This is a genomic window from Brevibacterium sp. AGC70 (genome assembly GCF_057334195.1).
The window spans coordinates 166,712-211,076 of sequence record NZ_JBHFIH010000014.1 but is presented as its reverse complement, the minus strand read 5'-3'; the positions used below and the strand labels follow the sequence as shown (position 1 = coordinate 211,076).

The following is a 44,365-nucleotide window of genomic DNA, read 5'->3' as shown; positions in this document are numbered from 1 at the left end:
GCCCAGCGCTGGGCGAACTCACTCGTCCAACGCTGGGCCGCGTACATACCGCTTTCATCGGGCAATGATCAGACCTCTTCGCGTACGGCTTCGATCTTCTCGTCGGCGTCCTCGGGCTCCGGCGGCTCCGATCGAGCTCGGATGATCGCTCTGATGCCTTCGATCGCTACGAACACGCTGCTGACGATGATGATGCAGTCGATCGCGAAGAGCAGCCAGTCCGCGCTTCCCGGGGTCGCGAAGCTGAAGAGCTGGTCGATCGCGGCCCAGAACGACATGACGAATACGATGGCCAACGGTATGAGCGCCGGCCACGGGTTGCGCCGCTTTCGGATGAGCATGACCGCGAGGATCATCAACGTCAACGATGCCATCAGCTGATTGGTCGTACCGAAGAGCGGCCAGATGCGCAGGCCGCCTTCTCCTCCCAGTCCCTGTGAGAATGTGAGGCCCATGCCCAGCACGACGACGACTCCTGTCGCCGTGTATTTGCCGATCCTGAGGTTGACGCGTTCGCCCATCTCTTGAACGACGAATCTCATCAGACGGAACCCGGTGTCGAGCGAGGTTGCGGCAAACAGCACTGCCATCGTGGCGAGAACGGTGGTGCTCAATGACGCAGGCAGGCCCAGACCGGATTCCATGAGCATGCCGCCGCCCTGGACGAACGACTGCACACCGGCTTCACCGAACTTGCTGTAAAGCTCTTGCCACTCGGCAACTGTGCGAAGTCCGGCGGAGATCGCGATGATCGTTCCCAATGCTAGTAGGCCCTCACCAACTGCACCGAAGTAACCGACGAATCGGGAATCGGTCTCCTTGTCCAGCTGCTTGGAGCTGGTTCCGGAGGAGACCATGCCGTGGAAACCTGAGATAGCGCCACAGGCGATTGTGACGAATAGCAGAGGCACGATGCTGGGGGTGCCCTCCGGAACATTCATGTTGATGGCAGGGGTCACGATGTCGTGGGCACCGTCGGCGACGAACATGCCGACGACCACAGCTCCGTATAGGAGGATGAGGCCGATGAACAGCTGCACACCGTTGATGTAGTCGCGCGGCTGCAGAAGCACCCACACCGGAAGCAGTGACGCGAACGCTCCGTAGATGAACAGCGTCAGGATCCAGAAGACGGTCGGCGTCATGCCGAGGAAGGTCTCCGGCAGGACGACGGGTACAGCATCGCCGAGGACGATGAGACCGTAGAGAGCGATGACGCCGACGACTGTCACCGCCACCAACGGCATGCGCAGACGGTATACGGCCACGCCGACGAGCAGAGCGACGCCGATCGCGCCCCAAGTCGGAATGACCGCGGTCGGAGTGGAGATGAGCAGTCCGGTGATGACAACGGCAAATGCTGCGATCACCATGAGCAGTAGGATGAAGATCACGATCAGGAACAGGCCAGCGCCGCGTTTGCCGATGTAGCGGCCGGACAACGCGCCGATTGACTGGCCCTTGTTTCGAACCGACGCCCATAGCGCACCGAAGTCGTGCATACCGGCGAAGAAGACAGTGCCGAGTGTGACCCAGAGGAACGCGGGTACCCAGCCCCAGATCAGCGCGACAGCCGGACCGACGATGGGTGCGGCGCCTGCAACCGAAGTGAAGTGGTGGCCCCAGAGGATGAATTTGTTCGTCGGGACGTAGTCGACCCCGTCTGTGAGTTCGTGAGAGGGTGTGCGGAATTCGTCATTCAGGCGATAGACGCGTTTCGCGAGGTACTTGGAATACACAAGGTATCCGAGTGCCAGGATCGCGAGACCGATCACCATCAGGAGGACGGGACTCATCAAGTGTGCCTTTCGTCATTGCGTCATTGCGCAGACGGATTGAAGTTCAGTCGGTGCTGTCTGCCAGTATACCAACGTCAGCGTTTCGTTTGAACTTCCTCAGTATTCAATGTGAATGGTTGAGAGCTCCTGCAGCGTAGGCGGCCTGACCGACGTGAACAGCAGCGTCGTCGATGATCGAAGCTAGCCGTACTCCGCGAGTGACCGGGGGAGTCCAGTTCTCGTCGATCACTTCGCTGAGGTCGGTCTCTGAGAGTTCGCCGACGTAGCGACCCAGCGCGCTGAGCGTGGCTTCCACATAGTCGACGAGCAGCTGCTGATCATCGACCTTGATCCCAGCCGCCTGCTCCGGCGTGTGCCCGAGACCGACTGCATCACCAGATTCTCCCAACCCGAAGCCTTCACGGAACTGCTCCCACATCTGCTCGTCACCGGTGAGGTCAGAGAGCTGGACATCGACCTCGCGTCCGCTGTGCCAGAGGAGCCATGCAATCGAATTGGGATGGTCGCCAGGGTGGGAGTTGAGCTGTTCGGCGGTGAGGGCAGGCAGGCGCTTGGCTGCGTCGACAGGGCGCTGAGCCAAATCGGTGAGAATCTCAATGCTGTTCATATGGCCCATTGTGCTCCTCGTTGCCAACCATGTCATGCGGCACTGAGGGTTTGTCTGCTGCTCGCGGCCGGTTCAGGCGCGTACCTCAGTCGAGCCTCGGTCGTCTGCGATTGCGTTTGATCTCGGAGCGCAGGCTCTCCGCTCGAACGCGTCGACGGCGGGAGTTCCTCGACGGCTTCGTCGTCCGACGTTCCACGGGTGGGGCGAGTGCTTCGCGCAGCAATTCGGCCAGCCGTTCTCGTGCGGCATTGCGGTTGCGCAGCTGAGAGCGCTGCTGTTCGGAACTGACCGTGAGCACAGTGCCCGAAAGCCGCGTCGCAAGTCGCTGAAGCACACGATCGCGCTGCGACTCGCTGAGCACGGTGGTCGACCCCAAGTCCACGCTCAGCTGCACCCGGGAATCTGAGGTGTTGACATGCTGTCCACCGGGACCTGACGACCGTGAGAACTGTTCCATCAGTTCACTCGATGGCACCACAAGGCCCTGAGGAATCCCCGGACCGGCGGGTACACGCAGGTCATCCATCGAGTTCGGTTTCCTCCCGCAGCCGCGGCACGACCTGTTTTTCGGGCCGTATGCCTGACTTATCGGCGTAGAAGGCACGGACTCGATCCATGTCGGCAGAGATGTCACCACTGATGTCGATCGTGGGCCCGAGCCCGGTGGTCATCGTGGTCCGATCGACGTAGCCGAGTGTGACCGGCATGCCGGTCTTCTGGGCGATTCGGTAGAAACCTGACTTCCAGTGGGTGTGGCCACCGCGGGTTCCATCAGGGGTGACGACCAGGCCGAAGACCTCACCGGCGTGGACACGTTCGATCACCTCGGCGACAATGCGGCTGGGATCGGAACGGTCGACGGGAATGCCGCCGAGCCCGCGCATGATCGGATTGCGCCACCCCTTGAACAGGCTGTGCTTGCCCAGCCAATGCACCTCGATTCGCTGAGTCCAGGCGATCGAGAGCATGAGGACGAAGTCCCAATTGGATGTGTGAGGGGCACCGATGAGTACAGTCGGCCGGTTCGGAGCGGGCTGGGTGACCAGCTTCCAGCGGCTGAATTTCCAGAAGGCGCGGGCGGCAAGGCGTCGAAGCATGCTGTCTACGTTAGAGGACTTTGTTCGCCGGAGGTGAAGGCAGACTGACTGTGCCTGAAAGATTCAGGCATCACCGGATCTGCCTCGCATACCGCGTGTGCGCCGCTGATAGGAGTTCGAACAGCTGCCGGTGTGAGAGCTCAAGGCCGGTGCGGAGCATGATTCGTCGAGCGAAGGGACCTGTGTGGCCACGTCGCTCGACAGAGCCTCGAGTCAGGTAGTAGACGACGTATTTGGGTCCCGGTCTCGGGGTGGCCGTGTCGAGGGAGATCCGTTCGATCTCATTCCACGACACAAACGTCGCCGGCAGAACCACCCCGCGGTGGGACTCTATGAGACCGGCACCTGAGACCACGAGCGCATCTGCCCGGCGGAGGCGAACGGCCACGACGATCGGAGCCACGACGAGGCAGCCGATGAGGCCGATGGCGATCGCCCACATTCGCGGATTGAATGCGAAGAGCATCCAACTGACTTTCTGATCAAGACTGCTCGTGACGATGAGGAACGCGAGAACGACGAGCACTGCACCGGTCACGAGCGCTACGGACAGAATGATGACTAGTTTCCGGGGAGATGTTCCCACGACGACACTTCGCCCACTATCCATCGCACGCAGTGCAGCGGCGGTATTCGGGGGCCTGGACATGGCAATGAGAATACCCGTTGTGGAATAAATCGCAGCCATTTGGAGCTGTGCCCAGTGTCAGCGCCACCAGCACACCGACGAAGGAGAAGTACATGTCTGATGCAGACCGCGTAGTCATTCTCGGAGGCCACGGAAAGATCGCCCTCATGGCCGCACCGAAGCTGAAGGAAGCCGGATACTCGGTGGATTCCGTCATCCGCAATCCGGATCAGACCGCCGAGGTGGAGGCTGCGGGCGCGAACGCCGTTGTCCTCGACATCGAATCGGCCGATACCGGCAAGCTCGCGGAGCTCTTCACCGGAGCAAAGGCCGTGGTCTTCTCGGCAGGCGCCGGCGGTGGCAATCCTGACCGGACCCGCGCTGTGGATCTTGAGGCAGCGAAACGCTCCATCGACGCCAGCGCGCAAGCGGGAGTCGATCGCTACGTCATCGTGTCCTATGCCAGTGCGGGCGTCGACCTCGACCGTGTCGATCCGGAGAGCTCGTTCTACCCTTACGTTGAAGCGAAGCACGGAGCAGATGAGCACCTGCGTGCAAGCTCCCTGAACTACACGATCCTCGGGCCCGGCGGTCTGACCTCGGAGCCGTCGAAGGGCAGCGTGCTGCTGGCCGATGGCGCCGGTGACGTCGACGGCACGACCCCGGACGATGACACGCGAGTGACCTCACGTGAACTCGTCGCCGATGTGATGACCCATGTCATCGCCAACGATGCCGCGAAGCGAGAGACCGTGAACTTCTACGACGGTGACACCCCGATCGCCGAGGCTGTGAAGTAGGACTTCGCGACACACATATTTCGCGACACACACATGGGGAGATCGAACTCAGCCTTCGATCTCCCCATTGTCACGCTCACGACGTCTTCATCCTCGATCTTTCCTGTTCCAGAGCTGGTGGGTCAGTCCACTCGACGAGCCGATCGTCTCGATCGTGAAGCGGTCCTCGATGCCGCTGATGCCTTCCCACAGCGAAACACCCGTGCCCAACGTGATCGGAACGATCGCCACAGCCATGAAGTCGATGAGGTCAGCGGCGAGGAACTGGCGAATGGTCGACGGGCCACCCCCGATGCGTACGTCGCGACCGTTCGCGGCATCGATCGCCTGGTCCAGGACAGCCTCAGGGGTGTCATCGACGAAATGGAAGCTCGTCCCGTTGGAAAACTCCATCGCCTCCCTCGGGTGGTGAGTGAGGACGAAGCACGGAGTCTTGAACGGCGGTTCCTCGCCCCACCAGCCGCGCCACCCATCATCGGGCCACGGCCCCTCCTGCGGCCCGAACTTCTTACGACCCATGATCTCGGCGCCGATGCCCTGTCCCCACATTGCGAACAGCGCGCGATCAAGAGTGACGGGCCCATCGACGCCGCCGATCCCTTCGATTCCTTGACCGTCGAACCAGCCGAAGAGTGCTCGGGCACCGCCGATCGGCTCGTCGAACGTCACATAGTCACCGGCGGAGTAGCCGTCCAGTGAGACGAATTGACTGTGTACACGTACTCGAACCATGATCACTCCGATGTGATAGTCAGCGATGAGTGAGTCAAGCGTAGGATGTAGTGATTGCCGATTGCAACTACTTGGGAGGAAGAATTGCGAAGCGAACCGCGCTCGGGCTGCGCGATCAACGCAGCCGTCGAAGTCCTCGGTGATTCCTGGAGCCTCATCGTGCTCCGCGACATCGTATTCGGCAATCGCCGCCATTTCCGCGAGCTCCTCACTCTCAACGACGAGTCAATCGCGTCGAATATGCTCTCCAGTCGCCTGAAGAAGCTGGTCGACGAAGGCCTGCTGACCCGGGCAGACGCGGTTCGCGGCCAAAAGGCCGCCTATTCCCTCACTGAGGCGGGGATCCAGGTGGTGCCGGTCATGGTCGCGCTCGGCGCCTGGGGAATGAACCACCGCCCGACCTCTCGCGAACTGACAGTGAGGGCCCGCATTCTCGCTGAGTCGCCCGAGCTGGTCGACGATCTCATGGACGAACTGCGGGAGGCCCACCTCGGCGTTGCCCTTCCTGAATCTCCTCGGCCACGGGCTTCGGAGCGTCTGCAGGCCGAGTATGAGGCTGCACTCGGAAAGATGTGATCGATCTTCTGACCTTCGCATTCCTCGCCTGGGGCTGATTCTCACTGACGCCATCTGGAATGTGAGTGCGAAGAAGGCCTTGTCCGAGCCGAGGTCGTGTGCTTCTATAGGGTGAGTAGTTGCAGAATGCAATTGCTTTGCATATTGAATCGACTCATCGATCTCAAAGGAGCGATCATGTTCACCGGACTGATGGCCAGCATCACCGTCACTGATCAGGGCCAGGCGCACGACTGGTACTCGAAGGTCTTCGAGCGCGGCCCCGACGCCACTCCAATGCCGGGACTGCTCGAATGGCACTTCGGAAGCGAGTTCGGAGTTCAGGTCTGGACCGAGCCGCAGCGTGCCGGATACTCGACCGCGGTCATCGGGGAGTCGGACCTCGATGCACTTGCTGAGCAGCTGGCTGCTGCTGGTATCGACCACGGTGGACCACAGCCGGGCGGTGGTCAGCGGATTCTGCCGATCGCTGACCCCGACGGCAATCGAATCGTCTTCTCCGGTGAGTGAGGCTGCAATGTACCCCACGACCGACACCATTCGACTGAGCACGGAGATCGCATGTCCCCGCGGGGACGTCTGGGAAGCCTTCGCCGACACCGAAGCCAGGCAGCAGTGGAGTGCCCCAGCCGGCGAAAGGGTCGTCTGCGACCGCGATGACTTCCGAACCGGAGGCCGTGCGGAATATCGGTGTGGGAGCCCCGAAGCGCTCGAGTACGGTGCGGCCATCGACTACATTCACGTCGAAGTGGAGGACTTTGCCGTTCACACCGACACAGTGTGGCGTGGGGACGATCTTCTCGTCACAGGGATGGTCACCTGGTCCTTCACTGACGTCCCCGCGGGGACGTTGGTGACGATCGTGAACCAGGTGGTGTCGTTCGTCGGCACCGACATGATCGATGGCAGTCGGAACGGTCACCGAATCGCCCTCGAGCAGCTAGGCGCCTTCTTCGCCGGCCCAGGGGAGGTCCGCTCCAGCACGACCGACGGTGATGGCCGCCCGGCGTGAGGCATTCTCGCCGAGGTCGGTGAGCATGACCTCATCCATGTCCTCGAATCGGGTGCCTGTGCTCTGCAGATCGTGCACCAGAGATGACATGAAGGTATCTCCGGCACCGATCGTGTCCCTGACCTTCACTGCTCCTGCCGGAACCCTCACCCTGGCCGAGGCGGTCGAGAGGATCGAGCCCTCCGACCCGCAGGTGAGTGCGACCTGTTTGGCCCCGAGACGAAGGATCCGACCCACCTGAGCATCGGCACTCTGTCCGGGATAGAGCCAGTCCGCATCGACATCACTGAGCTTGACGACATCGACACGTGCAGCGAGAGACTCGAACCGAGCCAGCGCCTGCTCATGGTCGCCGATGATGGAGGCCCGGATATTGGGGTCGAAGCTCAGCAGTGCTGAGGAGTCTCGTCCGCGCTGGAGAAGAGAATCGACCGCAGCGGCACCGGGGGTGAGAAACGCCGCGATCGAACCGACATGAATTGCCGCCCAGTCGCCGCTGCCGACCAGCGATGCATCGGGGGCCCAGCGCAGTGAGAACTCGTATTCGGCAGAGCCGTCCGCCGACAGCAGAGCTCGTGCCGTCGAGGTCGAACCAGTCGGGCGGGCGTGCACACGGACGTGCGACTCCCGCAGATGAGCCAGAAGGAACCCACCGTGGAAGTCATCTCCGACATCGGTGAGCAGCTCGACATCGGCGCCGAGGCGTCCCAGGCCGAGGGCGACATTCGCCGGCGCCCCGCCGGGAGCATAGCGATCTGATGATCCGGCCGAGCTGACGATGTCGATGAGAGCCTCACCGATGACAAGAATGCTCATGGGCTCGATTCTATGCGCACACGAGCGTTCAGGTTCCTCATCAGTACGAATAGTACGTATATAGTCCAGAGGTCGACTTTGACATCAGTTTATGTCAGTGCCGTCTGGAATCGTTGCCGCATGGACAAAGACACGATGGAATCAGAAGTCAGAACGATCGTCGACGCAGCCTCAGCTCGCATCCTCACACCGCGGGAAGGCGAATGCTTGGTCTGCTACGTCTTTCGCCAGCTCGGAGAATTCGGCTGCGACGGAACACGTCGCTTCGCCCTGACCTTTCGGGACCGAACAGCTCCTCGGGCCACTGCGCTGATGGAACGTTTGGGAAGCATGGGTGCCTGCTGCTGTGACTGCGAGGTTTTCAACAACGCATATACGTTCGCAGAACGCCCGTGGATCACCGGAGCCGCATTCGGGGCAGAGATCGGCACAGGGTTCGAATCCCAAGAGCCGGTCGACCTACGCGAGGAGTTCGGCATCAACGAGCCACCCGCGAAGATCTTCTACCTGTGCTGCCAGTTCGTGCGTCGAGGCTCGACGCGGCCCTGCCCGAACTGGGTGCGAATGAGTCGGTGGTGAGGAACTGGGCGATGGGATTCCGGCAGAATAGGACACATGCCTCCACACCTGCCGCTGTTCCTCGACTGTGACCCCGGGATCGACGACGCCATCGCCCTCGGATATCTGCTGTGCCAAGACGACGTCGACATCATCGGCATCGCGGCCTCAGGCGGCAACGTGTCCACCGCACAGGTCAGCGCCAACGCTCAAGGCTGGCTTGAACTTGCCGGACGGACTGGCATACCCATCCACCCGGGAAGCGAGTTCCCCACAGCTTGGCCGACCGAAGGCACCGACGGAGACTCTGCGATGTCGCCTATCGCCGAGCCCGAGTACGCTGACCTCACCCACGGACCCACCGGCGTCGGATATGCGCGGCTTCCACAACCGGCGACACCGGCCAGCTCCATCAGTGCCGCTCAAGCCTGGGTCGATGCTGCACGGTCTCACCCCGGAGAGCTCATCGGCGTTGTCATCGGACCGTCGACGAACCTTGCCCTGGCCATAGCCATCGAACCCGAACTGCCCAACCTGGTGAGACGACTCTTCATCATGGGCGGCGCCTTCAACTATCGCGGCAACACCCACCCGACCACCGAATGGAACGTCACCTTCGACCCCGAGTCGACGGCGACGGTCGTCGCCGCCTTCGACCACGCTCACCTCGAGGGTACTCATCGGGCCCTGCCGGTGATCGCCCCGATCGAAGCCACCGAGGCTCTTGAGATGACTCCCACACGGTTGAGAACGATCCTCGACGCGGCTCCGAAACCTCACGACGGGACAGGAGAACCGTCGGCCGCAGGTGAGAGATGGGGCAGCTGGCTGGCCCAGATGGCCGAAGCCCTGCGCTTCTACTTCGAGTTCCACGAATGGGACGGTCTGGGCTACATCGCCCACATCCATGATCCCTTCGTCCTCGCCTGCGCCCTCGAGTGGGCACGCAGCGACGAGATCTCAACCATCTCGGCGGGCAGCGACGAGCCCATTGCGAACGGAACTCGAGGCACCCTGCCGTGGGCCACCACGATCTGTGCGCCCGTCGACGTCGAACTCACCGGTAAACTCACACGTGGCGAAACCGTCGCCGATTGGCTGGGGCGGTGGGGGAAGGGCGTCAATGCCGAGATCATCCGCACGATCGATGCGCAGACCTTCCTCGACCACCTCGGCGAGACACTGAGCAAAGGACCCCATCATGACCACGAAACCAACACAGTCTGGGCAGGGGCCGGCACACACCGTCGGTCCCGCACAAAACCAGAGCACTGAGAGTCACGGCACCAAAAGTCACCAGAGCCACACACTTCCTCTCACACTGACCTTGCTCGGCACCATCGTCATCCTCGGCACATATATCGCGGTCCTCCTGACACAACCGGCCAACCTCGGCACGAACTTGGGACATACGACCCTGTGGGTCATGCTCGGATACCTGCTCGGGGGAGTCCTCCTCGCAGCCGGCACACTGCCGCTGATCCCGCGCAGCATTCTCGCGCTCATCCCCGTCGCCATCGCCGCCAATATCGTCATCGGCCATGTCGTCGGCAATGTCACCCCCATCCCGCTCTACCTCGACTCGATCGGGACCGTGATGATCGGTGTCCTCGCCGGTCCTGCAGCCGGAGCGTTCACCGGCATCATCTCCAACCTCATCTGGGGAGTCACCCTGAGCCCCAGCGTCATCGCCTTCAGCTCTGGGGCGGCCTTCATCGGTGCGGCTGCAGGGTGGGCGGCACGGCTCGGTGCCTTTCGCACTCCCTGGTTCGCCGTCATCACCGGCGCTCTTGCAGGAATCCCTGCCGGAGCACTCGGCGCTCCTGTGGCTGCCTACGTCTTCGGCGGCGGTCTGGGCTCTGGCACCGGCGGCGTCGTCGCCATCCTGCAGGCAGCCGGCCTCGAGATGCTCAATGCGACATTGGCACAGAGCCTGTTCTCCGACATCATCGACAAGGCGCTCATCTTCGCCCTGGCCTATGTGGTCGTGCGGACCCTGCCGCGGCGAATTCTCGACAGGTATCCGTTCACCGACCACAGTCTTTCGCGCAGATCCCGCACACCGGTGCGGGTCGGCTGAATGACCTCGACTGTTCTCGACCGGGAACAGCAGGCCACACACCGTTGGCATCCAGCCACCGAGATCATCGTCCTCGTATGCTCTCTGCTGCTCGTCTTCGGCATCCCGTCCCCGGTCGTGCCCATCGCCATCATCGCCGCCACGCTCATTGCCGCGGTGATCTCACCCGCAGTGAGTCTGCGCACCTGGGCGATCGGTGTCGGCGTGCTGTGCCTGCCGACGCTGATCGTCCTCAGCGTCGTGCAGGGACTCTTCTACCCCGGCGCCGAGGTGACTGTGCTGTGGGAATACGGTCTCGCCCAGCTCACCGTCGAAGGACTGGCGATCGCCGCACAGATCTGGCTGCGGGTCAGTGCGCTCGTGTCCCTGTGCGCATTCTTCGGACTCGGAGTCGACTCGGCTCGCCTGTATGACGGGCTGCGGGCCCTGCGGCTGCCCTCCTCGGTGGCCTATATCTGCGCCTCGGCGATCGGCCTCATCCCACTCATCCGCACCCGCACTCAGCAGATGATCGAGGCCCGCGCCAGTCGCGGTTGGGACGTGAGCAGTTGGGTGGTCCGCACTCGGCTGCTGCCGAGCATCGTCACCGGTCTGTTCACCTCCGTCCTCATCGAGGTCGAACAGCGTCACGACGTGCTCGAACAACGCGGTCTCGGACAATCAACGCAGGTGACGTCGCTGCAGGATCACCACGATGGCCGGAGCCAAAGGTTCCTGCGGCGAGGTGCTCCCCTCCTCACCTGCGTCCTCGTCGTGTCCTCCGTGGCCGATGTCCTGCCCCTGCCCACTGCCGACCAGATGATCTGGGGTGCCTGAGAATGCTTCTCGAACTCACCGGCGCCGGCTTCACCTACCGCAGCAATGCGGCTGCGACACTGACCGACATCGACCTTCGGCTGGCCCCCGGACAGATGCATACGATCCTCGGCGAGGTGGGCTCGGGTACGTCCACCCTGGGGCGGCTGATCACTGGGTTGTTGTCCGAGCGTGGAACCAGCGTCGGGCACATCCGCGTTGCAGGGACTGCAGTGATGCTCGGCGATGACCCCGAGGCGCAGCTGAGTGGAATGACGAGCCTCGTCGGCGATGAGGTTCAGCTGTCCGGGCGGCTGAATGGGGACGAGGTCTCAGCGGTCGAGAGGCGTGCACGGAAGGCCCTTGACTCGCTGGGCATCGGAGATCTGTGGCGTCGTCGCCTGGATACTCTCTCCGGTGGTCAGCGCCAACTCGTCGCACTGGCGGGACTGCTCACCGGGAATCCATCATCGCTGGTCCTCGACCAGCCGTCTCTGTCGTTGGACCCGGAGACTCGGCGGCGTCTCGGCGCAGTGCTTCGGGCCTTCTGCGTCGCTGGCGGTGCGGTCCTCATCACCGCCCATCAGTTCGACGAGGTGGCCGAAGCCTGTGACCAGGTGAGCATCCTTGACTCCGGTCGGCTGATCACGACCGACATCCGCCCCTCAGCCAGCGAACTCGAACGACGCGGGATCTGGGACACTCGACCACGTGAGCAAGGTGAGCCACATCAGAAATATGAGCCACGCGAGGCCGGCCGCCCTGAAGCTGCCGGACCGTCGGCCCCGGCTTCTGTCGCACTGTCGGTGAGCGGGCTGAGCGTCGCCCGCGGTGGGGTCACCGTTCTGACCGACATCGATCTCGACCTCGCATCCGGCGAGATGGTGTCGATCATGGGCTCCAACGGCGCAGGGAAGTCCACCCTCCTGCGCAGTCTCGCTGGTCTTCTCGGGGCCGGGGTCAGAACGTCGGGCATGATCAACGTCGATGGCAACGGTACTCCGGTGAGCCTCGGCGATGCTCCTGCCCATGAACGAGCACAGCACCTCGGCTGGGTGGGACAGGACCCAGGAAGTCAGCTTTCTGCTGCGACCGTGTGCGAAGAACTCATGCGCGCCGTGCCACTGCCCTCGCACAGACGCCGCGACAGGGCAGCGATCCGCACCCGCCGACAGAAGTCGGTCGCCTCGGCGATGGCGATGACTGGGCTGGATTCGTTCAGCGAGACTCATCCCTATGATCTGAGCATCGATCTCCGCAAGGATCTGGTGATGGCGTCGGCACTCATCTTGAGCCCTCGGATTCTCCTCCTCGACGAACCCACTCTGGGCAGAGACCGCAAGGCCGTCGACAGGCTGAACGTGTTCATCAGGGATTTCCGCCGCCGTGGTGGATCCATCCTGGCCACAACCCATGACCGGCACTGGGCCGCAGTGACAGCGGATCGCATCCTGCTTCTGGGCGAGGGGAGGGTGAGTCACGACGATCAGTGCGGGGGATCAGTCGGATGAGCATCTCAACGCTGCCGGATGACGAGTTCGTCATGTCAGATGCGGATCGTCAGGTTGTGGTCGTCAACGGTCATATCGTCCTCCTGGACTCAAATCCTGTGGACTCAATTCGCGGCGCTGAGAGCGCAGCTCGCCCCTGACTCGATGCTAGGCGGGACCCGCGCTGCTTGGCCATGTCCGCAGGTGATTGCGCTTGCTTCGGCCATGTCAGTGCCGAGTCGTAGCGTGAGGTCATGGATAAGAACGTGAATTCGTTTGATGCACTGTACGCCGAAGCCGGCAGTCACAGATCCGTGATGCCATGGGACGAGCTGCTCGGCTTCGTCCGCCGATTTCCCCAGATCGCCGCGTTCAACGCGGCTCTCATCGCGCAGCAGAACGCCGGAGCGATATTCGTCGAAACAGAGCACGCGTGGCAGCAGAAATTCGGCAGGCTCCTCGCAGACGAAGCCGTGGCATTGATCGTGCTGCACCCCTTCGCGCCGGTGCGCTTCGTCTACGATGTCGAGGATACCCACGGGCCTCCGGTCCCCGATGCCGCAGTCAACCCTTTCAAAGCCGCTGGGGCACCGACGTGGGACGGGCATCGTCTCGTCATGGACGTCCTGCACCGAAAGGGGCTGGACCTCGCGGGCTTGCCGAAGACGCAGAGTCCCACTGTGATGTTGAAGCATGTGCTCGATGAGCTCGCGCTGGTCTATGCCGGACATCTCGGAGCTTTTCCGAAATTGGGGATTGCTGCCAGTGAGACGGATATCGACGGACGACAGTCCCGCTTCGAAGCCGAATGCATCACCTGGCTGATCGCCGGACGCCTCGGCCTGAAGATGGCGGCGACCGGGACGTTGAAGGGCTACCTCAAGCACGGTGAGCTCCTGCCCCCGCTGTCCAGAGATCGGGTCCTGCACTCGGTCAATGCCATCGAAAAGCTCTTCGGTGGGGCACTGGCGTTCGGTCGAACCATCCGCGAGGACGTGCCGAGCCTGTTCCCGCTGACCCAGCAGTGGTCTCTCTCCTCCTAGCACGTGGCATCAGCCTGCCGCACCTTGACGCACACCCGTGGACAGTTTTCTGCAGATCCCTGGTCAAAGCCGCGACGGGCGAGCAGAATGCCTATATGTCCACAACCCCGAACGGATGGACCAAAGCCACCGTCGATCGAAGAGTACGCCAGGCATTGCGGGCCTGCGGACCTTCGGCGGGAGTGCATCGACGGTCGAACGGGTCAGTGACCACGGAGCAGAAACAGATACCCTTGATTGAACGATCTCAATGAGGAGACATCATGACCCGCGCAGTACAGATCACCTTCGATTGTCACGACCCGATCGGCCAAGCCACCTTCTGGGCAGAAACGCTCGGATACGTCATCCCTGGCCCTCCCGGAATCAGCCTCAGCGCCGGTGACGATCCTTTTGCCGCATGGAAGGAATTCGTCGAGGGGCTGGGCATCGACTTGAAGCCTGCGGACTTCCGCGCCGCGATCGAGGATCCGCAAGGCCGCGGGCCCCGAGTGTTCTTCCAAATAGTCCCCGAGGACAAGATCGTCAAGAACAGAGTGCATCTCGATGTGCGTGCTGCCCCCGGTCTGCAGAACAGCGAACGAATGCAGGCGTTGGAAGACGAATGTCAGCGTCTGCAGGAACTGGGTGCACAGCGTCTCGAACGGGTCGATCCCAACCCGCCGATGGAGACTGGATTCATCGTCATGGCCGATCCCGAGGGAAACGAGTTCTGCCTCGACTGACTAGGGCTCTGACCAGGATGAGAATCCTCTTAGCAAGGGGGCAGTGGGCGCACCTCCTTGTTACCGTTAAGAGCATGAAGACACAGAAATTGGCCACGCGAGCCGCTGCCGGGACCATGATTCTCTCCTTCGCCCTCACCGGCTGTTCGAGTGGGGGCTCAGGTGATGGTCAGGCCCCGGAGACCGAGGGCCAAACCTCAGAGTCAACTGAGGCGCAGAACGCTTCTGGCAACGACGAATCAGGCGACGCTGAAGCAGGCGATGACGATGCCAGCAGCGATGACCGCGCTGAAGACACGAAATCGCAGGGCTCGACGACAACAAGCTCCTCGGGGTTGGCCGCTGATGCCGATCTGAGCAAGGAATCACCATCAGTGGCACCCAAGGACGCCATTGCCACGGCGAAGAAGGAAGCGAAGGACGGCACCGTACACGGCGTCGAACTCGACTTCGACGAACGCGACAAGGCGTGGCAGTACGAGGTCAAGGTCATCGATGGCTCCACTGACTTCGACGTCGAGATCGATGCTGAGACCGGTGAAGTCGTCGACACGGAGAAGGACTCCTCGGACGACAAGGAAAAGGCCATCGACCTGACCGACCCGATGACCTTCGACGAGGCGCTCAAACTCGCCCGGGGCCAGGCCTCAGGCCGACTCGACGGATGGAAGCTCGACTCCGACGACAACCGTATCGAATACCAGTTCGATTTCGATGACAAGAGTGAAGAGATCGAGGTATCCGTCGACGTCGAATCGAAGAAGGTCACCGTCGACGACTGACCAATGCCGCATCCGGAGCATCATCGGGACAGATGGGCACTGTCAGGACGGAACAGCGCGGCGTAGGCTGGTGCCATGCCCTTGAACCCAGTTGCTTCGCCTCGGCCGGCCGGGCGTCTCAACGTCATTGCCGGCCCTATGTTCTCAGGCAAGTCCGAGGAACTCATGCGCCGCGTCCGACGAGCGAAGATCGCCGGGGTCAACGTGCTCGTCCTCAGCCACTCTCTCGACACACGTTCCGACCTGTCGGCGATCACCTCTCACGATGGGATCAATATTCCCGCGATACCCGTCGGTGACGTCGAGTCCCTCGCCGAGCTCGCCCGCGTCGAGGACTATGAACTGGTGGCCATCGATGAGGCCCAATTCTTCGGGCCTGATCTGGTGCCGACCGTATTCGACCTCGTGGAACGTGGTGCTACCGTCATCGTCGAAGGACTGTGCGTGACGTTCGACGGCGGCCCCTTCGAACCGATGCCGACATTCATGGCCGTGGCCGAGGACGTGCTCAAACTCACGGCAGTGTGCACGATCTGCGGCAGGGATGCCGTCTTCCACCAAAGGGTGGGCACCCCCGGGCTCAGTGTCGAAGCCTCGGAACCGAGCGCCACAGACATCGATGCCAGCCATGTCGGGGGCCTCGAATCCTACGTCGCACGTTGCCGCGAGCATTTCGCTCCACCGCACTAGCAGCAATCGGTCACGGCCGCACCAGAGCAGGTGCTCAGTCCTCGATGCTCTCCCACACATCACGCCAGATCCGGGCCAAGTCCGGAACCTGATAATGGGCATTGAGGCCGCTGGGCTGAGGTACGACGTGAAGGTCGATATCCTCGGGCCAGCCATCGATGAGAGACGTGTCCTGCTCGCCGAGGTGGGCCTTGGGCAGCGAATATCCGATCCGGAACGACGTGATCCCAGCGACTGCGACTACCTTGGGGCGGATGCCGTCGAGTCGGCGGACAAGCCTGGCCGCACCCTCGCGCAGTTCCTGCTTGTCCAGCTCATCGGCCCGAGCCGTGGCCCGTCCCACGAGGTTGGTGATGCCGATGCCGCGTGCCAGCAGCTGTGCCTCGTCCTCGACGGCCAGGCCCAGGGAAGCGTCGACGAGGTGATCGGTCAGACCTGCCTGATGCAGAGACGGCCAGAAGCGATTGCCCGGTCGGGCGAAGGGTGCATTGACCGCGGCCGTCCACAGGCCCGGGTTGATTCCGACGATGAGCATCGAGAGTTCACCCGAGCGTCCAGGGAGAACGTCATCGATGGCGTCGTGATTGTCAGTGGCGAACTCAGCGAGGTCCTCCTTCGTCGGCTTTCGTCCAGCTAAGGGCGATGGTCGGCGGGAGCTGATGAAACTTTCCTCAATCACGCTGTCCACACTACCGTCGAGTCAGAACGGACGAATCAGCGCCCGTCGCCTCAGAAACATCGGGAGATCCATGACGCACGAACACGGGGAGCAGGCTCATCAGCACGTGCGACCGCACGCCGGTGAGTCAGCCCCTTTCCACTTCGAGAACACGTGGAGGGTCGATGCCAGTCCGACTCAGGTGTGGTCCGTGCTCTCCGATGTCGACTCATGGCCGCAGTGGTGGCCGGGCCTGCCCGTGGCGGTCCCCGTCGATGACAGGATCGTGCCCGGCAGCCGCGCCGACATTCAGGTGGAGAGCCCGATCGGCGTCACCTTGAGCTTCGGAATCGAACTTCAGGACACAGGCCCGCCGCGTTTCGTCTCGTTCTCCGCCACCGGTGATCTGAGGGGGACCGGTGTGTGGTCGCTGGAGCAGATGGGCCCGATCACCACGATCAGCTCCGTGTGGTGTGTGACGACATCGCGCTTGTCGATCCGCATGCTGCGTCCCGTGGCAACGTGGATGCACTCACGTGTGATGAGAGCCGGGCACCGCGGCCTGGCCAGACGACTGAACAGTCTCATGCCCTGAGGCCGACCACGCATCGATGCCACCTGCCAAGGACCGCAGACGCACGGATTCTGGTGCCGCATCATGCAGAAGCTGTACGGCCTGAGCAGAACGGGCACCTGACTTGCAGTGGATGACGACCTCGCGAGGCAGCTGCGTGACTAGAGTTTCCACCGCGGGCCAGCCCTCGACCTGCAGCAGACCCAGCGGCAGGTGGACGGATCTGGGTATCGATGCCAGATGGCGCTCCCAATCGGCCCGCACATCGATGAGCAGGGCAGAGGAAGGATCGGCCAGATACTCATCGACACTGATCTCGTCCTCCCGATCTGCACCGTCACCGTCTGCTCCTGCGCGGGCAGCTGCACAGGCCACAGCCACCTCGGCGAGGTCGCTGACAGGTTCGCGATCAGGATCCGGTGAGAACCTCAGCGTGGAGTAGTCGGACTCCAGCGCGTCATAGCGCAGCAGGCGACCGATCAGGGGAGCGCCGATGCCGCAGATGAGTTTCACCGCCTCCGTGGCCATTGCCGAACCGATGGTGCCGCACAGCACCCCGAGGACACCGCCTTCGGCGCAGTTGGGCACGGAATCGGCCTCGGGGATGTCGGGAAACAGGTCGCGCAGCATGGGCCCATGCCCGGGAACGAAGGTGCTCACCTGACCGGCGAAGCGAAAGATCGTTCCCCAGATCAGTGGGGTGCCGGTGAGTTCGGCCGCATCATTGGACAAATACCGGGTCGCGAAGTTGTCTGCGCCGTCGAGCACCAGATCATGGGACGCGAAGAGTTCGAGCACATTGTCGGGGCTCAAACGCTTGGCAACTGTGTGAACCTCGAGCAGCGGATCGAGGCGCAGCAGGGCGTCACGGGCGGAATCGACCTTGGCTCGGCCGATATCGGCATCGCGGTGAAGGACCTGACGCTGCAGGTTCGAGGCGTCGACCACATCGTCGTCGATGATCGTGATCGATCCGATCCCGGCCGCAGCCAGGTAGTGCAGAACCGGGGCACCCAAGCCTCCCGCACCGATGACCAGCGCCGAGGCGGCCCGTAACCGGAGTTGTCCTTCGACCCCGATACCCGGCAGGCTCAGATGCCTGGCGTAGCGTTCGAGTTCTCGTGGGGTCAGAGAATCGAGCGGTTCGACCAGCGGGCCCGGATTGTTCGCCGCGCTCATCTCGGGGTCACCATCCCGTCGAAGGTCGATGAGGCCAGGGCCAGCGGTCTCTTTGGGATGCGCCCGGCATGGGCAGCCAGATGACCGGACTCCACGGCGAGGGACATTGCCCGAGCCATGGCGCTGGCATCATGGGCCCGGGTCACCGCAGAGGCCAACAGGACGGCGGTGCAGCCGAGCTCCATCGCCAAACCCGCATCAGAGGCGGTGCCGATTCCGGCATCGAGGATCACAGGCACCCGGGCGCGGCTGACGATCGTCTCGATGTTGTGAGGATTGAGGATGCCCAGTCCGCTGCCGATCGGAGCACCGGCAGGCATGACCACAGCAACCCCGGCATCCTCGAGCCTCTTGGCCAGGGCCGGATCGTCGTTCGTGTAGGCGAAGACCGTGAAGCCGTCGAGCACGAGCTCCTCCGCCGCCCGGAACAGCTCCACCGGATCGGGCAGCAAGGTCTCCTCATCGGCGATGACCTCGAGCTTCACCCAGTTCGTCTCGAGAGCTTCCCTGGCCAACCGGGCAGTCAGCACAGCATCCCTGGCTGTGTAGCATCCGGCCGTGTTGGGCAGGATACGGATACCCAGGCGTTGCAGCAGGGCGAACACCGAGTCCCGGGCAGTGCCGTCATAGCGGCGCAGTGCGACGGTCGTGAGCTCAGTGCCTGATGCCTCCAGCGCCTGTTCGAGGATGCTCAGCGAACTTGCCCCGCCGGTGCCCATGACGAGCCGGGAATTCATCGTCACTTCGTCGACGTTCCAGGTCATTTCAGCCTCCCTGCACTGCTGTGACGATGTCGACGCTGTGGCCTTGGGCCAGAGTGAAGCCCGACCACTGCCCGCGCCTGATGACCTCACCGTCGACGGCGAGCGCGATGCCCAGGCGGCTGCCGTCGACGGGGGTGCCGTCGGGGCCGATCTCCTTGTCGACGATGCCGGAGATGAGGTCCTTGGCTGTGGTGGGACCGGCGAGTGCGTGGCGCTCGCCGTTGAGCGTGATGGTGATGGTGTCGGTCACGGATGACTCCCTGCTGGTTGCTGAATCGAAATGGTGTGCTGCTGTGCGTTTTGTGTTTCCGCCGGTGGGTGCTCTGCCTCTAAACGTTCCGGTCCCACTGCTGCCAGTGACCCCGGTGGCGCCCATGCTGTGTCGGCTCTGGTGGCAAGGTCGGCGGTGAGGCCTGCACCCAGCGGGGCGAGGAGGATGCCGTGCCGGAAGAAGCCGGTGGACACCACAGAGCCGGGATCGATGCGTCCGATGATCGGCACGTCATCGGGTGAGCCCGGTCTGGCGCGGGTGGTGATGTCTGTGATCTCGCAGTCGAGGATGGCCGGGACGAGGCGCTCTGCGTCACGAAGCAGCTGGTGGACGCCGCCGGCGTTGGTTCCCGACCGGCCGTCCTCACGGCTCGTGGCGCCGAGGACGAGCTCGCCGTCGGTGCGAGGCACGATGTAGACGGGCCGAGCATTGACCAGACCGCGGATCGTGCGCGTCAGCAGTGGGGCCAGTGCCTGTGGTGCCCGGAGTCTGATCACCTCACCCCATACTTGGCGCAGAGGCAGCGTCGGCAGCCCCGCGATGTCATTGCACGAAGCGCCAGCGGCGACGATGACCTGATCAGCGCTCAACCTCGTCCCATTGTCGAGCTCGACGCCCACGGTGCGCCCGGATGTCTTGAGCAGACTCGTGACGCAGGCCCGGACGAGGTCATCACCGAGGACCGATATCAGTGCACCGGTGACCCGGCGGGGATCGATCGAATGATCTCCGGGAATCGTGACGGCTCCGCACACCCCGGGTGCCAGGGACGGCTCCAGGTCACGGGCCCGGGATCCCGCGATGAGGGAGACGTCGAAACCGGCAGAGGACTGCAGGATCATGAGTTCACGCAGGGAGGCGAGGTCGGCCCGGTCGCCGGCACACACGAGAGTCTCGGCGCTCGTGTGTCCCAGGTCATGCCCCGAGACGGCAGTCAGCTCGGCGGCGAAGTCCGGATAGAGGTCCGCCGAGGCACGCATGAGCGGATACAGGGGAGACTGCCCCCACACCACCTCGGCGGCCGGGGCCAGCATTCCCGCCGCCGCATGCGAGGCACCCATGGCAGGGGCAGGATCGACGATAGTGACGCCGATGCCGCGACGGCGCAGATTCCAGGCAGTGGACAAGCCGATGATTCCAGCTCCCACAACAATGACGTGCACGTGCTTCTCCCTCCGGCGGCATGATCCGCATCAGGTTGAACGGTCGGCACAAAGCCCTCTCAGCCCCTTTATGAGGCTCCCGCGAACTCCTCTACTCTAGGAGCATGGCCGCAGATATGACAATGGACGCCGCAGTCCACGACACGGACAGAGCTGCAGACAGAGACACACGACTTGACCGGCTGCGCGCGGCCAGGCTCTATGTCTGCACCGATTCCCGCAGCGTGCAGGACGATCTCCCCGAGTTCCTCGATGCCGCCTACGCCGGTGGCGTCGACATCATCCAACTGCGCGACAAGGGCCTCGAAGCCCGGGCCGAGATCGAGGCACTCGAGGTGCTCAGAGATGCAGCCCACCGGCACGGGAAGCTCTTCTCCGTCAATGATCGCGCGGATGTGGCGCTGCTCGTCGGCGCCGATGTCTTCCACGTCGGCCAGGGCGACCTCACCAGCCAACAGGCCCGCGCGGTCCTCGGCCCTGATGTGATACTGGGTCGTTCGACCCATTCGATCGCACAGGCCGATGCCGCCGAGGCGGACCCCGAGATCGACTATTTCTGCTTGGGTCCAGTGTGGGAGACCCCGACCAAACCCGGCAGACCAGCCATCGGCACCGACCCCCTGCACGCGCTCGCCTCCAGCGCATCCAAGCCCTGGTTCGCGATCGGCGGGATCTCGGCAGGCGAGCGCCTCGCCGAGGTGAGAGCCGCCGGTGCGCAGCGCATCGTTGTCGTCCGTGCAGTGACCGCAGCAGAAGACCCCGCGGCCGCGGCTGCGGAACTCAAACAGGCGTTATGACAGCGCGCGGCGCAACTGCAAAGGAATCAATCTGATATGGGAGAGCACACAGTGAAGATACTCATCGCCGGAGCCGGCGCGACCGGCGGGGCGTTCGGCACCCGCCTGTTCGAAGCCGATCGCGATGTCACGTTCCTCGTCCGCGAGGCACGAGCGCAGACGATGCGTGCCAACGGCCTGCGATTCGTCGCCCCCGGTGAGGACCGGACGAACCACATCCCCGTCCTCACCGCTGCCGAGCTGGCCCAGGCCGATCCGGCAGCTGCCGACTCCGCCGCTGCCGATCGCCAGGATTCGACTCCGTTCGATCTCGTGATCGTCGCGGTCAAGGCCAACGGCTTGGAGTCGAGCATCGACGACATCAGACCCGCCGTGGGCGCGCACACCCTCATCATCCCGTTCCTCAACGGCATGGCTCAGATCGAGCGATTGGTCGAGGAATTCCCAGGCCAGGTTCTGGGCGGTCTGGTCAAGATCGTCGGAACGATCACGGACGGAGCCATCCACCAGATGACCGACCTGGCTATCATGACCATCGGCGACCTCGACGGGGGAGCCGTCCCCGATCCCATCGTCGAGGCTCTTGACGTTCCCGGCTACAGGCTGCAGATCCTTCAGAACATCACGGACGCCCTGTGGGAGAAGTGGATCTTCATCGCCGCGGCTGGAGTCGTGACCTGCCTGTTCCGGGCCCCGGTCGGAGCGATCATGGCAGCTGGCGGACAATCGCACATCGTGGGAATCGTCGACGAGCTCGAAGCCGTTGCGAGTGCCGGGGGACACCCGGTCTCGGCTCAGGCCAGGGATATGACTCTGGCCATGCTCACCGCCGAGGGCTCGTCCTTCACCTCTTCGCTCTATCGCGATGTGACCTCGGGTCTGCCCAGCGAAACCGAGCACATCCTCGGTCACCTCGGGCGAACAGCCGCTGACCTCGGTGTGCAGACACCCCTGCTCGACCTCACACTTGTGCAGCTGCGGGCTGGGGAGTCGCTGCGACAGAGTTGAGCGTCGAGACTGAACCGACGGTCGAGACAGAACTGACCTCCTCGACGCCGAGGCGCAGCATCGTCAGATACGGTTCACCGGGGATGGTGTGGGTGACTGCGTCCGATCCGTGCGGAGCCGTGAACGTCACCATCGGGATCGAATCTGCGCGGTCGAGAACCAGAAGGGTCTCGTATCCGCCTGGCCCCACCGAGTGGGCGGAGCCGATGGGAAGTTCGCAGGCCAGTGTCTCCAGCGGGTTGTCCGATGAAGGCGGCCGGTTCATCTCCTGATCGGCGACATCGGCGAACTGCTGGGCAGTGATGAGATAAGCCTTTGCCGGTGTGGGGCCTGGCTCATGATGGTCATAGAAGGCCATTCCTCCACCGCCCCACACGGTGGAGCTGCCGGCGAAGTAGATGGATCCGGGAAGTTCGATGCCCATCTCTGCCAAGGGCGGAGCGGAGTTCCGTGCGCCGGGATAGGTGACGAATGCGCCTGGGGGACGGCCGCCCTGCAGGTAACAGGCGAGCCTGTCACGATGCATGTTCGACCCATAGCTGACATACCACACGAGACCTTGAGACATCCCATTCATGATGCCACGTCAACGGCTGGGACTGTCCAATCTGCGGAGTCTCGGTGTGCCGTCCGATCACCATCTGATCGGGCTTTCCTCCTGGCCAGAAGTGTGCGCGTGAGTTCAGCAACACCGGTGATGACGAGTGCGATGCCGATTCCCAATCCCACCCCGAGCAGCGGCTGATCCTCGAACAGCACACCGCCGAGCAGGCCGATGCCCGTCGAATACAGCGCCCAGGCCAGGCACCCTGCCGCATCGAAGGCGAGAAACCGAGGGACCGGATACTTCAGCATCCCCGAGGTCACGGTGGTGGCCGTGCGTCCGCCGGGAACGAAACGGCCCGCGATGAGCACAGCGCCGCCTCGGCGGGCGAATATCTCCTCGGTGCGTTCGAGGAGCCGACGTGCACGCGGATGTCGGGTCCACCGAGACGCCACCGAGCCACCCCCGCGCCCTACAAGGTGGGCGGCGAGGTCACCGGTGAGGGCACCGACTGCTCCCGCCAGCAGGAGTCCGACGGGGTTCGGCGTTCCGGTCGCCGCATAGGCCGCCGCGGTGATGAGAATCGTTTCGGAGGGCACGATCGGGAACAGGGAGTCGAGGCCGGCGATGACGAAGACGAGTAGGTACACCCACGGCGATTCGAGTGTTGCGGCGAGGATGTCGAAAGCGAGGTCCATACCCATTCACGCTATTGACCGACGGGCGAGCTCGGAACGCGGCGAAGAGCAGTATCGCCTGCAGGAGCCCGGAGCGAAGATGCGGAAAACCGGAAACGGAGACTGCGGTCGGGCCCATGGGACCAGGCGCCCGGCGTTGCTACGATCGACCTATGCCCTGGCCGACGTCGCTGACCGCGCGGATTCCCCGAGAATCCCGCATGTTCGTCACACGCTGGAGTGCCTCGGTGCTGGGAATCCTGTGGGGCGTGCTACTGTGCCTTCCGCTGCTGCTCGCTGCGATCCCCGCCTCGACCTCGCGACTGAGCCGGAGGGTCCTGGCTTGGGAGCGCACCCGGCAGGAGCGGGGCTTCGGCGTCATCATGGGTTCGGGCCCGATGACGCGCGGCTTCTTCGTCCTCAACGGTGTGGTTGCGGGCCTCATCGCCATTCCGGTGCTCAATCTGCTCATGGGTTTCCTGCTCGTCACGATCGGTTCGCTCATCCAGGGACTGTTCATCGGCGGCAGCATCACCATCGGCTTCGACTTCTGGACCATCAGCCAGCCGACTCTGTTCGTCGGAGTGCTCTATGGAGCCGCGAACCTCATCGGGGTCATCGTCCTCGCCGAGTTCGCGAATTGGCTGCACGGCAGAATCGACTCCAGGTTCTCCGAGACCAGCCGTCCCAACGCGCCCCACACCCGCATCACTCAACTTCTCATGACCCGCCACGGTGTGGTCATGGCCATCGACGAGGAGCGGCGCCGGATCGAGCGGGACCTCCACGACGGAGTCCAGCAGAATGTCGTGTCCCTGTCCGTGCTCATCGCACGTGCCCAGCGAGCGAAGGATCAGGACAAGGTCAGCGCCCTCCTTGAGGACGCCCTCGTGCAGTCCCAGGACCTCATCGATGAGATGCGCGAGGTCGCCTGGCGGGTCTATCCCACAGCACTGGACGAACACGGCCTGGGCACCGTCCTCCACCGGGTAGCCGATCACTGTCCGATCCCGGTCACCCTCAACGCTGTCCCCGCCCGGCGGGTATCGCAGGCCAGTGAATCTGCTGCGTACTTCGTTGTCCGGGAGGCGGTGACCAATGTGGTCAAGCACGCGAATGCGTCGGCTATTCGAATCAGCGTGATCGCCGAGGAACAGAGGCTCATCGCCGAGGTGATCGATGACGGCACAGGGGGAGCCGACCCTGCCGGCAGCGGGCTGAAAGGACTGTCGCGCCGGGTTGGAGCATTGGACGGGACGATGACGATCGAGAGCACAGAGAATGTCGGAACCACAGTGAGAGCGGAGATCCCCTATGTCTGAACCTGGCATGCCTGAATCCAGCGCCGAAACCCCGAACGTCGACCCGATGAGAGTCGCCTTGGCCGATGACTCGGTGCTGCTGCGCGAAGGGGTGCGCAGCCTGCTCGAGGACGAGGGCATCGCGGTTGTGGCCTCTGTCGATGACGGGCAGCAGCTCCTCACTGCGGTCGCAGCTCATCGCCCGAACTTGGCGATCGTCGACGTCAGGATGCCGCCGACCCACACCACAGAAGGACTCGAGGCCGCGCTGGAGATCAAGCGCCGCTTCCCGGAAATCGGAGTCCTCGTGCTCAGCCAATACGTTCTGCGCGAATACGCGACTGAGCTGCTGAGCACCGAGACCGTGGGAGTCGGCTACCTGCTGAAGAACCGGGTCACCGACATCGACCGCTTCCTCGAGTCCGTCAATCGGATAGCGGAGGGCGGAACCGTCATCGACCCCGAGGTTGTCCGGCAGCTGCTGAGCTCGTCCGAGAAACAGAACTCCCTGTCCGCGCTCACCTCTCGTGAGAACGAAGTCCTCCAGGCCATGGCTGAGGGGTTGTCGAACCGCGGTATCGCCGAACGGCTCTATGTGTCCATCAGCTCCGTGGAGAAGGCCATCAGTTCGATCTTCGACAAATTCAGGCTGCACGCAGGGGAGACCACGAGCCGGAGGGTCGCGGCGGTCCTGCACTACCTCGATCAGTCCTGAGCCGACGGAGAGCAACCAGGTGACTCATGACCTCGAGAGCGCGAGCATCGTGACAGGGCAGGTTCTCAGAGTTCGGAACGGGCTCGGGCACCGATGCGCAGATTGAGATCTTCGAGCTCGGCCAGCACATCGCCGGCACCCCAGATCTGATTGCGCTTGCGACTGGTCAGACCGCGTAGGACCCCGGCTTCCATCAATGCGGAGACCGCCCTGTTCGCCGAGGAGCTGGACAGTTTCAATGAGTCCTCAATGTCGTCGATCGTGAACACCGGGTCCGATGCGAGGTAGGTCAGGATCCTGGCTGCGGCGCTGTTCTCACGTGGATGGCCGAGAAGATCGGCCCACTCATCAGGCAGTCGGGCCAGCCGATGCGCGGTCAGCTGAGCTTCCTCTGCCGCGATCACCGATGACGTCGACCACAGCGATATGACCGGTCCGGCGTCGCCGGAGTGATAGGAATTCAGAGCGGCGAAGTAGCGGTCTCGAACCTCGACCAAGGCAGCAGCCAGGGGAACGGTGATCCCTGTCGTGACGCCGCGTGAGTGGAGGATCCCAGCCGCCAAGGCTCGTCCGATCCGACCGTTGCCGTCGGTGAAGGGGTGGATCGCTTCGAACTGCGAATGGGCGACGGCCGCCTGCGCGATCGTGGGAATGTCAACGCGGCGGGCGAAGGACAGCAGATCGTCCATGAGCTCAGGGACGAGCTCCGGGGGAGGGGGAACGTAGAGCGCACCTCGGGGCGAATGATCGGAGCCGCCGATCCAGTTCTGCATCGGCCGATGCCGGCCCGCCAGATGAGCCTCTCCGGCATCGTCCTTGAGCAGCAGCCGATGGGCGCGAGAGACCGCATCGGCACTGATCGCTCCCGATGTCAGCAGATCCAACGCACCCGTTGCAGCGGCCATCGCAGTTGCCGAAGAATTGGACTTCGCACCGTGGAGGGCACGGACGAAGTCGTCGATGGGCGCCTCCTCGGCTTCGATCTTCGATGAGGCGATCGATTCGCTGCGCAGCAGCAGATAGGACAGTGGGATCAGGGTGCGACCATGCTCGGCGTCGAGCCGGGAGATCGCGCGGACCGCGGTTTCTGAGCGTGCGGCGAGCTCGGAGGGCAGGCCCAGGTCGACCGAGCCGATGCGGGCCGGAATCGAGACGGACACTTCGGCGAATTTCCTGTCGTCGATCGTGCCGCCGCGGAACTCCTGGCGCCACGGTCTGGTCTCTGTCTGTGCTGCGGGCACGGGAACGGCAGAATCGGACACGGGGTCGGCGGAGTCGGACATGGGAATAGTCTAGACGATAAGCCCACATGATGAAATAAATGGGAATATCTCTCATGGTGATCCCAGTTCCAGGGAGCACGCCCGTCTCGCTAGACTCACAGCTCAGGGATGCCGAGGATACTGGGAGCGCCAGAGGTTCACAGTGCTCGCAGGCGACTCGAACCCGACGAGATTCAGTGTCGACGATGAGGAGAACGATGAAACGGCAGCTGCCCGACATGAAGGAACTCGCCCCTCTCCTGCAGTTCAGTCTGCCCAGGCTCGACAGGGTGGGTGCTCGACTCGACTCCGCTGCCGATGTCTGGGACCTGCGTCGCATTGCGAAGCGGGTCACCCCCACGGCACCCTTCGACTACGTCGACGGCGGCGCGCTCGATGAGCACACACTGCGTAAGAACCGTCAGATCTTCGCCGACGTCGAACTCCTCCCACGGATCCTGCACGGAGTCGACGCCCCGAACACATCGACGACGATCGCCGGTCAGCACACAGCACTGCCATTCGGCATCGCCCCGACAGGCTACACACGGATGATGCACTCCGAAGGTGAGATCGGGGGAGTCCGCGCTGCGACAAAGGCAGGAATTCCCTTCTCGCTGTCAACGATGGGCACACGGTCCATCGAAGAGGTCGCCCAGGCGGCACCGGGATCCACTCGTTGGTTCCAGCTCTATCTGTGGAAGGACCGTGAGCGCAGTCTCGACCTGCTTCAGCGAGCCCAAGCCAGCGGGTACGAGACCCTGCTCGTCACAGTCGACACTCCGATCACCGGCCAGCGCCTGCGAGATAACCGCAATGGGCTCTCGATCCCACCGAAGCTGACCCTGAAGACGATTCTCGATGCCTCCTACCGGCCCGGCTGGTGGTTCAACTTCCTCACCACCGAACCGCCGAAATATGCCTCCTTGTCGAACACCTCGCAGTCCTTGGCCGAGATGACGCGGACCATGTTCGATCCGACACTTGACCTCGATGACCTCAGGTGGATCCGTTCGCAGTGGAAGGGCAAGCTCTTCGTCAAGGGAGTCGTCACCGCCGAAGACGCCGACAGGGCCCGGTCCATCGGCGCCGACGGCCTGGTCGTGTCCAACCACGGCGGGCGCCAACTCGATCGTGCACCTGACTCCCTGACCGCGCTGGCGGAGGTGCGAGCGGCCGTCGGCGAGGACATGGAACTCATCCTCGACTCCGGAATCATGTCAGGCACCGACGTCGTGGCCGCTCTGTGTGCCGGAGCGGACTTCGTGCTCGTCGGCCGGGCCTACCTCTACGGACTGATGGCCGGCGGGCAGCGCGGCGTGGAGAAGGCCATCGACCTGATCCGGGCAGAGATACTGACTGCCATGGGCCTGATGGGCGCCCGGAACATCTCCGACCTCGGACCGCAGCTGGCCAGGGGGCTGCCAACCTCTGCCACTGCGAACCGCGACATCTGAATGTGGTAAGAATGGCCGGGGCCCGAACGGGACACCGGTCGCACGACAGTCAAGGGACACGATGAACGAAACAGCCGCCTCGGCGAGGGAGAACCGCGAACTCAAACGGGGGCTGAAGTCACGTCACCTGCAGATGATCGCCATCGGCGGTGCCATCGGCACCGGACTCTTCCTCGGCTCCGGCGGCACGATCTCCCAGGCCGGACCCGGTGGTGCACTCCTGGCCTATGCTGCGATCGGCATCATGGTCCTCTTCGTCATGCAGTCCCTGGGCGAGATGTCGACGCACCTGCCCGTGGCCGGATCGTTCCACACCTACGGCTCGAAGTACGTCAGCCCCTCGTTCGGATTCGCCATGGGGTGGAACTACTGGTTCAACTGGGCGATCACGCTCGCCGCGGAGCTCGTCGCAGCCGGAGTCATCATGTCCTTCTGGCTGCCGGACGTGCCGTCCTGGGTCTGGGCCGCGATCTTCCTCGCCCTGCTCACCGGGCTCAACTTCCTCTCGGCCAAGGCATTCGGGGAAGGTGAATTCTGGTTCGCAGCCATCAAGGTCACCGCTGTTCTCGCGTTCCTCCTTCTCGGGGTGCTCATGATCGCAGGCATCATCGGCGGCGAATCTCCGGGGATGAGCAACTGGACGGCAGGAGAAGCTCCATTCGTGGGTGGCTGGGTCTCGATCATCAGCGTGTTCATGATCGCCGGCTTCTCCTTCCAGGGCACGGAGCTCGTCGGTGTGACCGCAGGCGAGTCAGCCAACCCGCGCCGCGATATGCCCCGGGCCATCCGCACCGTGTTCTGGCGCATCATGCTCTTCTACATCGGCGCAATCATCATCATCGGCTTCCTCCTGCCCTATTCGGACCCCTCGCTGCTGGCCTCCGCCAACAACGAGGACGTCACGGCCTCGCCCTTCACTCTTGTCTTCGAGCGCGCCGGCATCGCCGTGGCCGCATCCGTGATGAACGCCGTCATCCTCACCGCAATCCTCTCAGCCGGCAACTCCGGTCTCTACGCCTCGACCCGCATGCTCTATGCAATGGCCAAAGAGGGGACCGCGCCGAGGCTGTTCGCCCGACTCAACGAACGCGGAGTTCCCGTCATGGCACTCCTGGCCACCGCGGTCATCGGTCTGTTCGGATTCCTCTCCGAGGTGATGGGTGACGGTGGGGCCTACACGTGGCTGATCAACGTCTCCGGGCTCTCCGGGTTCATCGTCTGGGTCGGGATCGCCTGGTGTCACTTCCGGTTCCGCCGTGCCTACGTTCAGCAGGGCCGAGATCTTGCGGACCTGCCGTATCGGGCTCCGCTGTTCCCCATCGGACCGATCATCGCACTGGTCATGCTGGTCATCGTCATCATCGGCCAGAACGTCCAAGCAATCGTCGAGGGACGGGTCCTCGAAGTTGCCTCCGCCTACATCGGACTGCCCGCCTTCCTGCTACTGTGGCTCATCCACCGACTGGTCACTGGACGTCGCTCACGCACGGTGGGTCTGGGGGAGATGGACGTCGACGGACTGTCGATCACACCGCAAACTGGGCCAGCATGACCCTGCGCGGATCGAAATGATCCCGTAGGGAACGCAACCGTGTCAGATCGTCGGGCTCGAACGCTGACGTGATCTCTTCGGCGGTCAAGGACCGGAAGGTGAAATTGAGCGAGCGGCCCAGGGGCGCGTCGCCTGTCCCGGGTGCACCCAGCTCGCTGGCAATGGTGAGGTGATGGGCCAGTGGAGTCTCCTCGAACTCGTTCAAGGGCGACAATAGCGAAAACAGCCAAGTGGCATCGCGATGTCCGAGGGCGTTTGCAATCTCGGGTGCTTCGGCCATGGCGCCACCGAGCAGGCGCAGACCGATGACGGTGAAGCAGGGAACCCGGTCCGGGGAACTCGCTGCAATGAGGTTCGCTGTCGTCTGCTCGCCGAGCTCGGGCAGGAAGAATGCGTCACTGCCGTATGAATGGGGCTCATCAGGTTCGGCAAATATCTCGCTGGTCCTCGCGAAGGGCACGACATCAATGCTCGAGGCGAATTCTGCCCCGGCAGCCACCAGTGCCCTCTCCAGGAGTGCCACCTGCGCTCGACCGAGTTCAGTCTCGCCCGACCATGCGATCTGAATCCGCAATTGATGGATTCCGCGCAGGAAGGCAGGCAGGTCAGCGGCAGTGGTCGGAGCCGAGTAGATGGCAGCGGCAGTCATCATGTCCCGACCTTGCCTCAGCGCCCATTTCCGCCATACCTGGCCGGCCTGGGGAGATGCTCGCAGGTCGATCTCGATGGAGCCACCGAGCACCTCTGCAATGGGGAAGACCCTCATCGTCAAAGAGGTCACGATGCCGAAGTTCGAACCTGCCCCGCGCAGTGCCCAGAACAACTCCGGGTTCTCCTGCGCGGATGCCATCCTGATCTCGCCATCCGGGGTGACGATTTCGGCGCTGAGAACATTATCGGCAGCGAACCCGTACTTTCGTGACAGAAGGCCAACGCCGCCGCTCAAGCTGTACCCGGCAATGCCGACGCCGGGGAAGCTTCCCGACAACGGGGCCAGCCCATGGGGCGCGGCGGCTGCCATCACTTCCGCGAATCGGGCTCCGGCTCCGGCGGTCACTGTGCGTGCCGAGGGGTCGATGGCGACATCATTCATTCTCGAGGTGTCGATGAGTGTCCCCGAACGCATACCCGAAGTTCGGCCGTGTCCGGTCGACTGCACGGCGATCCGCGGTGAACGAGAGCTCAGCTCGGAGCGTACGGCAGCAGCCACTTCGGTAGTGGTCAGGGGGCTGACGATGTGGTCGGGGGAGTGCGGATGGTCAAGTTGGAATCCTGTGATCGAGTTCATGCCTTCACAGTAGAATCCATTGTGGCCCGAACGTGACCACAATAGAATTGATCTGTGACCAGTCGAACTCCGAGCAGCGAAATGCCAGGCAGGCTGCTGCGCCTCCTCTCGCTCCTCCAGTCGCGAGGGTGGTGGCAGGCCGGGGAGCTGAGCGAACGCTTGGGTGTGCAGCCTCGTACTCTGCGCAGAGACATCGAGAGGTTGAAGTCTCTCGACTATCCGGTTCGCAGTCGGACCGGCCGTGATGGGGGATACAACCTGGGGGAGTCGTCGAATCTGCCACCCCTGCAATTCGATGACGAGGAAGCCGTGGCGATTGCAGTGAGTCTGTCGACCGCCAGTCGTCAGGTGCGCGGACAATCCGTTTCGGACGGTGTGCGGGTGGCGACCGACAGTGCGAGGATCAAGCTCGAACGAATGCTGCCCGCGCGCCTCCGCCGTCGATATCACCGACTGGTCCAATCGATTGAGGCCGGACCTGACCCCGACGTCGATGGCGCGGCCATGCTTCCGGATACCGATGTGCTGCTCGAACTCTCCGATGCGTGCGCTGATCATCAGGCGTTGTCATTCATTCACGTCAAGCGCGACGGTGCCCGCACCCTGCGGCGCGTGAGACCGCACAAACTCGTTACGATGTCAGGGTATTGGTATCTGGTCGCCTTCGACTCCGATCGCCGCGATTGGCGGTCGTTCCGAGTCGAACGCATCAGTTCGGTCAAGTACAGACACGAACGTTTTGAGCCTCAAGTGCTCGACGCCTTCTCCTTTGTGGCCCGGTCCTTCGCCGAGGCGCACTATCGATTCAACGCCACCGTGACTTTCGAGATCTCCGCCCAGCGGCTGAGGTCGAAATACCACGGCACCATCTTCGGGGTCGTGAAGGAACTGGCATGCCAGCGCTGCGAGGTGAGTCTCAGCGCCGATTCGCTCGATCTCATCGTCGAGTACCTGTGTGCATTGCTGAGCGTTGATGCCGATTTCGACATTGCCGCCGACCACGAAGTGCTCAATCGGCTCCAAACCATTCGTGCGCGACTGGGAACTGTGGGTTAAGCTAGGCTCGCCTAACTACCTAAGAAGGAACTCATGCGCCGAATTCTCGCTCCACTGATTGCCTCTGTCCTTGTGCTCGCCGGCTGCGGCAGTGGGGGAGACACTGGTGACACGACCTCCGGCATCAGCGTCGACACCAAATTCGGCTCCGTCGAGGTCCCGAAGGACCCTCAGAAGGTCGTGGCGCTGGGATGGGGCGATGCGGAAACCGCGCTGGCGCTCGACGTGCAGCCGGTCGGCGCCTCCGACTGGGTGGAGTTCGGCGGCAAAGGCGTCGGCCCCTGGGCCGAGGACCTCTATGACCAGGCCCCGGAGATCATCGCGACGATGGAGCCAGACTACGAGAAGATCGCGGCGCTCGAGCCCGACCTCATCCTCGACACGAAGAGCTCCGGTGAACAGGAACGCTATGACCGTCTCTCGGAGATCGCTCCGACTGTGGGTGCGCCCGAAGGCGGCGACAACTACCTGACCACGATGGACCAGCAGGTCGACCTGGTGTCCCAGTCCCTGGGCAAAGAGGACGAGGGGCAGGAGCTCCTCGCGGACCTCGACAAGGAGTTCGGGGCCGCTCGTGAGGCCCATCCGGAGTTCGACGGGAAGTCCGTGAGCGTGGCCGCGAAGACCTCCGAGGGCTGGGGAGCCTACGTCGAAGGGTCGGAGCGGGTCCAGTTCATGGAAAATCTCGGGTTCAAGCAGTCGGAGAAGGTCGCGGCCCTCAAACCCTCGGGCTTCACCGCCACGGTGTCGGAGGAGAAGCTCGACGATCTCGACGCGGACCTGCTAGTTGCCTTCCCGATCTACATCCCCGATTCCGAAGTCACCGACGACCCCGGCTTCAAGCGCATCCCGGCAGTCGAGGACGGGCACAGTCTGGTGCTGACTGAGGATCTCAACGACGTCCGGCAGGCATTTGCGTTGAACTCGGTCCTCTCCGCGTCATATGCGGCAGAGAAGATGCCCGAGCTCGTCGCGGATGCTCTGAAGTAGCAGCCACACTCAAGCGGCTGTCGCATTCACGCTCAGGCAGCCATCGCACTCACGAAGCCGTCACGCTTCCTCACACTGCGGCACGCCACGCGTCAAGACCGATGTCGATGATGCGGGCGTGCCGCACGTCTGCCAGAGAGTCGATGGCCAGCCATTCGGCGCGGTCCGTTGTGCCGTCGACCTCGAGAGTCCCCAGCATGCCTCCGGTGATGTCGGCCTCATAGACGACGCGGACTCCCTTGAACGGACGCGAGACCGATCTGCGGCGTGCGGAATTGCTGCGATTCTCAGTGAAGGTGTGTGTCGTCAGCGGACGGATCAGTTCGGCGTCGAAGCCCGTCTCCTCCTTGATCTCCCGGATCGTGCCTGCCTCGATGCTCTCGTGGAACTCGATTCCACCGCCGGGCAGAGTCCACAGCGCATGGGCTGGTTCGCTGCCGCCGTTGAACCAGCTGAGAAGGATTTCCCGGTCCTGGTTGACGATCACCGCGTACCCGGCCAGTCGTGTGTCGTAATCGGAGAAGTGCATGGACTCAGCCTACCTGTGAGTATCTCTTCCCATGCCGCAGCCCGGTGAATAGGCTGATCAGATGACTGAAGGACCGAAAGACCCGAACGAGCACATCGTCGCCACCCGCACGATCGACGCCCCTGCCCATACGATCTTCACCGTGCTTGCAGATCCGGCTCGGCACCGGGACACCGAACCCACGGACTGGGTGCGAGACGCCATCGATCCGACCCCGATCACGGCCACCGGCCAGATCTTTTCCATGAATATGCACTTCGATGGAGCCAACGGTGACTACCGGATGGACAACACCGTGACAACGTTCGAACCTGATCACGCGATCGCTTGGGATCCCGGTCAAGCCGATGAGAGCGGTCACGTGGCCCCCGGTGGCTGGCGCTGGCGCTACGACCTCGAAGAGAAGGACACCGGCACCGAGGTGAAACTGACCTACGACTGGTCACGCACAACACAAGAGATCCGAGATGCATTCGGCGGCTTCCCCGTCGTCAGCCCCGACTATCTCGACCGGTCGCTGCAGGCCTTGGAACAGGCGGCTTTTGAGCACAGATGACCTGGTGAGACCTGCCGGGTAGGCTGGAAGCGTGACTGATATCGCCAGCAGACTCATCGGCAGCACCGGTGAGCGCATCGTCTTCCTCCACGGACTCTTCGGCCGCGGCAAGAACTTCACCTCCATCGCCAAAGGCCTCGAGTCCGACTACTCGAGCCTCCTCGTCGACCTGCCCAACCACGGTGATTCGAATTGGACCGAGGATTTCAGCTACGTGGGCATGGCCGACTCCGTGGCCGCGATGATCACCGAGGTGACCGATCCCGATGATCTGCCGGTGCACCTGGTCGGTCATTCCCTGGGCGGCAAGGTCGCCATGATCCTGGCCCTGCGCCACCCGGAACTCATCGACCACCTCGTCGTCGTCGACATCGCTCCCACGGCAGGCGGGTCCCTCGGCGTCTTCGAACATCTGCTCTCGAGCCTCGCCGAACTCGATCTCAACGAGATCGAGTCGCGCACCGCTGCGGATGAAGCCCTGCAGGAGAAGATCCCAGAGGACACGATCAGGGGATTCCTCCTGCAGAACCTGCGCCCCACCTCGGCGGGGTACGCCTGGCAACCCAACCTCACCCTGCTGCATGAGAGCCTGCCCGCGATCGGAGACTTCCCCGAGATGGGGGAGGCGACCTTCGACGGTCCGGTGCTCTGGATTGCCGGTGAGACATCGGACTACGTCTCCCGCGAGGATCTGCCCCTCATGCGCTCCCTCTTCCCCCGCACGACCCTGCTCACCGTCAAGGGGTCAGGCCACTGGGTCCACTCAGAGAAGCCGCAGACGTTCATCTCGTCCCTGCAGGCATTCCTCGCACGCAGGTGACGCCGCAAGCTCACCTGGTGTGCCCCGATCTCATCTGCAACACCCCGGGATCGGGGCACCCTTGCTAAGGAATATGCTGGTGGGCAGTGGCGTTGAGCCACACAGAGGTCCAAAGAGCCACACCATCAGAATCTTCACGAGGAGGAACGAGTGAGCACAGCGATCCCGGCCGATACCACGGCCAAATTCGCCGAGTACGCAGACGGATCACGACTGGTCAGCACCGAATGGGTGGCCGAGCATGCCGGTGAACCCGGACTGGTTATCGTCGAAAGCGACGAGGACGTCCTGCTCTACGAGACCGGGCACATCCCTGGCGCGGTGAAGGTCGACTGGCACACCGAACTCAACGACACCGTGACACGTGACTACGTCGACGGTGAAGGCTTTGCCGCCCTCATGTCCGCGAAGGGCATCTCACGCGAGGACACGATCGTCTTCTACGGCGACAAATCCAACTGGTGGGCCGCCTACGCTCTGTGGGTCTTCTCGCTGTTCGGACACGTTGACGTCCGACTTATGGATGGCGGCCGTTCCAAGTGGCAGGCCGAAGAACGCGAACTGTCCACCGAGAAGCCGCGCCGGGAACCGACCGAATACCCGGTCATCGACCGTGACGACTCAACTCTGCGTGCCTTCCTGCCCGAGGTCAGAGACAGCCTGGGCACGCGTCCCCTCATCGATGTGCGCAGCCCCGAGGAATACAGCGGAGAGCGCACCCATATGCCCGCTTACCCCGAAGAGGGCGCACTGCGCGGAGGACACATCCCCACTGCAGCGTCGGTGCCATGGGCGAAGGCCGCAAACGAAGACGGCACCTTCAAATCAGCCGAGGAGCTCAAGGCCATCTACACCGACGAAGCCGGGCTCGGCACCGCCGATGAAGTCATCGCCTACTGCCGCATCGGCGAGCGTTCCAGCCACACCTGGTTCGTGCTTCAGCATCTGCTGGGCTACAGCAACGTCCGCAACTACGACGGTTCCTGGACCGAATGGGGCAACGTCGTCGGCGTTCCCATCGTCACCGGGTCAGAGGCTGGCGAGGTGCCCAGCCGCTGATGACTGCCGACACAGACGCCGCGATGGCCGACAATTCCGATCTGCCGGAGAGCCTGGTCGAGATCGTCGAGGACTTCGCCGAGACCGAATCCGGTGATCGGCTGCAGCTGCTGCTCGAATTCGCCTCGGAGCTGCCTGAGCTGCCGCAGCGCTACACCGATCATCCCGAACTGCTCGAGCCGGTGCCCGAATGCCAGTCTCCGATCTTCCTCGTCACCGAGGTCGAGAACCCCGAACAGGGCGATGACGCTATCGTGAAGCTTCATTTCTCTGCGCCCCCTGAGGCGCCGACGACCCGTGGCTTCGCCGGGATCCTCCACGAAGGTCTCAATGGCCAGACCGCCGAGGTGGTCCTGTCCATTCCGTCCGACCTGCCTCTGCGGCTGTCGATGACGGAGATCGTGAGCCCGTTGCGACTGCGGGGGATGAGCGGGATGCTGTCTCGGATTCAACGTCAGACGTCCGAGAGGATCGGCAAGATCACAGGTCAGTGATCGGGAAATTGTTTGGACGAGCCGAAGTTATCGACTAGATTGTGGTTAGCCTGCCCTTAATTAGTCGATGCTAAGGAACCCTCCGATGACCGGTCTCGCCACCACCGCCTCGGCGAATCCGTCTGAGGCGAACGGTCAGAAGGCGAACCGGGCGCTGAAGGTCAAAAGGACCGTCGGCCTCGTCGTCGCGATTCTGGCGTTGATCGTCGTGGTGCTGGCATCGCTGGCCATCGGTACCCGGGACATGCCGATCTCGGAGGTTCTCGGAGCGTTCTTCAACCCCAGCGGCAGCGATGACCAGCTGGTCGTCCTCGAACTGCGCTACCCGCGGACCGTGCTCGGCATCCTCGTCGGCATGGGGCTGGGATTGGCCGGCGGGCTCATCCAGGCGCTGACCCGCAACCCTCTTGCCGATCCGGGCATCCTCGGCGTCAACGCCGGGGCCTCCTTCGCAGTGGCCGTCGGCATCGGGTTCTTCGGAATCACGTCGATCAACGGCTACATCTGGTTCGCCTTCCTCGGTGCCCTCTTGGCCACGACCGGCGTGTACATCATCGGTTCCTCGGGCAGGAACCACAGCGTCGATCCGATCCGCCTGACCTTGGCCGGAGTCGCGGTCGCCGCAGTGCTGACCGGGCTGACCAAGGGAATCCTGCTCACGAACGAACGAGCCTTCGACGCCTTCCGCGCCTGGGACGTCGGAGCCATCGCCGGCCGCGGGTTCGACACGGTCTCCGCAGTCGCCCCATTCATCATCGTCGGCATCGTACTCGCCTTGTTCTTGGCCCACTCGCTCAACGCGGTGGCACTCGGCGACGATCTGGCCGCCAGCCTCGGCACCTCGGTCAACCGCACCCGCATCATCACCATTCTCGCCGTCACCCTCCTCGCAGGCGGTGCCACCGCTGCCGCCGGGCCCATCGGCTTCATCGGACTCATGATTCCCCACATTGCCCGCTGGATCGTCGGCCCCGACCAGCGATGGATCTTAAGCTACTCCGTCATCCTCTCGCCCATCCTGCTCCTCGTCTCCGATGTGCTCGGACGCGTGGTGATGAAACCGGGCGAACTCCAGGTCGGTGTCGTCACCGCCTTCGTCGGCGCACCGGTGCTCATCGCTCTCGTTCGCAGAAAGAAGGCGAGCGGACTGTGAAGACATCGAACTCATCGATCGGTGACGCCCCCGTACTCGTTCCAGGACACCGCGTTCTGCCGGGGGAGCGGATCAACTTCGGTCGCCCCATGCTGCGAGCCTTCGGCTTCCGCATCGATCTGCGCGTCGTCGTCACAGCCGGCAGCGTCATTCTCCTGGCCCTGGGCTGTGGATTCCTGGGGCTGCTGCTCGGCGAGTTCTCATTGACACCCGGCGAAGTCTTCCAGGGGCTGTTCGGCCAGGCCGACAGGCGCATCGTCAACACCGTCGTCGCCGAATGGCGGGCACCGCGCATCATCGCCGGAATCGTCCTCGGCGCCGGTCTGGGCATCTCTGGCGCGGTGTTCCAATCACTGACCCGCAATCCGCTGGGCAGCCCCGACATCATCGGCTTCTCCACCGGTGCATACACCGGCGGCATCGTCACCATCATCGTCTTCGGCTCCAGCTTCATCTCCACAGCCTTCGGCGCGATCATCGGTGGGCTACTCACCGCCATCGTGGTCTACCTTCTGACCTGGAAGGGCGGCGTCCAAGGCTTCCGACTCATCATCGTCGGCATCGCCCTGACCGCTATGCTCAACGCCTTCAACACCTGGCTGATCATGCGCGCTGACCTCGACCTCGCCATGGCCGCAGCCACGTGGGGTGCTGGAACACTCAACGGCATGGGCTGGTCGACCCTGCTTCCGGCCGCCATCGGCACGGTGCTGTTGGGGCTGGGCTGCGGGCTCTTCTCACGTGGTCTGGGAACCTTGGAGCTCGGTGATGACACCGCCAAGGCGCTCGGCGTGCGCAATGAACCGGTCCGCGCTGGTCTCATTCTGGTGGCCGTGGCCCTCGTCGCCGTCGTCACCGCCGCCGCGGGACCGATAGCCTTCGTCGCACTGGCCGCCCCGCAGATCGGGCGCAGAATCGCGAAGTCCCAGGGCACCAGCCTGCTCTCAGCTGCGGCAGTCGGAGCGCTTCTGCTCGTCGCTGCGGACCTCATCGCCCAACACGCCCTGGGTGAGACCCAACTTCCCGTCGGAGTCGTCACCGTGTGCATCGGCGGCATCTACCTGATCTGGCTCCTCATCCAAGAAGCTCGGAAGGCACAATGAGCATCACACCTGATACGACTGATACGACGCCGGACACGACCGACACGACGTCGACGGACACAGCAGCTTCGGCCCCGGCTCCGCTGGCAGCCCGCGATCTCGATCTCGCCTACGACCAGCGGCACGTCATCGCCGACCTCGACGTGGAGATCGCACCGGGCAAGTTCACCGTCATCGTCGGCCCCAACGCCTGCGGCAAGTCGACCCTGCTGCGGGCACTGGCCAGGCTGATGGCTCCGACGAAGGGCACGGTGCTTCTCGACGGCGGAAACATCGCCAAGCTGAAGACGAAGCAGATCGCCAAGCGCTTGGGGCTCCTCCCACAGACCTCGATCGCACCCGACGGCATCACTGTGGCAGAGCTCGTGGCTCGCGGACGTCACCCGCATCAGTCGTTCCTCAAGCAGTGGACCGAACAGGATGAGGTCGCCGTGCTGACAGCACTGCGTGCAACGAATACAGAAGAACTCTCCTCCCGCCAGGTCGACGAGCTCTCCGGGGGCCAGCGGCAACGGGTCTGGGTCGCGATGGTCCTGGCCCAGGAGACGCCGCTGATGCTCCTCGACGAGCCCACGACGTTCCTTGATCTGGCCTTCCAGATCGACCTTCTCGACCTGTTCGCTCAACTGAATCACGAACACGGCCACACCTTTGTCGCCGTCCTCCATGACCTCAACCAGGCCTGCCGCTACGCCGATGAGATCATCGCGATGAAGAACGGCACGATCGTGGCCCAGGGCGCACCAGCAGAGATCATCACGACAGAGCTCGTTCACCAGGTCTTCGGCATCGACTGCACCGTCGTCGATGATCCTGTCACCGGTGCACCCATGATCGTTCCCGGCAAACCGAAGAAGACCTTCGCAGACCGCTGAGCCGCAACACCTGTCGAAGCCGCTGTCCGACACACGCTCGGTCCGACCGAAAGTTCGTCGAGGTTGACCTCACGGCCTCTGCCTATGGGGCAAGTTCAGCCTCTCGCGACTGGCTCATCAACGACAGCGGCTTTCAGGACGTGCTGAGGAAAGACGTGCTGAGGAAATAGGACTCAGCTTTCGAACGGACCTTTGCTCTGTCCCGGTGCGTAGTTCGGCTTAGGGCCTGCTCCGTGATCGGGCGTTGAGGACGTGTCCGCGATCGAGGATGGGTCTGCTGAGTCATCTGCAGGAGCCTTCTCAACAGGCATCTCGTCGTCCTTCTGGACAGTGTCGGTGTCCTTGCCGTTCTTGTTCCCCGACTTGAGCAAAGCGGTGAAGCCGATGGCGATACCGGCCACGATTCCTCCCCAGACGGCGCCGAGGATGAGTGAGAAGAACGTGTTGACCAACCACCCGAGAATTCCGCCGACTCCGGCGATCGCGGCCACTGGCTCCTCGAGGTGGTGGACGAAATCGTAGAGGGCATGGAATCCGAGCTCGTCTGTGCCGACGAGGATGATATGTCCGCCGACCCACAGCATGGCGAAGGTGCCGATGACTGACAGGCCACCGAGGAGCTTGGGCATCGCCTTGACGAGGAACCGGCCGAACTTCTGCGTGCTCGCCTTCTCCTTCTGTGCCATGTGCAGGCCGATGTCGTCCATCTTGACGATGAGGGCCACAGAACCGTAGACACCGACGGTGATCGCCAGGGCCACGACGACGAGGATGATGGCTCGAGGGAGCAGGTCCTCGCTGGCCACCTCGTTGAGGGCGATGACCATGATTTCGCAGCTGAGCACGAAGTCAGTGGTGATGGCCGAACGCACGATCTTCTTCTCGGCGTCGCCGTCACCCTTCTTACCGTGCTTGGATTCCTTCTTCGGCTCTTCATGGTGCTCGACCCACCCGAACTTCTCGAAGATCTTCTCCGCACCCTCGAAGCACAGGTAGGTACCGCCCACCATCAGTAGGGGAGTCAGCAGCCAGGGGAGGAATTCGCTGAGCAGCAGGATGATCGGCAGGATGATGAGCATCTTGTTGATCAGCGAACCGAAGGCGATGCGCTTGATGATCGGCAGTTCCCGTTTAGGATTGACCCCTTCAACGAATTTCGGAGTCACCGCAGCATCGTCGACGACTACGCCGGCGGCCTTCATTCCCGCCCGGGATGCACCTGCTGCGACATCGTCGAGGCTCGCTGCCGAGAGTTTGACGAGTGCCGCTACGTCATCGAGGAGTGCGAACAGACCGCCGGCCATTTAACGTCCTTCGTCGGGTTCGTCTGAAGCGGCGACTCGAGTCATCGCGCCGAGGTGGTTGCCTTTTTGGTCGAAGACATTGAGTTGGTCGCCGTCGGCTTCGACCCGTCGGGCGCGAGCCACCCATGTCTCCATTCCCTGCATCGCGCGTTGGGTCGTGAGGAACGATTCGACCTTCGCGCCGGAACCATCGCTGGTCCACGTCGTTGAAATACGATTGGCGCCATCGCTGCCGCTCAGGGAGCCGTCAGCTGCAATATCCAGAAACGCTGACGACCCTGGCTTCGAGCTGATCCACTTACCATTGACTGAATTGGTCATTTGTCCTCTTTCTCCAGTCCTCCGACGACCTTCCCGCTGGCGTCGGCGATCTTCATGACGTTGCCTTCGACAGTTGCCGACGATGCTTTGGACAACCACGTGTCCACGCCGGCACATGCTTTCTGGGTCGTGGTGAATGAGGAGATGAGGATTTTGTCCCCATCGACTTCCCACGTTGTCTTGATTGCATTGCAGCCATCGGTTCCCTCTACCTGTCCGTCGTCGGAGAACTCGAGATACGGATCTCCGGCTTCAGGAGAGGTCCATTTTCCGGAGGGATCAAGGGCCCCAGAGTCGGCCGAATCCGAGGGTGTGTTGGATTCTGTGGGTGCGGAGCTGGTCGGTTCGCTGGGATCGGAGCCTGTCCCGCACGCGGCAAGGGGCAGGATGAGGCCGAGAACAGCAACTCCGATCACACGTCTGAACGCAGCTGAAGGTCTGTTGTCAGTGAGGTTGAGCATGCACCGATCATAACGGCCAGCTTTGAGCGCATCATGGAGAATATGGCGAGTTGGGTGTCAATTCAGGTTTTGTAAGTTGTGTTCACCATCAACACGCATGGTGCTTGCGTCTCATCGTTGCCAAACCGTAATCTTTCATGTGGTTGAAAGACTGTTCTCAGAAACGTCCGCGCGATTGTTGAGCTGCGGGTCGAAGAGGGCACAGGCAAACGCAACAGTGAATCCGATCAAGGGAACCAAAGAGTATGCAGAAGAAACTCGTGCAGAGTTCGCTGGCACTGACCGCCGCAGCGGCGCTCGGTCTCGGCAGTGCGTTCGTCGCATCCCCTGCCATGGCCGACAACGCCCCGCAGAAGCTGGATGTGCAGAACGACGCGCAGGTGCAGAAGGCACTGTCCGGCCTTTCGGGCGTCAACGCCTACGGTGAGGCCGACGGCCAGCTCAACCTCGGCGTTGAGAAGAAGACCGACGAAATCAAGGACCTTGAGAAGAAGTTCAACAACATCAACGTTGTGGACGGCATCAAGGAACTGAAGCCTTACGCAAAGAAGGACCTCGTCGGCGGCGCCGGCTACCTGGCCAACTCGCCTGCAGGCAACGGCGTTTGCTCCACCGGATTCTCCGGCTGGGACGGCGAGGGCAACCCCGTCGTGCTGACCGCAGGACACTGCTCGAAGGTCATCGAAAGCACCGGCGAGATCAACGGCGACACCAAGGTCGGCGACACTGAGAAGCCTTCAATCGCAGAAGCCAATGGCGGCGAAGGATTCCAGCCTTCCGGAATCGGCACCGTGGGCGAGTGGGGCTACCACAGCTACGGCAGCGGCGACCTGCTTGAGGGGCCCAGCGATGACTGGACCGAGCCGAAGCCCACCGACATTGACTTCGCCGTCATCAACGTTGACGAGGAAAAGTACAACGTTAAGAACGGCGTCACCGACTGGACGAGCGCAGACTCCGACGATCTGTCGACGAGCCTCGCCACAGACATCACCGGCGTTGGTGCACACGAAGAGACCACCGTTGAGAAGTCGGGCCGTACGACCGGTCTGACCGAAGGCGACGTCATTCCGTTCGAAGAGTACCCATTTGAGTACTCGAACGTGGGCGGACGTTGGGTTCACGGCTTCGGTGTGACTTCACCAGAGTCCGATCCGTTCTCGCAGCCGGGTGACTCCGGTGGCGCCGTCTTCCAGGGCGACACTGCAGTCGGCGTCATCTCCGGTGGCGGACCTGCAGCTGATGGTTCCCAGTTCGGTTGGGTGGCCGACCTCGACTACTCGCTCGAGCAGTCCGGTGTCGACTTCCAGGTCGAGAAGCCAGGCGAAGAGACACCTGAGGCTCCAGCAGCCCCAGAGGTCAAGGACCAGACGATCGAGCCCAACGGCGACGTTAAGGGCAAGGCCGCGGCCGGTGCCGAGGTCAAGCTCGACTGGGCGCCCGCCAAGGGCACCCAGGCCGCCAAAGAAGGTTCCGAAACAGTGAAGGCCGACGAAGACGGCAACTTCACAGTTGAAGGTCCTGAGGCTGCAGGCGACTACGACTACACCGCTGTTGCTACGGTTGACGGACAGGAATCCAAGCCTGCCGAATTCCAGGTCACAGTTGAAGAGGAAGAGACCGAGACTCCTGCTCCAGTCGAGCGCGAGATCAACGTTGACCCCAAGGAAATCGTCGCTTCTGACTTCGTGAAGGAAGACAAAGGCGTGACAGTCACGGTCAAGGGCTTCGACGAGGGCGAGAAGGTGACACTGAAAGTCGCTTCCGGTCCTGAGAACGTCGAAGGCATCACTCTCGATGAGACCGCGAATGAGAACGGTGCAGCTGCCTTCTCGATCTACGGCACAAGCGAAGCCGACCCTTCGGTCTACCTCGGCAAGTACGACGTGAACGTTACCGGAGCCAACGACACCGATGAAGAGAAGGCTCTTGCCGGTTCCTTCAACGTTGTCGAAGATGAAGAAGGCAACGGCGGCGGAAACGACGGCGGCGATGACGGCAACAAGGATGACGACGGCAATGGTGACGGTGGATCTGATCTGCCTCGCACCGGCGCTGAACTGACCGGCCTTGCTGCCGGTGCCGGACTCCTCGTTGTTGGTGGAGCTGCAGTTGTTCTGACGATGCGTCGGAACAAGAAGAACTGATTATGACTCACACGGTCAGCACATGATCGTCTGAGAGTTCACTCGAGCGCCCCCCGG

Annotated in this window: 51 protein-coding genes and 1 riboswitch; of the genes, 31 read left to right on the top strand and 20 right to left on the bottom strand. The window is 62.9% G+C overall.

The window, feature by feature from the left end:
- Positions 1-68 precede the first annotated feature (68 nt).
- The 5 genes from ACE03M_RS11160 to ACE03M_RS11140 form a co-directional block, all read right to left on the bottom strand.
- Positions 69-1,796: a carbon starvation CstA family protein gene (locus tag ACE03M_RS11160; protein ID WP_143921295.1), complete on the bottom strand. Its 1,728-nt coding sequence runs from the start codon at positions 1,794-1,796 to the stop codon at positions 69-71.
- A 106-nt stretch (positions 1,797-1,902) separates the two neighbouring features.
- On the bottom strand, positions 1,903-2,406 hold the full coding sequence (locus tag ACE03M_RS11155; RefSeq protein WP_143921296.1) for a mycothiol transferase: 504 nt from the start codon (positions 2,404-2,406) through the stop codon (positions 1,903-1,905).
- A gap of 85 nt (positions 2,407-2,491) precedes the next feature.
- Complete coding sequence (arfB, locus tag ACE03M_RS11150; protein ID WP_143921297.1) at positions 2,492-2,932, bottom strand: alternative ribosome rescue aminoacyl-tRNA hydrolase ArfB; 441 nt, start codon at positions 2,930-2,932, stop codon at positions 2,492-2,494.
- On the bottom strand, positions 2,925-3,503 hold the full coding sequence (locus ACE03M_RS11145) for a 1-acyl-sn-glycerol-3-phosphate acyltransferase (protein ID WP_485933991.1): 579 nt from the start codon (positions 3,501-3,503) through the stop codon (positions 2,925-2,927). Before ACE03M_RS11145 ends, arfB begins: the two co-directional genes overlap by 8 nt.
- Positions 3,504-3,573: 70 nt before the next feature.
- On the bottom strand, positions 3,574-4,152 hold the full coding sequence (locus ACE03M_RS11140; RefSeq protein ID WP_485933990.1) for a hypothetical protein: 579 nt from the start codon (positions 4,150-4,152) through the stop codon (positions 3,574-3,576).
- Between the two features lie 92 nt (positions 4,153-4,244).
- On the opposite strand from ACE03M_RS11140, the gene ACE03M_RS11135 reads away from it, so the two are divergent.
- Complete coding sequence (locus ACE03M_RS11135) at positions 4,245-4,931, top strand: SDR family oxidoreductase (RefSeq protein WP_485933989.1); 687 nt, start codon at positions 4,245-4,247, stop codon at positions 4,929-4,931.
- Between the two features lie 87 nt (positions 4,932-5,018).
- Here the strand turns inward: ACE03M_RS11135 and ACE03M_RS11130 are convergent, their stop codons facing one another.
- The gene (locus ACE03M_RS11130; RefSeq protein WP_485933988.1) at positions 5,019-5,663 is read right to left on the bottom strand and encodes a dihydrofolate reductase family protein; all 645 of its coding nucleotides are present in this window, start codon (positions 5,661-5,663) and stop codon (positions 5,019-5,021) included.
- A 54-nt stretch (positions 5,664-5,717) separates the two neighbouring features.
- On the opposite strand from ACE03M_RS11130, the gene ACE03M_RS11125 reads away from it, so the two are divergent.
- From ACE03M_RS11125 to ACE03M_RS11115, 3 genes are all read left to right on the top strand, one after another.
- Positions 5,718-6,239, top strand: coding sequence for a winged helix-turn-helix transcriptional regulator (locus ACE03M_RS11125; RefSeq protein ID WP_485933987.1), 522 nt, complete (start codon positions 5,718-5,720; stop codon positions 6,237-6,239).
- A 177-nt stretch (positions 6,240-6,416) separates the two neighbouring features.
- The gene (locus tag ACE03M_RS11120; protein WP_143921302.1) at positions 6,417-6,749 is read left to right on the top strand and encodes a VOC family protein; all 333 of its coding nucleotides are present in this window, start codon (positions 6,417-6,419) and stop codon (positions 6,747-6,749) included.
- A 7-nt stretch (positions 6,750-6,756) separates the two neighbouring features.
- Complete coding sequence (locus ACE03M_RS11115) at positions 6,757-7,251, top strand: SRPBCC domain-containing protein (protein WP_485933986.1); 495 nt, start codon at positions 6,757-6,759, stop codon at positions 7,249-7,251.
- Here the strand turns inward: ACE03M_RS11115 and ACE03M_RS11110 are convergent.
- Positions 7,180-8,067 carry a carbohydrate kinase family protein gene (locus ACE03M_RS11110; RefSeq protein ID WP_485933985.1) on the bottom strand — a complete coding sequence of 296 codons (888 nt, stop codon included), beginning with the start codon at positions 8,065-8,067 and terminating at the stop codon, positions 7,180-7,182. The two genes, ACE03M_RS11115 and ACE03M_RS11110, sit on opposite strands and share 72 nt — an antisense overlap.
- Positions 8,068-8,187: 120 nt before the next feature.
- On the opposite strand from ACE03M_RS11110, the gene ACE03M_RS11105 reads away from it, so the two are divergent.
- The 10 genes from ACE03M_RS11105 (at position 8,188) to ACE03M_RS11060 (ending at position 16,230) form a co-directional block, all read left to right on the top strand.
- Positions 8,188-8,646 (top strand): DUF2695 domain-containing protein, encoded by a 459-nt coding sequence (locus ACE03M_RS11105; protein WP_186292978.1) that lies wholly within the window; start codon positions 8,188-8,190, stop codon positions 8,644-8,646.
- 36 nt (positions 8,647-8,682) lie between these two features.
- Entirely contained in the window at positions 8,683-9,900 is a 1,218-nt protein-coding gene (locus tag ACE03M_RS11100) for a nucleoside hydrolase (protein WP_485933984.1), read from the top strand.
- Entirely contained in the window at positions 9,827-10,705 is an 879-nt protein-coding gene (locus ACE03M_RS11095; RefSeq protein WP_485933983.1) for a histidine kinase, read from the top strand. The genes ACE03M_RS11100 and ACE03M_RS11095 overlap by 74 nt, the downstream gene beginning before the upstream one ends.
- The gene (locus ACE03M_RS11090; protein WP_143921308.1) at positions 10,706-11,521 is read left to right on the top strand and encodes an energy-coupling factor transporter transmembrane component T family protein; all 816 of its coding nucleotides are present in this window, start codon (positions 10,706-10,708) and stop codon (positions 11,519-11,521) included.
- 2 nt (positions 11,522-11,523) lie between these two features.
- On the top strand, positions 11,524-13,011 hold the full coding sequence (locus ACE03M_RS11085; RefSeq protein ID WP_485933982.1) for an ABC transporter ATP-binding protein: 1,488 nt from the start codon (positions 11,524-11,526) through the stop codon (positions 13,009-13,011).
- Positions 13,008-13,151, top strand: coding sequence for a hypothetical protein (locus ACE03M_RS11080; RefSeq protein ID WP_485933981.1), 144 nt, complete (start codon positions 13,008-13,010; stop codon positions 13,149-13,151). Before ACE03M_RS11085 ends, ACE03M_RS11080 begins: the two co-directional genes overlap by 4 nt.
- 93 nt (positions 13,152-13,244) lie before the next feature.
- The gene (locus tag ACE03M_RS11075; RefSeq protein WP_485933980.1) at positions 13,245-14,033 is read left to right on the top strand and encodes a hypothetical protein; all 789 of its coding nucleotides are present in this window, start codon (positions 13,245-13,247) and stop codon (positions 14,031-14,033) included.
- A 263-nt stretch (positions 14,034-14,296) separates the two neighbouring features.
- Positions 14,297-14,758, top strand: coding sequence for a VOC family protein (locus tag ACE03M_RS11070; protein WP_485933979.1), 462 nt, complete (start codon positions 14,297-14,299; stop codon positions 14,756-14,758).
- 74 nt (positions 14,759-14,832) lie between these two features.
- Positions 14,833-15,540, top strand: coding sequence for a PepSY domain-containing protein (locus ACE03M_RS11065; protein WP_485933978.1), 708 nt, complete (start codon positions 14,833-14,835; stop codon positions 15,538-15,540).
- Between the two features lie 75 nt (positions 15,541-15,615).
- Positions 15,616-16,230 (top strand): thymidine kinase, encoded by a 615-nt coding sequence (locus ACE03M_RS11060; RefSeq protein WP_485933977.1) that lies wholly within the window; start codon positions 15,616-15,618, stop codon positions 16,228-16,230.
- Positions 16,231-16,264: 34 nt separating this feature from the next.
- Here the strand turns inward: ACE03M_RS11060 and ACE03M_RS11055 are convergent, their stop codons facing one another.
- Positions 16,265-16,909, bottom strand: a complete 645-nt coding sequence (locus ACE03M_RS11055; protein ID WP_485933976.1) for a mismatch-specific DNA-glycosylase — start codon at positions 16,907-16,909, stop codon at positions 16,265-16,267.
- Between the two features lie 70 nt (positions 16,910-16,979).
- Between ACE03M_RS11055 and ACE03M_RS11050 the strand changes: the two genes are divergently transcribed.
- A complete protein-coding gene (locus ACE03M_RS11050; protein ID WP_485933975.1) occupies positions 16,980-17,483 on the top strand; it encodes an SRPBCC family protein in 504 nt (167 codons plus the stop codon).
- Here the strand turns inward: ACE03M_RS11050 and moeB are convergent.
- From moeB to thiO, 4 genes are all read right to left on the bottom strand, one after another.
- Positions 17,421-18,641: a molybdopterin-synthase adenylyltransferase MoeB gene (gene moeB / locus ACE03M_RS11045; RefSeq protein WP_485933974.1), complete on the bottom strand. Its 1,221-nt coding sequence runs from the start codon at positions 18,639-18,641 to the stop codon at positions 17,421-17,423. The two genes, ACE03M_RS11050 and moeB, sit on opposite strands and share 63 nt — an antisense overlap.
- Positions 18,638-19,405 carry a thiazole synthase gene (locus ACE03M_RS11040; RefSeq protein ID WP_485933973.1) on the bottom strand — a complete coding sequence of 256 codons (768 nt, stop codon included), beginning with the start codon at positions 19,403-19,405 and terminating at the stop codon, positions 18,638-18,640. Before ACE03M_RS11040 ends, moeB begins: the two co-directional genes overlap by 4 nt.
- Before the next feature lies 1 nt (position 19,406).
- A complete protein-coding gene (gene thiS, locus ACE03M_RS11035) occupies positions 19,407-19,655 on the bottom strand; it encodes a sulfur carrier protein ThiS (protein WP_485933972.1) in 249 nt (82 codons plus the stop codon).
- On the bottom strand, positions 19,652-20,839 hold the full coding sequence (thiO, locus tag ACE03M_RS11030) for a glycine oxidase ThiO (RefSeq protein ID WP_485933971.1): 1,188 nt from the start codon (positions 20,837-20,839) through the stop codon (positions 19,652-19,654). The genes thiS and thiO overlap by 4 nt, the downstream gene beginning before the upstream one ends.
- A riboswitch (TPP riboswitch) is annotated at positions 20,830-20,932 on the bottom strand. It overlaps the preceding gene by 10 nt.
- A gap of 11 nt (positions 20,933-20,943) precedes the next feature.
- Between thiO and thiE the strand changes: the two genes are divergently transcribed.
- Positions 20,944-21,636 carry a thiamine phosphate synthase gene (thiE, locus tag ACE03M_RS11025; RefSeq protein WP_485933970.1) on the top strand — a complete coding sequence of 231 codons (693 nt, stop codon included), beginning with the start codon at positions 20,944-20,946 and terminating at the stop codon, positions 21,634-21,636.
- A 36-nt stretch (positions 21,637-21,672) separates the two neighbouring features.
- Entirely contained in the window at positions 21,673-22,644 is a 972-nt protein-coding gene (locus tag ACE03M_RS11020; RefSeq protein WP_485933969.1) for a 2-dehydropantoate 2-reductase, read from the top strand.
- Here ACE03M_RS11020 and ACE03M_RS11015 read toward each other — a convergent pair.
- Together ACE03M_RS11015 and ACE03M_RS11010 are read right to left on the bottom strand one after the other, a co-directional pair.
- Positions 22,598-23,212, bottom strand: coding sequence for a histone deacetylase (locus tag ACE03M_RS11015; RefSeq protein WP_485933968.1), 615 nt, complete (start codon positions 23,210-23,212; stop codon positions 22,598-22,600). The two genes, ACE03M_RS11020 and ACE03M_RS11015, sit on opposite strands and share 47 nt — an antisense overlap.
- A gap of 5 nt (positions 23,213-23,217) precedes the next feature.
- Entirely contained in the window at positions 23,218-23,886 is a 669-nt protein-coding gene (locus tag ACE03M_RS11010; RefSeq protein WP_485933967.1) for a DedA family protein, read from the bottom strand.
- 152 nt (positions 23,887-24,038) lie between these two features.
- Between ACE03M_RS11010 and ACE03M_RS11005 the strand changes: the two genes are divergently transcribed.
- Together ACE03M_RS11005 and ACE03M_RS11000 are read left to right on the top strand one after the other, a co-directional pair.
- Positions 24,039-25,187 (top strand): sensor histidine kinase, encoded by a 1,149-nt coding sequence (locus ACE03M_RS11005; protein WP_485933966.1) that lies wholly within the window; start codon positions 24,039-24,041, stop codon positions 25,185-25,187.
- Between the two features lie 7 nt (positions 25,188-25,194).
- Positions 25,195-25,881, top strand: a complete 687-nt coding sequence (locus tag ACE03M_RS11000; RefSeq protein ID WP_485933965.1) for a response regulator transcription factor — start codon at positions 25,195-25,197, stop codon at positions 25,879-25,881.
- A 65-nt stretch (positions 25,882-25,946) separates the two neighbouring features.
- On the opposite strand, the gene ACE03M_RS10995 is transcribed toward ACE03M_RS11000, so the two are convergent.
- Positions 25,947-27,164, bottom strand: a complete 1,218-nt coding sequence (locus tag ACE03M_RS10995; RefSeq protein ID WP_485933964.1) for a Fic family protein — start codon at positions 27,162-27,164, stop codon at positions 25,947-25,949.
- Between the two features lie 197 nt (positions 27,165-27,361).
- Here ACE03M_RS10995 and ACE03M_RS10990 point away from each other — a divergent pair, with 197 nt between their 5' ends.
- A complete protein-coding gene (locus ACE03M_RS10990) occupies positions 27,362-28,600 on the top strand; it encodes an alpha-hydroxy acid oxidase (protein WP_485933963.1) in 1,239 nt (412 codons plus the stop codon).
- A 61-nt stretch (positions 28,601-28,661) separates the two neighbouring features.
- A complete protein-coding gene (locus ACE03M_RS10985; protein WP_143921324.1) occupies positions 28,662-30,152 on the top strand; it encodes an amino acid permease in 1,491 nt (496 codons plus the stop codon).
- Here ACE03M_RS10985 and ACE03M_RS10980 read toward each other — a convergent pair.
- On the bottom strand, positions 30,127-31,440 hold the full coding sequence (locus ACE03M_RS10980) for an FAD-binding oxidoreductase (protein ID WP_485933962.1): 1,314 nt from the start codon (positions 31,438-31,440) through the stop codon (positions 30,127-30,129). The genes ACE03M_RS10985 and ACE03M_RS10980 overlap by 26 nt on opposite strands.
- A 54-nt stretch (positions 31,441-31,494) precedes the next feature.
- On the opposite strand from ACE03M_RS10980, the gene ACE03M_RS10975 reads away from it, so the two are divergent.
- The gene (locus ACE03M_RS10975; RefSeq protein ID WP_143921326.1) at positions 31,495-32,496 is read left to right on the top strand and encodes a helix-turn-helix transcriptional regulator; all 1,002 of its coding nucleotides are present in this window, start codon (positions 31,495-31,497) and stop codon (positions 32,494-32,496) included.
- Positions 32,497-32,529: 33 nt separating this feature from the next.
- Positions 32,530-33,486 (top strand): iron-siderophore ABC transporter substrate-binding protein, encoded by a 957-nt coding sequence (locus tag ACE03M_RS10970; protein ID WP_485933961.1) that lies wholly within the window; start codon positions 32,530-32,532, stop codon positions 33,484-33,486.
- Between the two features lie 70 nt (positions 33,487-33,556).
- Here the strand turns inward: ACE03M_RS10970 and ACE03M_RS10965 are convergent, their stop codons facing one another.
- On the bottom strand, positions 33,557-34,015 hold the full coding sequence (locus ACE03M_RS10965; RefSeq protein WP_143921328.1) for an NUDIX hydrolase: 459 nt from the start codon (positions 34,013-34,015) through the stop codon (positions 33,557-33,559).
- A 61-nt stretch (positions 34,016-34,076) separates the two neighbouring features.
- Here ACE03M_RS10965 and ACE03M_RS10960 point away from each other — a divergent pair, with 61 nt between their 5' ends.
- From ACE03M_RS10960 to ACE03M_RS10930, 7 genes are all read left to right on the top strand, one after another.
- Entirely contained in the window at positions 34,077-34,571 is a 495-nt protein-coding gene (locus tag ACE03M_RS10960) for an SRPBCC domain-containing protein (RefSeq protein WP_143921329.1), read from the top strand.
- Positions 34,572-34,602: 31 nt separating this feature from the next.
- Positions 34,603-35,391 (top strand): alpha/beta fold hydrolase, encoded by a 789-nt coding sequence (locus tag ACE03M_RS10955; RefSeq protein ID WP_485933960.1) that lies wholly within the window; start codon positions 34,603-34,605, stop codon positions 35,389-35,391.
- Positions 35,392-35,541: 150 nt separating this feature from the next.
- Complete coding sequence (locus tag ACE03M_RS10950) at positions 35,542-36,450, top strand: sulfurtransferase (protein WP_485933959.1); 909 nt, start codon at positions 35,542-35,544, stop codon at positions 36,448-36,450.
- Complete coding sequence (locus ACE03M_RS10945; RefSeq protein WP_485933958.1) at positions 36,450-36,944, top strand: SufE family protein; 495 nt, start codon at positions 36,450-36,452, stop codon at positions 36,942-36,944. Before ACE03M_RS10950 ends, ACE03M_RS10945 begins: the two co-directional genes overlap by 1 nt.
- A gap of 85 nt (positions 36,945-37,029) precedes the next feature.
- On the top strand, positions 37,030-38,097 hold the full coding sequence (locus ACE03M_RS10940) for an iron chelate uptake ABC transporter family permease subunit (protein WP_186292982.1): 1,068 nt from the start codon (positions 37,030-37,032) through the stop codon (positions 38,095-38,097).
- Entirely contained in the window at positions 38,094-39,200 is a 1,107-nt protein-coding gene (locus ACE03M_RS10935) for a FecCD family ABC transporter permease (protein WP_143921333.1), read from the top strand. The genes ACE03M_RS10940 and ACE03M_RS10935 overlap by 4 nt, the downstream gene beginning before the upstream one ends.
- Positions 39,197-40,075 (top strand): ABC transporter ATP-binding protein, encoded by an 879-nt coding sequence (locus tag ACE03M_RS10930; protein ID WP_143921334.1) that lies wholly within the window; start codon positions 39,197-39,199, stop codon positions 40,073-40,075. Before ACE03M_RS10935 ends, ACE03M_RS10930 begins: the two co-directional genes overlap by 4 nt.
- 173 nt (positions 40,076-40,248) lie before the next feature.
- Here the strand turns inward: ACE03M_RS10930 and ACE03M_RS10925 are convergent, their stop codons facing one another.
- From ACE03M_RS10925 to ACE03M_RS10915, 3 genes are read right to left on the bottom strand one after another with little or no spacing between them, the layout of a single operon-like run.
- The gene (locus ACE03M_RS10925) at positions 40,249-41,379 is read right to left on the bottom strand and encodes a DUF808 domain-containing protein (RefSeq protein WP_260847990.1); all 1,131 of its coding nucleotides are present in this window, start codon (positions 41,377-41,379) and stop codon (positions 40,249-40,251) included.
- Positions 41,380-41,700, bottom strand: a complete 321-nt coding sequence (locus tag ACE03M_RS10920; RefSeq protein ID WP_143921335.1) for an META domain-containing protein — start codon at positions 41,698-41,700, stop codon at positions 41,380-41,382.
- Positions 41,697-42,161, bottom strand: coding sequence for an META domain-containing protein (locus ACE03M_RS10915; protein WP_143921336.1), 465 nt, complete (start codon positions 42,159-42,161; stop codon positions 41,697-41,699). The genes ACE03M_RS10920 and ACE03M_RS10915 overlap by 4 nt, the downstream gene beginning before the upstream one ends.
- Before the next feature lie 245 nt (positions 42,162-42,406).
- Between ACE03M_RS10915 and ACE03M_RS10910 the strand changes: the two genes are divergently transcribed.
- The gene (locus ACE03M_RS10910; protein ID WP_143921337.1) at positions 42,407-44,308 is read left to right on the top strand and encodes an LPXTG cell wall anchor domain-containing protein; all 1,902 of its coding nucleotides are present in this window, start codon (positions 42,407-42,409) and stop codon (positions 44,306-44,308) included.
- Positions 44,309-44,365 lie beyond the last annotated feature (57 nt).

Bases quoted from the DNA above. Each gene is read 5' to 3' on its own strand.
- ACE03M_RS11160 (WP_143921295.1), bottom strand. From the start codon at position 1,796: ATGAGTCCCGTCCTCCTGATGGTGATCGGTCTCGCGATCCTGGCACTC.
- ACE03M_RS11155 (WP_143921296.1), bottom strand. From the start codon at position 2,406: ATGAACAGCATTGAGATTCTCACCGATTTGGCTCAGCGCCCTGTCGAC.
- arfB (WP_143921297.1), bottom strand. From the start codon at position 2,932: ATGGATGACCTGCGTGTACCCGCCGGTCCGGGGATTCCTCAGGGCCTT.
- ACE03M_RS11145 (WP_485933991.1), bottom strand. From the start codon at position 3,503: ATGCTTCGACGCCTTGCCGCCCGCGCCTTCTGGAAATTCAGCCGCTGG.
- ACE03M_RS11140 (WP_485933990.1), bottom strand. From the start codon at position 4,152: ATGTCCAGGCCCCCGAATACCGCCGCTGCACTGCGTGCGATGGATAGT.
- ACE03M_RS11135 (WP_485933989.1), top strand. From the start codon at position 4,245: ATGTCTGATGCAGACCGCGTAGTCATTCTCGGAGGCCACGGAAAGATC.
- ACE03M_RS11130 (WP_485933988.1), bottom strand. From the start codon at position 5,663: ATGGTTCGAGTACGTGTACACAGTCAATTCGTCTCACTGGACGGCTAC.
- ACE03M_RS11120 (WP_143921302.1), top strand. From the start codon at position 6,417: ATGTTCACCGGACTGATGGCCAGCATCACCGTCACTGATCAGGGCCAG.
- ACE03M_RS11115 (WP_485933986.1), top strand. From the start codon at position 6,757: ATGTACCCCACGACCGACACCATTCGACTGAGCACGGAGATCGCATGT.
- ACE03M_RS11110 (WP_485933985.1), bottom strand. From the start codon at position 8,067: ATGAGCATTCTTGTCATCGGTGAGGCTCTCATCGACATCGTCAGCTCG.
- ACE03M_RS11105 (WP_186292978.1), top strand. From the start codon at position 8,188: ATGGACAAAGACACGATGGAATCAGAAGTCAGAACGATCGTCGACGCA.
- ACE03M_RS11100 (WP_485933984.1), top strand. From the start codon at position 8,683: ATGCCTCCACACCTGCCGCTGTTCCTCGACTGTGACCCCGGGATCGAC.
- ACE03M_RS11095 (WP_485933983.1), top strand. From the start codon at position 9,827: ATGACCACGAAACCAACACAGTCTGGGCAGGGGCCGGCACACACCGTC.
- ACE03M_RS11090 (WP_143921308.1), top strand. From the start codon at position 10,706: ATGACCTCGACTGTTCTCGACCGGGAACAGCAGGCCACACACCGTTGG.
- ACE03M_RS11085 (WP_485933982.1), top strand. From the start codon at position 11,524: ATGCTTCTCGAACTCACCGGCGCCGGCTTCACCTACCGCAGCAATGCG.
- ACE03M_RS11080 (WP_485933981.1), top strand. From the start codon at position 13,008: ATGAGCATCTCAACGCTGCCGGATGACGAGTTCGTCATGTCAGATGCG.
- ACE03M_RS11075 (WP_485933980.1), top strand. From the start codon at position 13,245: ATGGATAAGAACGTGAATTCGTTTGATGCACTGTACGCCGAAGCCGGC.
- ACE03M_RS11070 (WP_485933979.1), top strand. From the start codon at position 14,297: ATGACCCGCGCAGTACAGATCACCTTCGATTGTCACGACCCGATCGGC.
- ACE03M_RS11065 (WP_485933978.1), top strand. From the start codon at position 14,833: ATGAAGACACAGAAATTGGCCACGCGAGCCGCTGCCGGGACCATGATT.
- ACE03M_RS11060 (WP_485933977.1), top strand. From the start codon at position 15,616: ATGCCCTTGAACCCAGTTGCTTCGCCTCGGCCGGCCGGGCGTCTCAAC.
- ACE03M_RS11050 (WP_485933975.1), top strand. From the start codon at position 16,980: ATGACGCACGAACACGGGGAGCAGGCTCATCAGCACGTGCGACCGCAC.
- moeB (WP_485933974.1), bottom strand. From the start codon at position 18,641: ATGAGCGCGGCGAACAATCCGGGCCCGCTGGTCGAACCGCTCGATTCT.
- ACE03M_RS11040 (WP_485933973.1), bottom strand. From the start codon at position 19,405: ATGACCTGGAACGTCGACGAAGTGACGATGAATTCCCGGCTCGTCATG.
- thiE (WP_485933970.1), top strand. From the start codon at position 20,944: ATGGCCGCAGATATGACAATGGACGCCGCAGTCCACGACACGGACAGA.
- ACE03M_RS11020 (WP_485933969.1), top strand. From the start codon at position 21,673: ATGGGAGAGCACACAGTGAAGATACTCATCGCCGGAGCCGGCGCGACC.
- ACE03M_RS11015 (WP_485933968.1), bottom strand. From the start codon at position 23,212: ATGTCTCAAGGTCTCGTGTGGTATGTCAGCTATGGGTCGAACATGCAT.
- ACE03M_RS11010 (WP_485933967.1), bottom strand. From the start codon at position 23,886: ATGGACCTCGCTTTCGACATCCTCGCCGCAACACTCGAATCGCCGTGG.
- ACE03M_RS11005 (WP_485933966.1), top strand. From the start codon at position 24,039: ATGCCCTGGCCGACGTCGCTGACCGCGCGGATTCCCCGAGAATCCCGC.
- ACE03M_RS11000 (WP_485933965.1), top strand. From the start codon at position 25,195: ATGCCTGAATCCAGCGCCGAAACCCCGAACGTCGACCCGATGAGAGTC.
- ACE03M_RS10995 (WP_485933964.1), bottom strand. From the start codon at position 27,164: ATGTCCGACTCCGCCGACCCCGTGTCCGATTCTGCCGTTCCCGTGCCC.
- ACE03M_RS10990 (WP_485933963.1), top strand. From the start codon at position 27,362: ATGAAACGGCAGCTGCCCGACATGAAGGAACTCGCCCCTCTCCTGCAG.
- ACE03M_RS10985 (WP_143921324.1), top strand. From the start codon at position 28,662: ATGAACGAAACAGCCGCCTCGGCGAGGGAGAACCGCGAACTCAAACGG.
- ACE03M_RS10980 (WP_485933962.1), bottom strand. From the start codon at position 31,440: ATGAACTCGATCACAGGATTCCAACTTGACCATCCGCACTCCCCCGAC.
- ACE03M_RS10970 (WP_485933961.1), top strand. From the start codon at position 32,530: ATGCGCCGAATTCTCGCTCCACTGATTGCCTCTGTCCTTGTGCTCGCC.
- ACE03M_RS10965 (WP_143921328.1), bottom strand. From the start codon at position 34,015: ATGCACTTCTCCGATTACGACACACGACTGGCCGGGTACGCGGTGATC.
- ACE03M_RS10960 (WP_143921329.1), top strand. From the start codon at position 34,077: ATGACTGAAGGACCGAAAGACCCGAACGAGCACATCGTCGCCACCCGC.
- ACE03M_RS10945 (WP_485933958.1), top strand. From the start codon at position 36,450: ATGACTGCCGACACAGACGCCGCGATGGCCGACAATTCCGATCTGCCG.
- ACE03M_RS10940 (WP_186292982.1), top strand. From the start codon at position 37,030: ATGACCGGTCTCGCCACCACCGCCTCGGCGAATCCGTCTGAGGCGAAC.
- ACE03M_RS10930 (WP_143921334.1), top strand. From the start codon at position 39,197: ATGAGCATCACACCTGATACGACTGATACGACGCCGGACACGACCGAC.
- ACE03M_RS10925 (WP_260847990.1), bottom strand. From the start codon at position 41,379: ATGGCCGGCGGTCTGTTCGCACTCCTCGATGACGTAGCGGCACTCGTC.
- ACE03M_RS10920 (WP_143921335.1), bottom strand. From the start codon at position 41,700: ATGACCAATTCAGTCAATGGTAAGTGGATCAGCTCGAAGCCAGGGTCG.
- ACE03M_RS10915 (WP_143921336.1), bottom strand. From the start codon at position 42,161: ATGCTCAACCTCACTGACAACAGACCTTCAGCTGCGTTCAGACGTGTG.
- ACE03M_RS10910 (WP_143921337.1), top strand. From the start codon at position 42,407: ATGCAGAAGAAACTCGTGCAGAGTTCGCTGGCACTGACCGCCGCAGCG.